Genomic DNA, 41,203 nt, shown 5'->3' with positions numbered 1-41,203 from the left:
CCTGCGCCACCGCCGGCGGCGAGAGCGAGAAGTGCCGGTCCACCCAGCGGAGCCCCGCGGATGGTCCGCACGAACACCCACACCGTGAGGGTCACAAGAATGACGATCAGTCCGACCGCCAGTGCAGGTCCCAGCTCGGAGCCCATCCCGAAGGCGACGCCGGGGTTGAAGATCAACTCGAACCGCGCTCCGAGAGCGAGCTCGATCGTGCGTCCGTCTTCCAGCGCTGTCAGGGCCCAGCTCTTCGTGAGCTGATCAAGACCGAACGCGGCCGCAATCAGCGCAGCGATGAAAGCCACTCGGAGGACGAGCCTGCGCGTGGCGGGCATCAGAACAGCTCGAGGAGTCGAGGCAGAACACCCGACTCGATCAGGATGAACAGACCCAGGCCGATGAATACGGCAGGCACGAGCCAGTGCTCGACCCTCTCCAACAGCTCGGTCACCGTCTTGTTCGTGCCGACGACGCGAGCGATCAGGCACCACACCGCGACGAGGAGGAAGAACACGATGATCGTGACCACCGTGTCCGCGATCGGGCTCGTGCGGAATACGGGCGTGTAGAGGGAGATGTTGTCCGCGCCGTTCGCGATCGTGATCCCCGCAACGCCCAGCAGCCCGACCGCACTGATCGAACTCTCGTCATCGTCGTCGTCATCATCGCCCCTGCTGCGCAGGGTGCGGATGAGCCCGTACAGACCGATCGCCAGCGGGATCAGGCCCAAAAGCCCCACCCACTCATCCGGGATGATCGTCAACCCGGCGGCGGCAACGACGCTGATCGCGACGAGAGTCGCGAAGCCGAGGTACTGCCCCGCCACAACCTTCCAGCCCGGCAGCGAGCCACGGGCGGACGCGAGGAACAGCACCGTCAGAACCACGATGTCATCGATGTTCGTCGCAGCGAACAGTCCGATTGCCGCCGCGATAGTGCCGATCACGGCGCCACTTCCACGCCCCGACGGACCTCCGATGCGGCAGCGTCCACGTCACGTGCGCTCCGTGCTTCCGCCCCGAACGTGCCGCACAGATCCGCTTGGAACCCCGTCGCCTCCAAAAGTGCCTCAGCGGACTCGAGAAGATCGATCAGCTCCGGACGGGCCAACGAGTAGAACACCTGCCGTCCCTCTGCACGCCCCACGACCAGGCCGCACTCGCGCAGGCAGCTCATGTGCTCAGAAGCCGTCGACTGCGCCACGCCCAGCTCCGCCACTAGATCACTGACCCGAGCCTCACCATGCTGAAGTCGCCGCACGATCTGGAGACGCTTCGGGTCGGCCAAAGAGTGAAAGAGGGAGACGGCGGCAGAGGTGCCCCGCACGTGATCAATCGGCATGCACCGATGTTATCGACAGAAATCGATTTGAGCGACCACTGCCGAGGTGTTCGCGAACGATCGTTTACGAGACGGTCGAGCAGCGCGGCGGTCCAATCGGCGCGCCGTGTTCCACGGCCCGTGTCCGAGAGCTATGACCCGCAACCTACGTTCGCAGTACAGTCAGGCCTATGGCTTCGATCGGATACGCGCGCGTCTCGACCAGAGACCAGAACCCCGACGCTCAGACCGATGCGCTCACGGCAGCCGGCTGCGAGAAGGTGTTCGTCGAGCACGCCTCCGGAGTACTCGCGAAGCGTCCCGCGCTCGAGGACGCTCTCGACTACCTCCGCGAGGGTGACTCCCTCGTCGTGACGAAGCTCGATCGCCTCGGCCGGTCCGTGCGGAACTTGAAAGAGGTAGCCGACGGCCTCCAGCAGCGCGGCGTCGGACTGAAGGCGCTGTCTCAGGGCATCGACACCACCACTCCGGGCGGCCGGCTGTTCTTCCACATGCTCGCCGCGATCGCGGAGTTCGAGCACGACCTCATCGTGGAGCGAACCCACGACGGCCTTGCCGCCGCTCGAGCTCGCGGACGTAAGGGCGGCGGGCGCTTCAAGATGACGCCGACGAAGGCGAAACAGGCGCGTGCGATGTACGACGAGAAGACCTACACGGTCCAGCAGATCGCCGACACCTTCGGCGTGTCTCGCGGCACCATCTACCGCCACCTCACCGAAGACCACTGAGAGCCGCCGCGACGAGCGTCGCGGTTCACAGACCCGAGCGAACACCGGCCTCTGGCCGGCGGCGGTGTTGAGCGCTGTGCGCATTTTTGCCTGGAAGCCTTCGGCAGCGTACGGGCCTCCAGTGTCCGCGCAAGCCGCTGCGCGGCCGGCTCCTCCGAGGTTCTCGGCACGCGGTCGCTGCGCTCCCTCACATCGCGCCGACAACCTCTCCTCCTCCGCCCTCCGGGTTGCGCTCCCGCCCCCGACCCTGCTCGGCACTACGTGCCTTCCAGGCAAAAAAACGCTGGGAGAGAAGGAAGAACAGGCGAGCCAAACCATCCCCGCTGGCTTGACAAATCTGATTGAGAATCACGGTCGGGTTAGCGCTCGACAGCGAGTCCCACGCCTCGCCGGCGAGGTACGCCTCGACCAGGTCGTCCTGCGTCTCGGAGGGAACGCCGTACTCCGAGAGGAACTCGCGGGCGATGACGACCTCCGAGTGCTCGGCTTCCGTGCTCGCGCTCGCAGGCGCGGCTCCGGTGAGAGCGAGTGCGAGGACGGCGATCCCCGCCATCAGCTTGGATCTGAATCCAGACATGAGTGTCTCCGTTTCTTGTTCCGGGTGGAACATTGCGTGACAAGGTACTGATGGCGTGCACAGGTGGCCAAGGCTTCGGAGTACGGTGGCGCGTTCGCTGCGCCACAGACGCGATTCTCGCCGCGCCGTGTGCCGGTGCGCGGGGGCCCTGCGCCAGTTCGTGCCGCGGTCCCGTCCGTCTCCGTAGGCTCCGACGCATGTCAGATCAGGTCCAGGCCGGAGTTCAGCACGGAAATGTGCGGGGGATTCTCGCCCGTCGGTGGTTCGCGGTCGCGGCCTCCCTGGTCTTCGCCTTCGGCTGGCTGCTGATCCCCGGAATCGGCTGGCCGATCGGCGCCGTTCTGGTCCTGTGGAGCTCGTCGTGGACCGCCGCCGAGAAGAGCTCGGCGCTCACGATCCCACTGGTCGCGGCCGCGCTGGTCGGCAGCGGAGCGGGGCTCGTCTTCGGGCTGCACGCCGTGCCGAGTTCGAGCATGACGATCTGGACCGCGGTGTGTGCCGGGCTGCTGGCGGGAGGCGTGACGAGCGTCGTTCTGGGGGTCCGGCTGTGCGCCGGGGCACTCCGCAGGCCTGCAGCGTCGGGCGACCGCTCGCTGTCCGGGGCGGCCCCTGCGCCTCGCGCGCACGACGTCAGCTGACGGGAGGGGGCGTCGGCTCCTGAGGGAGGCCGCCCTGTCTCAGCCGGGGTCGTGCGCACCCCGGCGGAGGCGAGCGCCTCGACGGCTCGAAGGGCGCAGGTCCGCCGGCGTCCTCGCGCGTCGGCAGGTCCCGCTCAGCGCCCGCCGGCCCCGCTCGCGTCGTAGCGGAGCCGCACCAGCTCCGAGCCCGGCAGAACCGTCGCGTCGAGGAGGCGCAGCCCGTGCTGCGGCACCCCGGAGTAGAGCGGCGTGCCGCCGCCCGCGAGTCCGGCGCCGACGAGGACGATCAGCTCGTCCACCAGACCCTGCTCGAGGAGCGGATTCCAGGTGGTGCCGCTGCCGAACATCAGCAGGTCGCCCCCGTCGCCCTGCTTGAGCCGTCCGATCTCGGCCGGACCCTGCTCCCGCGGCACGATCCGCGTGGTGGCGGCCCACGGCGCCGCCGGATCGGGAGCCAGGGAGTCGCTGATCACCAGCGCGTCGAGCGACGTGACCAGCCGCGCGGTCTCGTGCTCCCGCTCGCCCGCCGTTCCGTCCGCGGCGACGGCGCTCCAGCTGTCCCAGTTGTCGCGGAACCAGCCGCCGCCGTAGACGAGCGTGCCCGCGCGGCGCAGCAGCTCGAGGTTGTGGTCGTTGAACGCGTCCTCGAACGGCAGCGCCGAGAGGTCGTGCCCGGGCCCCTCGAAGCGGCCGTCGAGCGAGGTGAGGACGGAGACGACGAGCCTGCTCATGCGGGGGATGCTACTCAGGCGGGGGTGCCGGGTGAAGGGGCGCGGAGGGCCGCGAGCCGGAGGAACAGCGGCGGGGGCAACTCGCCCGGCAGGGGTGTCCGAGAAGCGTTGGCAGCGGTGTTCCCGATCACCTTTCGATACGCGGCTGGATAGTGTCGAGCCGGGAAAAGGCGTCTACGGGGAACAGGTACGGGTGATGGTCGAGCGACCGGAGTTGGACAGGGCGAAGGAGAGAGTCGCACGAGCTGCCGGCGATCTGAGCAAGCGGGCGCGGAGCGCTACGACGCAGGTGATGGAGCAGGCCGGCGATCTCCGCGAAGCAGCCGCCGAGAAGTTCGGCCCGAGGAGCCTCCAGTCGTACGAGGAGGTCACGGCCGAGTACAACCGCGCCTTCACGGCGATGAGCGACGACGGGCTCTCCCTCCTCCGGCAACGCGAGCGCTCCACCGACCTGATCGCTCTCGTCGAGCTCGTGGTGAACAGCATCGCCAACACGCCCAAGTCCTTCAGCGGGGACTTCGAGCAGATCGAGCTCGACAGAGCCCGGTTCCTGGACGCCGAGGAGATCGCCCGCGCTGATCTGGTCGCTGCACGGAAGTCCGCGGCGGGAGCGGGCGCCGGTGTCACCGCCGGAGCGGCGATCGCGAGCGTCGCGCCGACCGCCGCCATGTGGGTCGCCACCACGTTCGGCACCGCGTCGACCGGGACCGCGATCTCGACCCTGTCCGGTGCCGCTGCGAGCCAGGCCGCCCTGGCATGGCTCGGCGGCGGGGCCGTCGCTGCCGGTGGCGGAGGGACCGTCGCGGGAGGAGCGCTGCTCGCGCTGGCAGGCCCGGTCGGCTGGAGCCTCGCAGGCGCCGCCGTCCTCACCTCGGTCGTCCTGTTCACGAAGAAGAAGTTCGAGAACCGCGAGACGAAGCACGAGATGCTCACCGCCGTCATGCGGAACATCGCGCAGGTGCAGGCGATGGACGCGCAGATCGACGACCTCCTCCAGCGCACCGCCTCTACTCGAGAGCTGCTTCTGAAGGTCTACGGCGAGGCGCTGCCGCTCTTCGGGGCGGACTTCGCGACCCTGGCTCCCGCCCAGCAATCGCAGCTCGCCGCGCTGGTGAACGTCGCGAAAGCGAGTGCGGCACTGCTGAGCGCCCGTGTGGAGCAGGCCGCCGACGATGCCTGATCTCGCCGACGTCGCCAGAAGCACTCACGAGCAGGCCGTCGCCGCCTGGGTGGGCTACCTGAACCAGGTGCGCGTCGATCGACTCATGGGCGCCCTGAGCAGGCAGGACCGGAACCTCTCGACGGCTCTCGACCATCTGGATACAGCCCTCCTGCACATAGGCGACGTGGTCTCGTCGAACCGCGGTGGGGTGAAGGGCGCGCATGGATTCATCGCCGAGGTCGCCGAGGTCGGCATCGGCAACGCCCGTGCCGCTGTGCTCGGGACGACCGGCGGCAACTCCTGGGTGAACGACAACGGCCCCGTCGATCTAATGCGGAACGGCCTGCTGATCCAGCAGAAGTTCTCCGCCGCCGGCGGGCGGTTCGGCCTCGGCGCGATCACGGAGCACCTCGAGAGGTACCCGGACTTCGTGAGGAACGGCGGCAGGTACCAGATCCCGAGCGACCACTTCGAGGTCATCCAGAAGCTGCACGCGATGTCCGCCGAGGATGCGGCGAAGGTCCTCTCCCGGAGCGGGGACGGTCCGTCCCTCCGCGACTGGAACCGGGTGAAGACGTTTTTCTCGAGCGAGACGATCGACATCGCGGCACTCGAGCCCTCCCGGCTGGAGTACCGCGACGTGCAGCTCGGTGCGTACACCGACACGTTCGCGGCGGAGGAGGGAAGGATCACGGCGACCGACGAGGCCGCCCGCACGGCTGCCGTTCGGGAGAACCGGGCGACGGTGCGCCAGGGCGCTCAGGTCACCGTCGCCGCCGCCGGGATCGAGGGTGGGACCGCGTTCGTCTCCGCGGTCCTCGCCAAGCGCCGCGAAGGCACGAAGCTCAAGGAGTTCTCGGCCGACGACTGGAAGGACATCGCGAACGCCTCCGGTCTCGGCGCGGTGAAGGGCGGTATCCGCGGTCTCACGATCTACTCACTCACCAATCTCACTGCGACGTCGGCCGCCACGGCGAACACGGTCACGACCGCCGCGCTGGGGATCGCGGGCCAGGCGAGCAGGCTGCGAGCGGGCGACATCTCCGAGATCGAGTTCATCGAGAACTCCGAGATCCTCTGCCTCCAGGCCGGCATCAGCGCGCTGTCCTCGGTCGTCGGGCAGGTGCTCATCCCGGTCCCCGTCCTCGGCGCCGTCATCGGCAACACCGTCGGCTCCGTCATGTTCAGCGTCGCGTCGTCCTCGCTCTCCGCCCGGGAAGAAGCGCTCATCGCCGGATATCTCGAGGACCAGCGCTCACTCGATCAACAGCTGGCCGCCGACTACGCCGATCTCCTGGCGAAGCTCGAGACGAGAATGCTGCACTTCATCGACATCCTCGACCGGGCGTTCTCTCCCGACATCGAGGTCGCGCTTCTCGGGGCGATCGACCTCGCGGCCCGAGTCGGGGTGCCCTCGGAGGAGATCCTGGACACCGACGAGAAGGTGAACGCGTACTTCCTCGACTAGGTGCCCGCGGGGCGGGGCCGGACGTCGTTCGTTGCTGGGGCGTTGTGCCGGCCTGGCCCCACGTGTTCCGGATGGTGCTGCCGGCACCCCCGCCGCGCACCCCTCCTCACATCGCCGCCGCCAGCGCGTCCCGCAGCGTCGCCCGCGCCCGCGCGTGGCGGCTCCGCACGGTCGCGGCGCGGAGGGACAGGATCTCGGCCGCCTCGGCGAGGGAGAAGCCGTCCCAGTAGACGAGGGTGATGATCTCCTGGTCGACGGGCTTCAGCTGCGCGATCGCGGCGCGGACGTCCTCCGCCGCGTCGTCGGCGGGTGCGGGCGGAGTGATGCGGAGCTCCTCCGCCAGCCGCTCGACGAGCGCGCTCCTCCGGGTAGCGGTGCGGCGCTGGCCCGAGAGCACCCGCCGTGCGACGCCGAACGCCCACATCCGCGCGCGCGTCTCGTCCTCGGGGATCGACCGCTCCTTCCGCCAGAGGATCAGGAGGGTGTCGCTGAGGAGATCCGCGGCGTCCTCGGGGCTCGCCGTCCGCCGCGCGAAGTAGCGGAGCAGGTCCGCCGCCTCCCGCTCGACCAGGGCCGTTATCTCTGCCCCGCGGTCGCGCGCGGGGGAGCGGACGACGCTGCGGGCCATCGACGGCGCCGCCTCGCCGGCGCTCATCACAGCGCTCCCGTGCAGTCGGTGCTGCCGCCCAGGCCGCCGTCGCCCTCGACGATCACGCCCTCGGGGATCGTGTCGAGGATGTGGTCGTCCGCGGCGGTGATCCAGGCCCGCCAGCGGATCGTCTCCTCCGAGAGGCCGGGGCCGTCGCTGTTCATGTCCGAGGCCAGCCAGGCGGGGTCGGTCGTGTAGGCGAGCGCGTCGTCGTGGATCCGCTGGCCGATGCCGTTCCAGTCCTGCGCGCGGAGGTAGTCGGTCGCGGAGGTGGTGACCTCGCGGTAGTCGATCTCGCCGTTGAAGTAGTCGATCGAGCACGACACCGCTGAGCCGGAGTCGGTGGTGTAGGTGATCGGGATCGTGAAGTCGGGGACCGAGCGGACGTCGGTGCCGGCGCTGGTCGCCAGCACGAGACCCGGGACGAGGAGGACGGGAGCCGCCAGCCACCACGCCCTCGACCGCGCGGGACGGCGGGGCGCGCGCTCGCGGGTCTCGGCGATCACGGCGTGCAGGGCGGTGCGGACGCCGGGCGCCCGGTCGTCGGTCGCGGGGTCGCTGCGGGAGAGCAGGTCGTCGAGTGTGCGTCGCGTCATCGGGTCCATCCTTCGTCGGTCGGGCGTCTACCGAGTACGTGGCCGGGTGGGGCCCGAGCGTTGCACGGGACCTGACGGGAGGAGTGAGCCGAGCCGGTCGCGCGCGCTCACTTCTTAGAACTCCTTCGCGAGGACCCGTCAAAAGGCGCCATATTCGGCTTCACCCCGGTCCTTTTCTCATCGGTTATGGCCCCGACAAGGGGGGCCCACTTCTCTATGGCGAGAGGGAGGCCGACCTATACGTTCATCTTCGGAAGCCCGCGCGGAATGCGTGCTCCCCTTCGGAGTCTGGGGCCTCCGCACTCGCTGCGACATCCGTGTCGTTCGTCGTGTCGACGTTTCGCTCATCTCCACGACCGACTACAGGACTGAGAAGCAGAACCATGGCTTTCACGACCCGGCGGCGCCGCCCCTCACGGCACCGTGCGCCGTCGCGCCTCGGAATGCGGGCCGTCGTCTTCGCGACGATCGGCGCTCTCCTCGTCGGATCGTGGGGGCTCGGCGACGTCTCCGCCTCCTCTTCCGCTCAGGCCGCGAACCAGGCGGATCCGGTCGCCGGCGACGCCCCCGCCCCTCTCCCGACGCCGGTCGCACCGACACCGCCGGCAGCCCCCGAGGCCGATCCGGCACCCGCCCCCTCCGCGTCTGCCACCTCGGCACCAGCCCCCTCCGCGTCCGCCCCGTCGACCTCCGCTTCTCCCGCACCCGCCGAGGCCGCGGAGTCGCCGAGTGCGACGGCGGAGGAGCCCGCTCAGGATGAGCCCGATCCCGCAGCACCCCGCGGCGCCGCAGGGACGGAGCAGCCCGTCGAGTCGGCGCCCGCCGAGTCGGCGCCCGCTCCTCCGGCGGCCTCGGACGACGACCAGGAGTCGGACCGCGGCCCGCCCGCGACGGCGCGAGCAGCGGGAGGCTTCTCCACGCTCGCGGCCGGCGTCGCCGAGGCCCCGCGACAGGTGTGGACGGAGACCTTCGAGCAGGGCCTGACCGCCACCCCGAGCGCGCTCACCGCCTACGCGAACGGCCGCTACACGGCCGCCACCGGCTGGTCGACCGCCACGAACTGCACCGGCGTCCTGGTCAACTACACGGCGCCGTACCCCAACGCCGCCTTCTGCCCGACCCGGCCCCTCCTCACCGTCGGCACGGGATCGTCGGCCGCACGCGAGACCCGCCGCATGGCGGACGTCCTCGGTCAGGTGGCGGCCGGAGTGCCGGGGTCCACCTCCAGCACCGCACCGGCCAACGGCTCGAACACCGGCACGCAGGCAAACCACGCCCTGGTCGAGTACCCGTACGCCGCCGTCACCGGCGGCACGACCGTCGCCCAGAGCGCCGCGGGGATCGGCGTCTCCGCTCCCGCCGCCCGCTACTACGCCGTCGGCATGAACGCCGCCGGCGGGCAGTGCGGGACGAACAACGCGTCCCTCTCCCTCAACCTGGTGTCGGGCGGGTCGACCGTCCTCACCGGATTCGCCGCACCGGTCGTGCCCTGCGCCGCGACCGGCAGCGTGTTCTACACGTCCCCGACCCTCCCGCTGGTCGGCGGCCTCGGTGCGCTCGTGGATCCCGCGCTCCCCGCCTCCGCCCGCGCCGTTGCCTACACCGGCACGAGCACCGCGCTCCTCACTCCGGCGCAGATCGCGGCGGCCCAGGTGCAGCTCGTGAACACGGTCACCGGCACGGGAAGCGCCTTCGCCGTCGACGACCTCCGCGTGCTCGACGTCACCCCCGCTCTCGACGCGGCCTTCACGCAGGCCGTGCCGACCGCGACGGTGCCGACCACGCTGACCTACACGGTCACCAACACCAGCGACCTCCTCGCGAAGGCGGACTGGCGCTTCTCGACCGCTCTCCCGGCCGGCCTCGTCGTGGCCCCGACGCCTGCTGTCGGCGGGTCCTGCACCGACGTCACCGGAACGGCGTTCGCCGTGACCGCGGCCGCCGGATCCTCCAGCGTCTCGACGCTCGGCGGCGATCTCGCCGCGGGTGCGACCTCGTGCACGATCTCCGTGGACGTGGTGGCCGCCGCCGCCGGGACGTACAGCACCGGGACCACGACTCCCACCGGCCTCATCGCCTCCGCCCCCACGTCGGTGACGATCCAGGCCGCGACGACCCTCACCGTCCGGAAGAACCTGCCGGTGCGCAGCGCCACGGGCGACCAGTTCACGCTCTCGGTGCGCAGCGGCACGACGGTCCTCGCGTCGGCGACCACCACGGGCACCGCCACCGGGATCCAGGCCGCGCAGATCAGCCGCCTCACCGTGCAGTCCGGAGCGACGTACACGATCGCCGAGGCGCAGACCGCGGGCGCGGGCCTGGGGTACTCCAACAGCTACGAGTGCTCGCGCGGCGGCACGGTCATCGCCTCCGGAGCATCCGCCGCCGGGTCGATCACGATCCCCAGCGAGGCGGGAACGGAGGTGCTCTGCACCTTCACGAACACCGTGCAGACGCCGCGCCTGTTCTGCGACACCGGCCGCTTCTACTCCCTCACGGCGGCCGGCGCCCTGCAGCAGGCCGACATCGTCACGGGATCCCTGACCTCGATCGGCAGCTGGTCGGGGACCGCCGAGGCCAACGCGCTCGGCGTCGGTGCGAACGGCGCCTTCGCCTACGCGCTGGACCGCTCGTCCGACGCGACGGACGTCGACGCCGTCCTCAAGTGGACGCCGGAGGCCGGCTTCCAGAGGATCGCGAACAGCGCGTACACGACCGTGGCCGGCGGAGCGCAGGTAGCCGGCAGCATCGTCGCCGGCGCGGTCGACCTCCGGACGGGCCGGTACCTGTTCGGCAGCTTCGCGAGCGGCCAGTTCTACATCTGGAGCTTCACGGAGGCCAACCCCGTCGCCACCCGGTTCGCCCTCGTCGGCTCCTTCCCCACCTCCGGAACCCCCAACGGCAACGGCGACATGGCGTTCGACGCTCGCGGCAACCTCTACGTCGTCGGCGCGGGCTCGGTCAACAACGCCAGCAGCGCCGCGATCTTCACAGTGCCGGCCGACGCCCTGGCCGCGGCGACCGGCGGCACCCTCCCGGTGAACACGTCGATCGCGAAGGCCGTGACGGGGACCGACGCCGCCTTCGCCAACATCAACGGCATCGCCTTCTCGCCGCGCGGAACCGTCTACCTCGCCAACGGCGACGTCGCCGCCGCGAACGGCGTTCCCGCCATCCCCGGCAGCGCCTACGAGTTCGACGCCACCACCTGGACCCGCGTCAGCGGCACGCCGCGCGTGAGCGTCAATGCCGTCGACCTCTCCGGCTGCTCCTCGCCGGCCACGATCACCGTGCAGAAGAGCGTGGTCGGGCGCCTGGCCGCGGCGGACCAGTTCCAGCTCACGGCCGCCGCCGGCTCCCCGGCGTCGCCGTTCGCCACGGCCACCACCACCGGCGCCACCACCGGCCGCCAGACCGCGCAGATCGGCCCCTTCCCCACTCCGATCAACAGCACGGTGACGGTCTCGGAGGCGATGGCCGCGGGCTCCGCCTCCCCGATCACCGCCTACACGAGCATCTACGAGTGCTACGCGGACGGCGTGCGGGTGAGCACGGGCTCGAACCCGACCGGCACGGTCACCCTCCCGAACCGGCTCGGCGTCAACGTCACCTGCACCTTCTTCAACTCCCCGCGCCCCGCCTCCACGGTGCGCATCACCAAGACGATCCGGGACGCCTCCGGCACGACCCGCCCCGGCGTGGACTGGACGGTGGGCACGACGGCGACGGCCACCGCGGGCACCGTCGCCCTGCTGCCGGAGCAGTCGCCCCGCCAGCAGACGGACGCGGCGGGTCAGGCCGCCTGGACCGTCCTGTTCGGCACGGAGGCGTCGCGGGCGACGCTCACCGTCTCGGAGGTGCAGCAGACGGGCTTCGCGTTCGTCAGCGGCGCCTGCACGGTCAACGGCGCCGCGCGGGCGACCACGTTCTCGCAGTCGGGGACCGTCATCAGCGCGAGCCTCACCGGCATCGCCTCCGCGGCGGTCGTCGAGTGCTCGATCGTGAACCGGCCCACGGCCTCCCTCACGCTCGTGAAGACGGTGAGCTCCGGCAGCGCGCTGCCCAGCGACTTCACGCTCAGCGCCACCGGCCCGACCGGCGCCCTGCCCGGCCCGACCGGCCGCGCGGGCTCCGCGGGCGTGTCGGCGATCCCCGTCACCCCGGGTGTGGCCTACCGGCTCGCCGAGACCGGGGGCCCCGCCACCTCTGTGCAGACCGGGCCCTGGCAGTGCCGCACCGACACCGGCGCCGTCCTCACCGTGAGCGCGGCCGGAGACGTGACCCCGACGAACGGCGCCGCCGTCACCTGCACCGTGGACAACGCCAGCGCGACGATCACCCTGGTCAAGCAGGTCCTGCGCCCCCAGACCGGCTTCCAGGCGGCCGACTGGCGCGTCACCGCGACGCCCGCCGCACTGGCCGGAGCGACGCTCCCGACGGAGACCCGGGCCGGCGCGGAGTACGCCGCCGCGGGCAACCCGGCGAGCACCTTCGAGGTGCGACCGGGCCACGGCTACACGCTGTCCGAGGCGGCGACGGATCCGACCCGCCGCCTCGCGTACCAGGAACTGCGTCTCGAGCGCCTGACCGGGACGACGTGGTCCCCGGTCGCCTCGCGGACGATCACGGCCCCCACGGCCGGTCAGACGGCGGTCTACCGCTTCGTCAACGCCCCCGTGGACCCCACACGCCTGCCGCTGACCGGTGGCGCCAGCACCGACGCGTTCCTCCTGGGCGGGGGGTCGGTGCTCACTCTCGCACTCGGCCTCCTCCTCTGGGAGCGGCGCCGGAGGCTGCGAGGCCCCTCCCGGTGACGCCCCGACCGAGAGCCCCGGCGCTCTCCCGCAGACCCCTTCCCGCACACCTTCGACTCCACGGCACCAGCACTCACGACCTCAGTAGGAGAGATCACATGTCCCGCTCACTCACCAGGCGGCTCGCCGCCGCAGCCGGCGTCCTCGCGCTGAGCGCTGCGGCGGTCTTCACCGCCGTCGCGCCGGCGTCAGCGGTCACGCTGCCCGGCAACATCGACCCGACCATCAGCCGCACCCTCACTGTGCACAAGCTCGCGCTGGGATCCAACAACGGCCAGGCGATCGGCACCGGCCAGGAGATCACGGTCCCCGGGGACGCGCTGCCCGGAGCCGTGTTCACCGCCGCGCGCGTCCAGGGCGTCGACCTCACCACGCCCGACGGCTGGAACCAGGTCGCGAACCTGACCCCGGGCACCGCGGCGACCCGCGTCACCGCCGCCGACACCTTCACCGCCACCAGCGGCACGGACGGCGAGGCCGTGTTCAACAACGGCGCGAGCATGCCGATCGGCCTCTACCTCGTGACCGAGACCCAGCTCCCCGCCGGAGCGACCAACGGTGCGGCGCCGTTCCTCGTCACCCTGCCGTTCCCGACGGGTCCGACCGGTGCGCCGGCGAACCAGTGGATCTACGACGTCCACGTCTACCCCAAGAACGCGGTCACGGAGCTCACCAAGACGCGCGTCCCCGCGGCGGCGAACTCGGTCGAGGCGCGCAACCCCGACCTCATCCGCTGGGCCATCGCCTCGGACGTCCCGGTGCTCGCCGCCGGTGACGCGCTGGAGGCGTTCACCCTCACCGACACGCTCCCCGCCGAGCTGACCTACCTGCCGACCGGCCCGGCCGGCGTCGCGCCCACCGGCATCACGGTGACCAGCGCCGCGGGCACCGCGCCCGCACCGGCGTTCATCGCGAACACCGACTACACGCTCGGCTACGACGCCGCGACCCGGAACGTGACGCTGAACTTCTTGCAGTCCGGCCTCACCAAGCTCCAGGGCCTGCAGGGCGGCGTCGTCACCCTCACGGTGCTCACCCGCGCCACCGCCATCCCGGCCAACGGCATCATCACCAACTCGGCGACGAGCGTCGTGAACGGGGCCACGGAGACGGTCACCGGCAGCACCCCGATCGGTCAGCTGACCGTGTACGCCTACCAGAACAACGGCGCCAACCGCGTGCCGCTCGCGGGTGCCGTCTACCAGGTGTTCCTCACCGAGAACGACGCCAACCTCGGCCAGAACCCGGTGTTCATCAACGGCAACCAGAACTGGACCACCGGAGCGAACGGCTTCGTCGAGATCCCGATCATCACGCCGGGCAACTACTACGTCCGCGAGCTGACCCCGCCCGCCGGATTCCGTCTGCCCACCCCGGCCCAGGTGCTGACGCAGGTCGTCGCCGGACCGAGCTCGGCCACCGCGCCGATCCAGAACTACGTCGAGTTCCTCCACACCCAGGTGCCCGCGTTCGCCCTGCCCCTCACCGGTGGCGGCGCGCAGTGGTTCACCCTCGGTGGAGGCGCGCTCCTCGCCCTCGCGATCGGTTCGGGCCTGATCGCCTCGCGCCGCCGCACCGCGCTGGCTGCTCAGACCGCGGAGTAACGTCGCACCATGACGAAGTCGAATGCGGGGCACCCGTCGGGTGCCCCGCATTCCTCTGTCTCCAGCCCTTTTCCTCCGCGGAGGCGGATCCACCGCCGGCCGCGCTGGCGGCTGCCGATCGCCCCGCTGGTCATCGCGCTCATCAGCCTCTCGGGAGTGGCGCTGCTGCTGTACCCCGTCGCCGCCAGCTGGCTCAGCGCCGTCGAGCAGGCGCGCGAGATCGACTCCCTCACCCAGGACATCACCGACCTCGGCGCCGAGACCCTCCGGCAGAACCTCGTCGAGGCCCGCGCCTACAACCAGAGCCTGAGCGGTGGCGGCGCGGCCGTCGCCGCGAACGAGCGCCTCCCCCTCGCCGACGACGAGCAGGTCGCCGACCGCGAGCGCTACTCCTCCCTCCTGCGCGGCGACGCCGAGGGGCTGATGGCCCGGATCCGGATCCCCGCCATCGACGTGGACCTGCCGATCTTCCACGGCACGAGCGACGCCGTCCTCGAGCGCGGCGTCGGCCACCTCGAGGGCACCGCCCTGCCGGTCGGCGGCCCCTCCACCCACTCGGTGCTCACCGGCCACCGCGGCCTCGCCTCGGCCGAGCTCTTCACCCACCTCGACCGCGTCGACGTCGGCGACACCTTCACCATCGAGGTCTACGGCGAGGTGGTCACCTACCGCGTGCGCGAGACGCTGGTCGTCGAGCCGGAGGACACGCAGAGCCTCCTCGTGCAGCCCGGCCAGGACCTCCTGACCCTCGTCACCTGCACCCCGCTCGGGATCAACACCCATCGCATCCTCGTCACCGGCGAAAGGGTGATCCCGACGCCGCAGTCGGACGTGGACGCGGCGGGGGAGTCGCCCGACGTCGCCGGGTTCCCGTGGTGGGCGATCGCGGCCGGAGGCGCTGTGGTCGCCGCCGGGGTGTACGTGTGGTGGGCGGGGCGGCCGGCGCGCGGTGCGTGGGTGCCGGTGGTGGTCGCCGACGAGCGGGACAAGGTTCCTGCGGATCTGTGACGCGAGGGGGCGCGGATCTCCATAGTCCTGCTCCGGTCGCCTCGGCCCCGTCCCGTCCCCGGGATCGCGGCTGTGCCGGCCCGGTCAGGCGGGACGCCACTCCTCGAGGAACTCGGCGACCGTCTTCGTCTCGAGGTCGAGCTCGACCTGACCGAGCAGGTAGTGGGGATCGGTGAGGTCGGCCTTCACGCGGATGATCTCCGCGCCGGTGTCGAGGCGGAGGACGACGAGGTCGTAGGGAGCGAGGATCCCGCTGCCCAGCGCCATGTCGATGGTGAGGCGGAGCCGACCGAAGCGCCGCAGCTGCAGCTCGGCGCGGAGGTGCTCGGCGGCGACCTCGGGGGCGTCGGGAGTGGGGTCGGGCATGGGGGAGACGGTACCGGAGCGGTGGTGGCAGATCACTGGCCGCGCCCGCGGTTGGCGGAGACATGACCGGAGTCGCTGTGACGCGGTCAGTCCCGCAGGCCGACCGTCACCGCCCGGCTCTCCGGCGCCTCGATCAGGTTCTTCGCCACCGCAGCGGAGAGGTAGGACGTCGCGTCGTGTCGGCGCAGAGTGACGACCGACGCGACGGCTCGCACCGCCAGGACGATCGGAGCGAAGCCCGGCCCTGAGGGCAACCAGTCTCCGACCGCGACGCCGACCTCGGTCATCGGGATCAGCAGAGTCGTCGGATCGAGTCGTCCGTCGGCCTCGTCTTTCAGGGGTCTGGATGCTCGGTGCAGGTCCGTGACGCGCGCCTTGTAGATAAGGAGCGCGTCCTCGAGCTCCCTGCTGTCGTCCGCCTCGGCGACGGCGAGCCGCACGTCCCGGAGACCGTCGATGTACCGGGTGAGGAGCTTCTGCTTGCTCTGACGGAAGGCCACGATGTCGTCGAAGGTCGCATCCGGATGCGGCTCGGGGATGTCATAGAGCGTGAGGGCGAGAGCCCGTTAGCCGGTGGCGTCGTCGATCGCGAGCAGCGCCTGCCGGGCCGTTCCCGCCAATGGTTCCAAAGACATGAGTACCGTCCCGATTTCAGTCTGACTGTGTGTCCTCGTGGTGGGTGAGGACGCCACTACGATGCTTCGGCGCGCGGCTCAACCGCTATGAGGGGTGTCGGAAGAACGTCGCGCCTCTGTGCCAGTGTCTAGCTGGCACTCGTCGACCCACCGAGCGAGGAGGCTGAGTGTCGCAAGCTGTTCGAGGGCCATCTGCGGATCAATCTGAGCTGTTTCATGGCTTGCAGGATTACGAATAGTCATGAATATCCCCTGAGCTAGACCAGCCAAACCGTTCCGCATCGACATGGTCGTCTCAGACGATCCCGATCCGGACCAGCGCAATCGAGGAGTCTTCTCGGAAGCGGCACCATCAGAGAACACTTGGCCCATCAAACTCTTGTCCGAAATATCGGTTCGCGTCGACTTGTCCTGAATGTGAGCATTCAAGAACGTCGCAGCTCGTGCCACGGCCTCGCGGTGATGACCAATCTTCCAAAGATCCTTTGCTGCCCCCCAAACAACTGGGTGCAGTGAGTCGGACGGGGTTGTAGGAGGTTCGGCGTCGAGATATTTCCTAATGTTACTCCAGTCATTCAAAACGCCAATTGCTTTGGCTACGGGCGTTTTCACGTCCCAGTACCAGTTGGGTTGATTCATATCGATGTAAAAGGGCTCATTCGGCAAGATTTCAGCAAGAATGCGTCGGCTTACTTCTAATCCTTGAGCCTTCTCTGTCAAATGCTCGTAACCGTCCAGCTCAAGGATCTCCAAGTAGGAAAGGAGGGTGTTTCGCATCCACTGTACTTTTTCATCATCACTCATGGCAGCTCGAGATCACTTAAGCCTTAGCGAGCTGGCTTGTTACCCAGGCCTCGATAACGGAGTCGAGCTTTTCCGAAAGTCGCTGGGCGAAATCTCTGTATTGTTGAATCTGAGGGAGAGAAAGATTATCTGCTTGGCCGCGATGGGCAATCTCACTCCGGAGTCGGACTAGGGCGTTGATTTTGTCAAGTACGTTTTGATTAGTAAAGTTCTGCCAGTTACACTGCGAAAGAAGCGTTTGGCCCAAGACTTCTATGTGCAAAGCGTTAATACGTCTAACGTCGGCAGTGTTCAATCCCCAATCGGTAGGATTCAGCGCATCTCCTCTTACTTTGTTCGTGATAATGGAAAGTGTTTGCGTGCGCCAACCATCTTCACTCAGAATCCATGGGTTTTTTGATACCGAAAGCGCTATAAGGTTCTTTGTAGCTTGCGGAAGCTTTTCGATGCCGTGCGGGGGAGCCACTAGTCGTTCGGCGACCCATACGAGAGACTCCTCGATGTATACCTCCCAGGCTGCATATGTCAGAACAACACACGAGCGCAACAGGGGCTGTTCATTAGTTCCCGGCCGGCCTCTGCCCTGGTGGCGGTCAATCAGATTATCGACGTCGGTGAGTTGCTGGGTGAGGCCCTGTAGGGCAGTCGTTGTCATGTCGGGAGTATACGGCTACTGGTTGCGGAGCGCACCATGACGTCGCCAGAAGTTACGGGGTGGAAATGCGAAGCGATGGAGGTCGGCTTCGACCAGCCATGACATGAGGGAAAGAATCACAGTGCTGCCGTCCCCGCCGGTGTGATGCACGAGATCAGGGACTGCGAGGGCCGTGTACGGATGGTCGCAGCATGGAGCGCACACGACCGCGTCGATAGTCAACGTGTTGGCCTCGAAAGAAATAAATTCCACGTGGTCATCAGCCCTGTCCACTGCCGCGCACTCTCAGCTCTCGCTGGGGTGATGGAAGGCAGGAAGTATGGCGATCGCTCATTTTGCAGTGAAGGATTTTCAAGCGCGAAGAGGTTTCTTGGTTACATATTTCAGAAGCACCTGGCGGCGATAGTAGGGGTTGGTGCAGGTTCGACGAGGCGCTGTAATCGTCACATGAGTATGTGTCATATTAGACCCCAAAGGTGTGAAGATGGTAGGTATGACAAGGTCAGCCAAACGCAGTACACCGGTAGTACCACTTCAGAATCGCGCTCATCGGACTCGAGCAGAGATCGTCGCTTCAGTGCGGCAGACCATCGTCGAGGTCGGCCGAGAAAGGGCGACGACCGCCCAAGTGGCTGCTCGCGCTGGCGTCGGTATCGGCACGCTTTACCGCTATTTCGAGGATTTCGCCGACCTTCTCGAAGCCGTTTTTTCTGTGAATGATATTCACGCGAAACACCAGGCAGCTTTGCATGCCGCACACAAGGCCGCAAGTTCTGATGACTACAGTAGTGCGGAAGTTTTCGCAGTGGGTGCGCTTCGAGCGCTCATCGACGCACTCAAAGAGGAGCGGTTGCTCGAAAGCGACCTGCGTCTCTTCGCCTAGTCGCGGAATCATTCCTGCCGCCTATGTGGAGGCGGTTCGGCTGGATACGGTCAACGCTCGTGGCTTCGAAAGTAGCGCCCGCCAGCGCCGTTTGCTAGCGACCCGCGAGGCTGGACCCTCCACCATCCCTGTCCAGATCGCGGAGAGCGACGAGACGACTGCGGTCCGGATCGTCCAGCGGACTAGCGAGAACGATCAATGCCCCGATCTAGCGTCCGCGGACCACAACGCTCCGCGCAGCGCGCCCGCGACGAGTGAGCTTGCGCACAGGTCAAGGCCGCTGCGGAGGCCGAGCTGACCGCCCGCGGCTTCGCGATCCTCGACAGCGAGGTCTACTACGGCGACACCAGCCACACCAGCATCCGCGACCTCCGCAAGGAGGACAGCTGCCGGGTGGACGCCGCCGACATCGAGAACGTCGAGGGACGCGCCGCCTACGTCCGGGTCGTGTTCACCGGCTCGAGCGCCGATGTCAGCTACTACCTCTCCGACCCCCGCGCCGCTGGCTTCCGCAAGGAGGGCGGGAACACCGCAGGCCCCATGACCGACGAGCAGAAGGCCGAGCGTCGCACCCTCGTCGCCAACAACAAGGCGTGGCACGCGGCCGAGACGGTGCGCCGCGAGTGGATCGCCTCGTTCCTCTCCCGCAAGACCCTCCCGCAAGACCCTCCCGCAAGACCCTCCCGAAGGACGCGGACCGGGTGATCGCTCTGGGCTTCACCGTGCACCGCTTCTCGGTGTCCTCCGGAATGAGCAACGGCAACGCCCTCGCGCACACCCTCCTCGGGATCGCGCAGCCCTCCGGCTACCACGCCGACGCTCTCGGCGCGCTGGTCGAGGCCAACCCCGCGAAGGCCCGCCTCGTCGCGCTGGCCGTGGTTCTCGGAGGCGAGGAGGCGAACACGAGCAAGGAGTCGTGGCGCCGGGGAGATGAGCGCGCCGCCGCTCACTTCCGCCAGCTCGCGGCATGGGGCTACGCGCTCTCCCCGGTCGAGCAGGTCGTCACCGGCGACACCACCGCAGCCGACGCCGCCAGCCTCAGCTAGCCCGCCCCCTCCCGCCTCGACTTTGCAGAAAGGCTCACCATGACCACCACCACGACTCCCACCGTCGACGTCGACGTGTGGGGACACACCCCGGCGCTGCGCGACGCGCAAGCCGCCGTCGACGCCGCCACCGCCACCGGCGACCAGGCCGCGACTGCCGCGGCCGCGCGAGCGCTGATCGACGCCGCGGCCGCGCACGGCTGGCCCACCGCGACCGCTCTCGTGTTCAAGTACGAGTCGACCGGGCCCGTCGCCGGAGTGTGGGGCCTCTGGCGAGTCCTCGACGCCGACCGGACCGTGCTCCGAGCATGGGACGACGACCCCGACCCGATGGCCGACGAGTCCGAGGAGGAGTTGGTCGCCCTCGACCTCATCACCAACCACCGAGCGACCCACGACTACACCGACTTCGGCACCCCCATCGGCTCCACCCTCCTGATGCTCCGCACGCTCGCGCTCTGAACGCGCGGCGAGCCGACTCGAAATGGGCCGGCCCGCACGAGGGGGAGAGCCCCCTCGACCCCCCGGTCACCACGCGCCGAGCTCTGGTCGGAGTGCTTCGTCTACGTGACGGTCCGGTGCGAGGAGGCTGGTCGAGGTGCCCGCCACACCAGCGCAGCGATCGATGCCGCGCCGAAGGCGCCGGCGGAGGCGGCGAACATCGTCAGCAGCCAGCCCGGACCTTCGACGATCTCCTCCCCGGACTGCCGGATGAACGTGCACTCGAGCCCCAGCGGGAACGGGGTGATCCGTGCCCGCACGCTCCACTCGTAGTCGACGCCGTTCGACGGCGGCGCCTGCCGGTCAACCAGGCAGGAGTACTCCGGATCCCGCGCCTGATAGAGCGCACCAGCCACGGGCACGGCGAACAGTCCGGTCAGCAGAAGAAGCCAGACCACTAGAGCGGCATGAGCCGTACGAGTCATCGGCGCCGCGGTCGCGGCCGGTACTTCTTCCCCGCGCGAATGTTCCGATTCTCGATCACACCCACGACCGCCAGCCCCACGGCCACGGCCAGGATCAGCGCCCAGCCGAGGACGTTGAACCACTCACCGGTGAACGCCGCGTAGGTCTGCTCGCCGGCGATCGCGAAGAACATCACCGACGCCCCGAACCAGACCATGCCGTTCGCGAACAACGCGGTTCGCGCCAGAGGAGAGCGGGGAGTCGTCATACCGTCAGCGTCCCACGACCGGCAGAGGGCTGTCTTCTCTCCCTCTAAACTCCGGGCATGGTCTCGCCACTCGTCCGCAAGATCGTCAACAAGCACGAGCGTGACATCCGCCTGATGCAACGCACCCTCTTTACTGACGCCGGCGAGCGGATCACCTCACAGCCCGGGCTCACCGACGCTCAGCTGCACGAGCTCGCTCACGCTCGCGCACGGCAACTCCCACGCCTCAAGGGACGATCTCTGACCAACCGTCGTTCCGAGGTGTCCGTCCTCATGGACCGCGGACCTGCCGCGGAACTCGAACCCAATTCCGGCGCCGACCCGACGCTCTCGCTGGTGAGCGTGTCCGTGAAGGGCGTCAACCTCCTCGTCGGCAACTCAGAGATCCTCGAACCCGACGAGTACACCGCCTGGGCGCAAGCCGTCATGGGGGAGCAGTGGACGACACGGCTTTACGCAGCCGGCGCCCTGTCGGGCAGCAACGACAAGCGGCTCTCCACGTTCTACTTCTACGTCTTCACTGACCACGACGGCCGCGCGGTCGAGAAGCCAGCCGGCTGGTCGCTCCTCCTCGAACCAGTTGTCAACTGAACTAGAGAACCGGTCGCGCTGCCACGCTAATTGCATCTGCGCTGAGCAGGATCAATTCGCTTGGCGCAACGATGGCTCATCCACGTACTCAACGCGATCTATGTCTGCAACTGTTGTCCCCGTTCCACGGTCGAGCGTGATACGCACCAGCGATTGGGCTGGGTGGCTAGGTGCTAGTGCGAGGGAAAGATAATCGAACAGCTCCGGTTGATGGATTGCGATGATCACCTGACGATCGTGAACGAAAGCGAGTTGCCGCACGATTGCGGCGAAATTTGCAACGTGGATATCATCCATGGATTGAACAGGATCGTCGAAGACGAGCCATCGAAGCTCACTGGGAGCGGATAGATGTAAGGCCATGAACAGCGCTAAAGCGGCGGAGTTTGTGTTGCCGTAGCTGAGCATGGCACCAGGGCTTCCTGATGCTTTCCCGCCGGGCAGCTCGGTCTCAAGGCTGACGTCCACCGACCGGCTCGCCTGGGTTTGTTTCACAAAGCGGGGAGTGAATCGTTCAGACGGAGCAAAGCGACTGAATAGCTGTGCCCATAGCGAATTCAACGATTGATCGAAAACCTCATTGATGAGTTTGGATCTCGTGCGCTCGGCTGTTTGTAGAACTTGGCGGGAACCGACCATCCGCGACTCGGCAGTGAGCAGTTGAGCTTTTAAGGCTGCCATCTCCTGCTCAGCTTTAGTCAACTCATGCTCCCACCTCCTCACTTCCCGTTGAGCATCCTCGATAGCTTCGCGCGCCTTTCTTTCGCGGAGTTGCCGAATATTGCTGTTGCGAATCGCCTGTACGCGCTTCGCAATCTCCTGCCCAAGCTTTACATCTGGTTCTTGAGCGGAAAGACTCTTGAATGCAATATCAAGTTCTTTAGCCACCGCAGTCGCGCGATCGGCGATGATCGCGCGTTCGGCTGCATGAGCATTCGCCTCAGCAATGCTTGCTTGCGTCGACTGGAGGTCTCGGCGCAACTCACTGCCCTCGGCGACAACATCAGCCATTCCATTCAGGTCACGAATTAGTTGATCCATCGAGCTACCCGACGAAAGCGTGGGCAGGCTCTTCTCGAGAACAGCTTGCCCAGAACTCGCCAGCCGTTCTTTTTGAAGTTTTGTCAGTTCTCGTTGGATAGTGACGATTCGACTTGCGTCGACACTCAACCGATCGAGTTTCTCTGCAAAGTGGTCCACGAGCGACCCCGACCCAGTGAAGTGCTCATCACAAATTGGGCAGCGGTCGGTGCGTGTTATTGGGACCGCAAGTTCGAGAATCTGAATCAGAATGCGAACGTCCTGTGAAACTTCAATCCCGCGAGCGTCTTCTTCTAAAGTGTTGATTGCTTCATCAAGCTCGCGAATTCGTTGGTCCAGGCCGGCTACCCTTACGGCGCGTTCCCGATTTGCCACAAGTGCATTAGTGTGCTGCTGGTCAAGTCGTGCGGCGCGTTCAACAGCTTCGGCAAATGCATCTGCGATGTGCCTAATGGTGACAGCAGGTAGACCCAATGAGATCTCGCGCATGCGATTGAGTTCGGCAAGCGCTATCGCTCCGATGCCTGACTCCCAGGCCTCGAACGCATATTGAGCTTTTTCTGCCCGAAGTGCTTCGAACTGATCGGTTCTGCTTGAGTGGACAGCAATTGAACGCAGTCTCATGTTTGCAATAGCGTCCACCGTGGCTTGTAATTCTGCCAAGCGGGCGAGTCCAGCGCGATCAGTCTCAGATGCCCGACTTTGTTCGGTCGATGCTCGCAAAAGCTCGCTAACATCTGTTGAGGCCGGATCGCCGACGAGATCGCGAAGCGTTGCCACTGCGGCGTCAAAATCTGCCCTAGCGACGCTCAATCGACTCACAATTTCTTTTCGCCGATCTTTTAGCGCTTGCAGGTCGTCTGCGCTACGATTCCAAGCGTAAATCAACCTTTTACTTCTTCTAACGTCTCCGGCGGCATGTAGTCCGTCGATAAGTGCGTCGAGATCGTCAAGGCCAACAAGTGACTTCACGAAACGGACTAGCGCGGTGTCCACTTGCTTTCCGCTCTCCGTATACGACTCTAAGAGTCGCCCTAGCGCGGTTTGCGGCAGGAAGCTGCGCTCTAGAAAGTATGTCTGCTCCGCCGGCGTCAGTGCGGCTTCCCCCGTGACATGGTCTCGGTCGAGCTCGAACGAACCCACCCGGCTTACGTTTTGTTGGTCAATTAAGGACAACCGGACGCTTCCGAGCGAGAAATCTTGATTGAGAAGAAGCGACCGCGTATCTCCCTTCTGTTCTTCCAGGAACCCAACTCGGCCAGTTGCGGCGAGTTCAATTGCACTCAGCAAGCTAGTTTTTCCTGCACCGTTCGCGCCGTGAACGAGCGTGATTGAACCGTCGAGAGGAACGACGCATCGCCCAGAGATACTGCGAAAATTCTCAACAACGAGTTCCCTTAGGCGCAGGTCAGGCATCAGAGCCCTCCATTCTTGCAAACGACTCATCGAGCCAAACGCGGTATCGGTCGCTGACTACGCTGGCACCGGCACTAGCGGCATAGATAAGCCTTAATAAGTCGTCAGCATCTGGTTTTTCTTTTATCGCTGCCGTGACTTCTGCAATTCCGTCGAGTTGAGAAGTAGCGGTAGCTGGTAATTGCAACCGCAGCAACGGACCGATCATGCGCTCAGTCGCGAGCATGCCGTTTACGGGCAACACTCTGGCAAGTTCGAACAGTTCACTGAGATTTATATTCGAGGATGGTTCACCGATCAATATCACGGTCACGGTGCGGCGCGAACTGGCTGAGTCAAGTGCCCGAGCCAAACGCTGCACTAACCAGTAGAGTCGCGATGTCGATTCGCGAGTTTCAGGTCGATCAACGATCAACGTCAGATCCATGTTTTCTCGTGGACTTTCCCACAGATCTGGGACATCAAGCTCTACGTCACCAATTTTCACCTGGGAGGGCACTTCGACATATCCATTGTCGACGAGAAGAGTTATGACCTCCGATCGGAGCCCTTGTTGAATCGATGTGCTCATCACAGGCTGGCTCCAGTTTCAAATCGAGTCATTAGATCATCTACGTCTACTGCAGAATCAGAAATAGCGCTCCATGCGAGCTCGCGACGCGCGCGGATCTTTCGTCCTCGTCCGATTCGTCCCCCGGGTGAACGAGCTGACGCAGCAGAGCCAACTTCCATTTGCAGGAGAACCATGTTTTCGCTGCCTCTAACCCAATCGTCGCTCGCCATGGCGGCGATGGCTTCTCTTGCCCCGCGAACAACAACGAGGGTAGTTTCGATCGTTGAACCAACCCGTGAGAGTCTGACGCGGCTTCCGGTTGTTCCACTCTTCAGCGAGATGCGCCAGCGACCGGTTTTTTCGCCGAGCCCGATCATTCCGACTGCAACTCCGAGAAGATCGACGCCGGCGGCAATTGTGTTGAAGTTTGTTCGAAGCTCGCTCTTGGTGCCTCGAGCGAAGGGAATATATTTGGCGGCGCCAATGGTTGCGGGGCCAAAGTATGTCCGTAGAAAGTCAGAATACTCGCTTAGCAAGAAGTCGGTGAGTAGGATCTCATCTCGCCCGAACGCGAGGACAATACGTAACACGATACGGCGAATACCTTCTATCAGGAACGGCGTCGTGTTGATCGGTAGATTCCGGTGCTGCCGAAGAGCCTCCGCGAGCTTTGATGCGAGTACTTCGATCAGGAGGGCAGCTGTGACTGGTCCGGCATACGCGCCGAGCGCTGAGCGTTCAAGAATATTTGGGCGGTCGCGGCCAAATTCTGGACCATACGCGACCTCAAGAACGTTTCTCTGAGAGGGCAGGACGGTAGGTTCGGCAAACAAGTACGCTGGATGAGAGGCTTCCCAGCGCCAGGGGCTCCGGCTCGCCGCGGCCTGAAAAATCTCGAGAAGGTCGCTGTCTTGTACCGAAAGACCGAGAACGAGCGATCGGGTTCGGGTAGTGATATTGCGCAGGTGGTCCCGCATGTGTTCGTATGAAACGTCGCCGTGCAATCTGCTTATTTGTGCAGCTGTCGCAATAATCTTGTCGCGGTACCGGGCAGAATCGTTTAGTGTGCGAACAGCGCATCCATGAAACTTCGCGATCTCAGCGTGCCCCTGGGCGCTTCTCGGATCGTCAACGTTCACGTAGACGTCTAGGAGGGCGTTTGTAGCAGAAATCTCTTTGAGAGCTTTCTCAACTAAACCGTCCCAGTTTCCGGACGCGAGGGTCGTGATGACACCCTCGGAGATGAGCATTGCGATCAGCTTGTGGGTTGGGCCAGGGTTGAGAGTCGGGTCTCCGTACAGGTCCGGTAGGCCTGCGCCTTCGATAAGCAGGTAATCATTGGGTTTTCCGGCCACTCCCGTACCCAGTACGCGGCTGTATTGATCGCGAAGCGCCTCCAAACTGAGTGGCTCCCAATTGGTTGGGTCACTCTCATAACGTGGACGTTCGTGGGCAAGATAATCATCCAGAATTTCGAGTAAAGCGTCACTGTGAGTTCCGGCGTCCGACTCTCCGGACGCCGCCCGGTCACGTAAGAACCGCAGAACTCGAGCGATCAGCTCAACTAGGTCAGGTACCTGATCGCGAGAGATGCCAGAGCCGAGCCATAGCACCCGTTTGCCGTCGGCGACATCGTCAACCAGCTCTGGGTGGTTTGTTCTGAGCAATCTCCAAGCGTCCCGCACGCACCCCTCCGAACCCGTTGCGCCTGCAACACGAGCTCATTCTCGTGGGAGCGCTGGCCATATCTTTACATGCCCGGAAGGGTTTTGATCGCGCACTCTGCTACGACTGCGGTCGTCTCCCGTGTCCAAAAAATGCCGCTGGTTCGCCACGACGGTCGAGACGGGTCGAGTGGCAGTTGCCCGGGGAGACACATGGACGGAAGCTGTCCGTGCGCCTTGGTCTGATGCCACGACGTCGAGGAGGCGGATCGAGTCGGCGTCTTGTGCCGCTCGGTTCCGGTGTCAGATGTTCCCGCGGGGCCGTCCGAGCCGGAACGATGCCGGTGTGCCGTTCGCGTGGCACTCAGTTGGAAGATCAGCACCGTAACTTCTCCCCCGTGCTGGCGGCTCGAAAACATTAGCTTCCTGGGACTCGCGGTCGCCTCACGGGCGAAGCCCAAGCGCTCGTCGGATCTCGGGCGCACGTTTGTCTCGGCAAGGCGTCTCGTGGCGGGACGTCTCGCTTTGGGTTCGCGAGGGGGTTTCTGAGGCGGAGCCGCACCACAGTTGCTTGGCCTCGGGCGCACGTCCGATAGACCGTTGCGCTCGGCTGCACCTCGACGCGCCCGTCGCTGCTGGGATCCAGCAGCTGCAAGCTCTGCGTCGTGGCGCCGGGGGAGCAAGGCCGTAGTCGAGCGCTCTGGGGTGAGGATGCGCCTCGAGTGAGCCGAGGGGCAAGTCGGTGCCTTCGCGTGTTGCATCAGCCGATTCAGCCGGATCGTGATTGCTCTACTCACACCGCCACCCTGCTGACGGAGCGCGGGTCATCCGATTGTCGTTCGAGGTGCGTCGGGAGCGTCGGTGTACCCTTGCGAGGGAGGCAGCCCGTCGCGGCGCGCGCCGTCACCCTTCTACTTCCGCCGGTTCAGCACTTTCGTCCCGACCCCCGCAATCGCCGCACCCACGATCGGCGCCACCAGGAACACCCACACCTGCCCCAGCGCATCCGGCCCCGCGAACACCGCGGCAGCGATCGACCGCGCCGGGTTCACCGACGTGTTGCTCACCGGGATGCTGATCAGGTGCACGAGCGTCAGCGTGAAGCCGATGGCCAGCGGCGCGACGGCCTTGTATTCGCTCTTGGCGGTGACGGAGAGGATGACGGCGACGAAGACGGCGGTCAGGACGATCTCGGTCAGCATCACGGCGCCGAGGCCGAAGCCGCCGGGGGAGGCGGTGCCGTACCCGTTCGAGGCGAAGCCGGACTCACGGGCGGCCGCGAGGTAGCCGGCGGGGCCGTCGGCGGCGACGAGGAAGACGACTCCGGCTCCGATGAGCCCGCCGAGGATCTGGCTGACGATGTAGCCGGGGATGTGCTTCCACTCGGTCCGGCCGGCGATGGCGAGGCCGATGCTGACGGCGGGGTTGAAGTGGCCGCCGGAGATGTGGCCGACGGCGTAGATGCCGGCCATCACGGTGAGGCCGAAGGCGAGGGCGACGCCGAGGAAGCCGACTCCGAGCGCGTTGCCGGAGTCGGGGAAGGCGGAGGCGAAGACCGCGGTGCCGACGCCGCCGGCGACCAGGAGGAAGGTGCCGAACGCCTCCGACGCGTAGCGCGCTCCGGCCGAGTACTGCTCGGCGTGCTCGGTGCGCTGCTCGCTCGTGGTGCGGCTGGCGGAGTGGGGGCGGGCCATGATCGTTCTCTCTCTCGGGTCGGGGGAGCGCCTGCGGGGTCACCGGGCACCGGGACACTCCAGCACCAGCCAGCCGAGCCGGAGCCGGGACGCGGAGGGCTCTCAGATTCCGCCGTACGACCGTTCCGTGAGCGGCCGGGAGCCACTCGCTCGGCGGCCATCCCGGGCGCCCACACACAGGTGTCCGTCACGGTAGCGACCGGCCGACACGTGCACGTCGCAGCACCGGGGACAGGCGGGAATCACGCCCCAGGTGGCACGCGCACGCCCTCACCCACCTCCCTCTTCTCCTCCGCCCGCCTCCCTGCTACGGTGCTCTGAACCGGTTTACAAAACCGGTTCAGATGCGGCGACGAGCGAAGGAGCTCCCATGGCGGGCAGACCGACGATCCTCGACGTCGCGCGCGAGGCCGGCGTCAGCAAGGCGCTCGTCTCGTTCGCGCTCAACGACCGGCCGGGCGTCTCGCCCGACTCCCGCGAGCGGATCCTCCGCGTCGCCGCCGAGCTCGGCTACCGGCCCAGCCTCACGGCCCGCTCCCTCTCCACCAGCGTCTCGTTCGCGGTGGGCCTCGTGGTGGCGCGCGACCCGGCGGTCATCGCGGCCGACCCGTTCTTCCCCTCCTTCATCTCGGGGGTCGAGCGGGTGCTCGCCGAGCGCGGCCGGGTGCTGGTGCTCAGCGTGGTCGACCCGGGCGCCTCCGAGGAGGCCGTCTACCGCACGCTCGCGGCCGACCGCCGCGTCGACGGCGTGTTCCTCACCGACCTCCGGCAGGACGACTCCCGGCCGGCGCTGCTCGCCGAGCTGCAGATCCCGGCCGTCACGCTCGGGCGGCTGGAGGGCTCCTCCTCACCCGCCGTCGTGATGGACGACTCCGCGGGCATCGCCGACGCCGTCCGGCACCTGGCGGAGCTCGGCCACCGCCGCATCGCCCACGTCGCGGGGCCGGACCACCTGCTCCACTCCTCCCGCCGCCGCGAGGCCTTCACAGAAGCCTGCACAGTGGTGGGACTCGAACCCACCACCCCCATCGCTACCGACTTCAGCCCGCAGCAGGGCGCCGAGGCCACGGAGCACCTCCTCGACAGCCCGGCCCCGCCCACCGCGATCGTCTTCGGCAACGACCCGATGGCCATCGCCGGCCTCGGAGTCGCTCACGCCCGCGGGCTCCGGCTCCCCGACGACCTCTCGATCACGGGCTTCGACGACTCCGAGATCGCCGCCCACGTCTACCCGTCGCTGACCTCGGCTCGCACGCGCCCCGCGCGCTGGGGCGAGGAGGCCGCCCGCACGCTGCTCGACCTCATCGAGTCCGGCAGCGCCCCCGACGTCGACCTCGAGCCCGCCGGGCTTGTGGTGCGCCACTCGACCGCTCCTCCGCGGCTGTCGACCCACTGAAGACGCGTGCGCACCGTCGCGCACGCCGGACAAGGAGAACACCATGGCCCCCTCGACGACGAGACGCTGGCTGACCGGGATCGCCACCGCCTCCCTCGCGACCCTCGCCCTCACCGCCTGCAGCGGCGGCGGCGGAGCGTCGACCGACCTCACCGCCACCGGACCGATCACCATCTGGTACTCGAACAACGAGCAGGAGGTGCAGTGGGGCAAGGCGATGGTCGACGCCTGGAACGCGGACCACCCGGACGAGGAGATCACCGGGCAGGAGATACCCGCGGGCAAGAGCAGCGAGGAGGTCATCGGAGCCGCGATCACGGCCGGCAACGCGCCGTGCCTCGTCTTCAACACGGCCCCCAGCGCGGTCGGCCAGTTCGAGCGCCAGGGCGGACTCGTCGACCTCTCGAGCTTCGACGGCGGCGCCGACTACATCGAGACCCGCAGCGGCGACCTCGCCGAGCAGTACCAGAACGCCGACGGCGAGTACTTCCAGATGCCGTGGAAGAGCAACCCGGTCGTCATCTTCTACAACAAGGACCTCTTCGCGAAGGCGGGACTCGACCCCGAGAACCCGTCGCTGTCGACCTACGATGACTTCCTCGCCACGTCGAAGACGCTGGTCGAATCGGGAGCCGCGCCCGCCGCGATCCAGCCGGCGCCCACCAGCGAGTTCTTCCAGACCCAGTTCGACTTCATGCCGCTCTACGCCGCGGCCACCGGAGGGACGAGCCTCGTCGAGGACGGCAAGGCCACCTTCGCCGACGACGAGGGCTACGAGGTCGCCGACTTCTGGAAGAGCCTCTACGACCAGGGCCTCGCCGGCCGCGAGCAGTACCAGGGCGACGCCTTCGCCGACGGCCAGGCCGCGATGTCGATCGTCGGCCCGTGGGCGGTCTCGGTCTACGACGACCTGAACTGGGGCTCCGTCTCGGTGCCCACCCCCGACGGCACGCCCGCCGAGGACACCTGGACCTTCAGCGACGCGAAGAACGTCGGCCTCTACTCCGCCTGCGCCAACAAGGGCACCGCCTGGGAGGTGCTGAAGTTCGCGACCAGCGAGGAGCAGGACCGCTCGCTGCTGGAGACCACCGGCCAGATGCCGCTCCGCACCGACCTGCAGACCACCTACGCCGACTACTTCGAGGCGAACCCGGCCTACCAGCGCTTCGGCGACCAGGCGAGCCGCACCATCGAGGTGCCGTCGGGACCGAACACCGTGCAGATGCTGCAGGCGATCCGCGACGCGTGGGGCAAGACGGTCATCTTCGGCGAGGGCGACGTGAAGACGGCGCTCGACGGAGCGGCCGAGACCGTCACCGGGCTCGCCGGCCAGCAGTGACCCGGCCGTGACCACCCTCACCCGCCGGCCCGCGCCGGCCGGGGCGCCGGGGAAGCGGAGCCTCCTGCACCGCGTCCTCGGGCCCCAGCCCCTCGGGCCCCAGCCCCTCGGGCTGCTGTTCGGCAGCCCCTACCTCCTCTTCGTGCTCGCGGTCTTCGCGTTCCCGGTCGTCTACTCGGTCTGGATCGCGTTCCACGACTTCTTCTTCGCAGCTCCCGGCGTGCAGGTGGAGCGGCCGTTCGTCGGCCTCGACAACTTCGTCACGGCGTTCTCGAGCCCGCAGGTCATCCGCTCCTTCGGCAACATCGGGATCTTCCTGGTGATCAACGTGCCGCTGACGGTGGTGCTCTCGCTCCTGCTCGCCGCGGCGCTCGACAAGGTCGTGCACCTGAGGACGTTCCTCCGCGTCAGCTTCTACGTGCCCTACGTCACGGCGAGCGTCGCGGTCGTCGGCGTGTGGCTGTTCCTCTTCAACGGGAACGGACTGGTCAACAGCCTCCTCGGGCCGCTCGCGCCGAACCCGTCGTGGCTGATCAACGAGCAGCTCGCGATGCCGATCATCGCTCTTTACGTCACCTGGAAGCAGCTCGGGTTCTACATCCTGCTGTACCTGGCGGCGCTGCAGAACGTGCCGAAGGAGCTCTACGAGTCGGCCTCGACCGACGGCGCCGGACGCATCCGCCAGTTCTGGTCGGTGACCGTGCCGAGCGTGCGGCCCGCGACCCTCCTGGTGCTGCTGGTGTCGACCGTCACCGGGGCGAACCTCTTCACCGAGCCCTACCTCCTCACCGGCGGAGGCGGCCCCAACGGCGCGTCCGCCTCGCCCGTGCTGCTGATGTACCAGCTCGGGATCCAGCAGGGGCAGCCCGACGTGGCCTCGGCCATCGGCGTGGTCCTGGTGCTGCTGGTGCTGGTCATCGCCTATCTGCAGAACCGCTTCGCGGGGGAGAGGAACTCATGAGCACCCTGTCCAGTGCCGGAGGCGCCGCCTCGGCCGTGCCCGCCGCCGCCCCGGAGAAAGCCCCGCGGAGGCGCCCCGTCGGCTCCAGCCGCGGAGCCGTGATCCTGCGCGGGGTCGTGCTCGCGATCGGCGCGATCGTCTTCCTCTTCCCCTTCTACTACATGATCGTCGGATCCCTGCAGACGGATCCCGACCCCACGTTGGCGGGAGCGATCCCGGAGCCGGGCAACCTCACGCTCGACAACTACGTCAACGTGAACGAGCGGATCAGCCTGCTCACCGGACTGGTCAACTCCGGGATCTTCACCGGCGGCGTGCTGCTGTGCACGGTGTTCTTCGGCGTCCTCGCCGGATACGCGCTCGCGATGCTGCAGTGGCGGGGGCGCAACGCGGTGTTCGCGCTCGCCCTGCTGGTGCAGGTCATCCCGTTCCAGCTGCTGCAGATCCCGCTCTACGTGCTGATCGCGCGCGACTACGGCCTCGCGGACAGCCACCTCGGGATGATCCTGCCGTTCGCCATCAACTCGACGGCGGTGATCATCTTCCGGCAGTACTTCCTGCAGCTCCCCAAGGAGCTGTTCGAGGCGGCCCGGATCGACGGCGCCGGCGAGCTGAAGCTGCTGTGGACCATCGCGCTCCCGCTGGTGCGGCCCGCGCTGGTGACCGCCGTGCTGCTGACCTTCATCGGCCCCTGGAACGAGTTCCTCTGGCCGTTCCTCATCACCAAGGACGCGTCGCTGCAGCCGCTCGCCGTGTCCCTGGCCAACTACATCTCGAACGTGGCGTCGTCGACCGACAACCCGTTCGGGGCGATCCTCGCGGGAGCCGTCGTGCTCGCCGCGCCCGTCGTGGTGCTGTTCATCGTGTTCCAGCGCTACTTCGTCTCGACCGATCTCGGATCCGGAGTGAAAGGCTGACCATGTCTCCCACCCTCACCACTGTCCCCTACCGTCTCGAGCGCGTCGGCGTCGTAATGGAGCCCGCCCCGGGCGACGCCCTCGAAGCCGAGGGGGTGCTCAACCCCGGCAGCGGCCGCGGACCCGACGGCGAGCTGTACCTCCTGCCCCGGATGGTCGCCGCCGGCAACGTCTCCCGCGTGGGCCTGGCCCGCGTGGTCGTCGAGGGCGGCGTGCCCGTCGGAGTCGAGCGCGAGGGCGTCGTGCTCGCGCCCGACCGCGGCTTCGAGCGCGGCGCGCACAACGCCGGCGTCGAGGATCCGCGGATCACCTTCATCGAGGCGCTCGGCCTGCACGTGATGACGTACGTCGCCTACGGGCCGCTCGGGCCCCGGACGGCGCTCGCCGTGTCCGAGGACCTCCGCGACTGGCGGCGCCTGGGCCCGGTGACCTTCGCCTACGACGACGCGCTCGACATCGACCTGGGCCTGTTCCACAACAAGGACTGCGTGTTCTTCCCCGAGATCGTCGCCGCCCCGGACGGCACCCGCTCGTTCGCGGTGCTGCACCGGCCGATGTGGGACCTCGGCGAGACGCGGCCGGGCGAGGGCGTGCGCCTCCCGGCCGGGATCGAGGACCCGCGGCAGAGCATCTGGATCAGCTACGTGCCGGTGGACGAGGTCGACCGCGACCTGGCGAGCCTCACGCGCTGGACCCGGCACCGGTTCCTCGCGGGCCCGGAGTTCCCGTTCGAGGAGCTGAAGGTCGGCGGCGGACCCGCGCCGCTGCGCGTGCCCGAGGGGTGGCTGCTCATCCACCACGGGGTGACCGGAGTGATCGACAGCGCCTTCGCGCAGCAGCAGCACGTGAACTACTCGGCCGGAGCGATCCTCCTCGACGGCGACGACCCGTCGCGGGTGATCGCGCGCACCGCCGAGCCGCTGCTCGAGGCCGAGACGGAGGAGGAGCGCAGCGGGATCGTCCCGAACGTCGTCTTCCCGACGGCGATCGAGGAGATCGACGGGCAGCACTACGTCTTCTACGGCATGGCCGACTCGAAGATCGGCGCGGCCCGCCTCGTCCGCACGGACGGCTGACGCCGCTGATCGAGTCCGCCGGCGCCTCCCGCTGATCGAGCAGCCCGTATCGCGGGCCTATCGAGATGCGCCCCCCACATCCCCCACCCAAGGAGAGTTCGATGACGAACACGCTCACCAGATCGGCGGCCGTCCTGGCCGCCGCCGCCCTCACCGTCGGGGGCCTCGCCCTCGGCGCGACCCCCGCGCAGGCGGCCGAGCCGCTGACGAACACGGCGCACCTCGACTTCCTCCTCGACACCGCCACTCCGGTGCCCGAGCCCGGCCACACCACCTACCGGCTCGACGAGGAGCCGACCCTGGTGATGCCGTGGACCTACGCCGACGCCCGCGACGGCGGCGCCTTCGAGCGCGTGGGCGGCGGCCGCCTCGATCCGGCGACCGGCGACTACGAGCAGGGCGCGTTCAACACCGACGACATCTCGCGCGCCGCGGTCGTCTACCTCCGCCACTGGCAGCAGACCGGATCGACCGAGAGCCGCGAGAAGGCCTTCGAGACGCTCCGCGCCCTCGCCTACTTCCAGACCACCGAGGGCGACGACGCCGGGAACGTGGTGCTCTGGATGCAGACCGACGGGGAGCTCAATGCGAGCGCCGAGCCGGTCGAGCTGCCGGATCCGAGCGACTCCGAGGACAGCTACTGGCTCGCCCGCACGCTCTGGGCGCTCGGCGAGGGCTACGCGGCGTTCCGCGACACGGATCCGGAGTTCGCCGCCTTCCTGCAGGAGCGGCTGCGCCTCGGCGTCGCGGCGGTCGACCGCGAGGTGCTCACGCGCTACGGGGAGTACGCGCAGGCCGACGGCGTGCAGGTCCCCGCCTGGCTGATCGTCGACGGGGCCGACGCCACCTCGGAGGCGCTGCTCGGCCTCTCCGCCTACCTCGAGGCCGCCCCCGACGACTCCGCGGTCCGCACGAGCACGGCCGAGCTCGCCGAGGGCGTCGCCGCCTACGCCCGCACCACGACGACGGAAGCGGACACCACCGCCTGGCCGTACGGCGCGATCCTCCCGTGGATGAAGTCGCGCACGCTCTGGCACTCCTGGTCGTCGCAGATGGCCGGCGGACTCGCCGCGTCGTCCGCGGCGCTCGATGACTCCTCCCTCCTCGAGCCCGCGATCGTCGACGGCGCCCGCTTCGCTCCGGAGCTGCTCACCGCCGGCGGCCCCGACAACGGCTGGAACCCCACTCCGACCGACCGCGTGCAGATCGCCTACGGAGCCGACTCCCGCCTGCAGAACTCGCTCGCCCTGGCCGACGCCACCGGCTCCAGCGCCTTCACCGACCTCGCGGCCGTGCAGGGCGCCTGGTTCTTCGGCCTGAACCGCAGCCTCGCCCCGGTCTACGACCCGGCCACCGGAGTCGTCTTCGACGGCGTCCAGGCCGACGGCTCCGTCAACCGCAACAGCGGCGCCGAGAGCACCATCCACGGCCTGCTGGCGATGCTGGCGCTCGACGCGCACCCGGACGTCGCCGACCGCGCGCGATCCGTCGCGACGGAGTCTTCGCGCGACGGGCTGACGCTGGTCGAAGCCGAGGGCGCGCGCGGCGGCACCGTCGTCACGCCGGAGTCGTCCTGGACCGGGGAGGCCGGCTGGAGCGGCTCGTACCTCTCGCTGACCGACCCGCGCCGCGCGGTGTCGATCCCGATCGGCCCGTCCACGCAGGACCGCGTGGTGGAGGCGGTCATCGACCAGCCGCAGCGCGGCACGGAGCGCACGCCGCTGAGCGTCTGGACGTCGGGCACGCGCCCGCTCGACCTGCTCCGCTCGACCGTCGGGTCGCAGGGGGTGACGGAGGCGTCGGGCGCGCTGCTCCCGGAGAAGCTCCGCCGCACTGTGCCGGCCGGCTCGTCGAGCGTCGAGGTCCGCCCGCTGAGCGGTCAGACGCGCCTCGATGCGCTGCTGGTGCGCCCGCTGGTGACGCGCCTCGTGGTCGGAGGAGAGGGCGGCCGCACCGAGCTGATCCGCAACTCCACCGACGGCGTGCGCACCACGGCGATCGGCGTCTCGGGCGGCTCCGGCACGCTGCGCGTCTACTCGCAGGACGGCGCGCTCGTGAGCGAGACGTCGCCGTCCGGAGCCGTCTCCGTGCAGCTGCCCGCGCAGGGCTTCGCGGTGCTGGTGGGCTGAGGGCGGCCCTGCTGGTCGAGTAGCCGCTACTCGATCGGCAGAGGGCGGTGAGTCCACGGAAGTCGCGGTACTCGCGTTCGAGTACCGCGACTTCTGCGTTCTCGCGGGGCGAGGGCGGCGGGGAGGCGCGCGGCTGGGCGGGGACCAACAAGTGGGTGAGAGCGCTCTCTCGAAAACGCTTGACCTCTCCGCGGGGGCGTGCGTAAGCTCGCCGCACACCTCGTGAGAGCGCTCTCACATACGCGGAACAGCACGCGTGAGAGCGCTCGCAGGGGTGCCCCACCACCATCACGAAGGAGTGACCGTGCCCTATTCACGACGCACCAGGATCGCCGCGGCGATCGCCGGCGCCTCGGCCCTCGCCCTGATCGTCACCGGATGCTCGTCGGGATCCGACGCCTCCGAGGGCGGCGAGATCGAGCTGACCGTCACCACGTTCAACGCCATGGGCTTCGACGAGCTCTACGGCGAGTACGAGGACGCCAACCCGGGGATCACCATCGTCCCGAACAACATCGACACCGGCGGCAACGCGCGGACCGACGCGTTCACCAAGCTCGCCGCCGGGTCCGGACTCGCCGACGTCGTCGCCATCGAGGAGGGCTGGCTCGGCTCCGTCATGGAGGTCTCGGACCAGTTCGTCGACCTGCGCGACCACGGCATCGAGGACCGCAAGGCCGACTGGGTCGACTGGAAGTACGAGCAGGCGACCGACCCCGAGGGACGCGTCATCGGCTACGGCACCGACATCGGACCCGAGGGCCTCTGCTACAACACCGCCGCCTTCGAGGCAGCGGGCATGCCCACCGACCGCGCCGCCGTCGCCGAGATGCTCGGCGGGCCGGACGCGACTTGGGACGACTACTTCGCCGCCGGCCAGAAGTACCACGACGCCACCGGCAAGGCGTGGTTCGACCACTCCGGATTCGTCTGGAACGCCATGGTCAACCAGCTGCCCGAGGGGTACTACACCTCCGAGGGCGAGCTGAACGTCGAGGGCAACCCGGAGCTCGAGGAGCGCTGGGGTCAGCTGACCGACGCCACTGCCTCCGGCCTCTCGGCCGCGCAGAAGGCGTGGGACTGGAACAAGGGCAAGTCGTTCACCGACCAGACCTTCGCCACCTTCGTCTGCCCGGGCTGGATGTTCGGCACGCTGAAGAGCAACGTCGAGGCCGGCGGCGGGAACGCCGATGCCACCGGCTGGGACTTCGCCGACGTCTTCCCCGGCGGCCCCGCCAACTGGGGCGGCTCGTTCCTCTCGGTTCCGACCCAGTCGAAGCACCCCGCCGAGGCCGCCGCGCTGGCGTCGTGGCTCAGTGAGCCGGAGCAGCAGCTGAAGGCGTTCGAGGCGGCCGGACCGTTCCCGAGCACCCTCGACGCGCAGAGGGAGCTCGCCTCCGCGGCCGCTCCCGACCCCGGCATGAACGACTCCCCGACCGGCGCGATCCTCGCGCAGCGCGCCGAGGGCGTCGTCGCCCAGTACAAGGGCCCGGACGACTCGCTGATCCAGGAGAACGTCTTCGGACCGGTCCTGCAGAAGGTCGACCGCGGCGAGATCGACGGCAAGGAGGGCTGGAACGAGGCGCTCCAGCTCCTCGGCGAGCTCGTCGACTGATCCGGTCGGGCCGACGCCCGGGGGCTGACCCCTCCGGGACGACGCCCACCCGATCCGGGAGGTCCGGCCGCCACCGGACCTCCCGGTCCCCGTGCGGCCGGGCCGCCCGCATCCCGGGCCACCTCGCCGCACGGGAGAAACGCTGCCGCCCGCCGGCCGAGGCCTCTCCGGCCCCGCCGCCCGCGACTCCTCCCGGCCGGCCCCACCGCACGAGAGACTCCGGCCCCGCCGCATCCCCTCCGACTCCGACTCGACCTCGAAGAGAGCGCCATGACGAGCACACTCACCCCGCCGGCCACGGCGACGCCCCCCGCGGGGAAGCGGCGCCCGGCGCCCCGACTCCCGCTGACCTTCCGCCAGCGCGCGAGCCGCTTCGACGTGAAGGCCTCGCCCTACCTCTACATCTCGCCGTTCTTCCTGCTCTTCGCGCTCACCGGAGCGTTCCCGCTGGTCTACACGCTCGTCGTGTCGCTCTACGACTGGCAGCTGCTCCAGGGCCAGGGCGACTTCGTCGGGTTCGCGAACTTCGCGGCCGTGCTCGGCGACCGCTTCTTCTGGAACTCGATCGTCAACACGCTGAGCATCTTCCTGCTCTCCACGATCCCGCAGCTCGCCGTCGCGCTGCTGCTCGCGGCCGCCCTCGACCAGGCGCTGCGGGCCAGCACCTTCTGGCGGATGAGCATCCTGCTGCCGTACATCGTCTCGCCGGTCGCGGTCGCGCTGATCTTCTCGAGCGTCTTCAGCGACCAGGAGGGCCTGATCAACAATCTGATCGGCCTGGTGGGCATCAGCCCGATCGAGTGGAGGAACGACCGCCTCGCCAGCCACGTCGCGATCGCGACGATGGTCAACTGGCGCTGGACCGGCTACAACGCCCTCATCCTCCTCGCCGCCATGCAGGCCGTGCCGCGCGAGCTGCACGAGTCGGCCGCGATCGACGGGGCGAACGCGTTCCGCCGCTTCCGCTCGATCACGATCCCCAGCATCCGGCCGACCCTGATCTTCGTGATCATCACCGCCACCATCGGCGGCCTGCAGATCTTCGCGGAGCCGCGCCTGTTCGACGTGTCGAACGCGGGCGGCATCGGCGGCTCGGACCGGCAGTTCCAGACCACCGTCCTCTACCTCTGGGAGATGGCGTTCTTCCGCCAGAACTTCGGCGAGGCGGCCGCGATCGCGTGGCTGCTGTTCCTTCTGATCGTGCTGATCGGCCTGCTGAACTTCGCGATCTCGCGGCGGATCGCCTCCGTCGAGAACCGGATCTCGCAGCGTTCGAAGCGGCGCTCCGCCCGCCCCGCGACCGCGGACGAGATCGCCGCCGCGGACCCCCTGCTCACCACCACCGGCCTCGGCCAGAACGAGAGCGAGCGATGACCGCCCCCGCCACCTCCGCCGCCTTCCCGGTGCGCCGCGTCCGCGCCGGCCGCGTCGACCGGCCCGGCTTCCTCACCTACGGACTGCTGAGCGCCTTCATCCTCGGCTCGACCTACCCGCTGTGGTGGTCGTTCGTCGTGGCGAGCGGCTCGAACGCGACCCGCAGCGAGACCCTGCCGCTCGTCCCGGGCGGCAACTTCCTCGCCAACGCCTCGCAGGTGCTGACCGCGATCCCGTTCTGGACGGCGCTGCTGAACAGCGTCATCGTCTCGGGGATCATCACGCTCTCGGTCGTGTCGTTCTCGACGCTCGCCGGCTACGCCTTCGCGAAGCTGCGGTTCCGCGGGCGCGACGGCCTGATGATCGGAGTGGTCGCGACCATGGCGATCCCGACGCAGCTGGGCATCATCCCGCTGTTCATCCTGATGCGGCAGCTCGGCTGGACGGGCTCGCTCGGCGCCGTGATCGTGCCGACGCTGGTCACCGCGTTCGGCGTGTTCTTCATGCGGCAGTACCTGGTCGACGTGATCCCGGACGAGCTGATCGAGGCGGCGCGCGTGGACGGAGCGAACCAGTTCCGGACGTTCCTCACCGTCGCCGTCCCGGCGGCGCGACCGGCGATGGCGATCCTCGGGCTCTTCACGTTCATGATGGCCTGGACCGACTTCCTCTGGCCGCTGATCGTCCTCAGCCCCACGAATCCGACGCTGCAGACGGCGCTCGCGCAGCTGCAGTCGGGCTATTACGTCGACTACTCGATCGTGCTGGCCGGCGCCGTGCTCTCGGTGATCCCGCTGCTGGTGCTGTTCCTGCTCGCCGGACGCCAGCTCATCGCGGGCATCATGAGCGGAGCGGTGAAGGGCTGACGCCCGGAGACTCCCGCGGGACCGGGTCGGGGGACATCGGACCGCGGGACGGGGGCCTCGGGCCCGGGGCCTGGTGCTCCGGGTCCGGGGGTCGGGGGGTGCGGTGAGGAATCGGGCAGTGCACTGAGCGGCCGGCGGGTTCGTGGCTCGGCCGGTCGTCGTGCTCGGCTCATCCCGACCGCTGCCGCGCAGGATCCCGCCGATCACGCTCCGCCCGAGACCTCCTGGCCCGACCTCCCGCCGCCTAGGCTGGCGCGGAGGAGGCGACATGGAGCCGAAGGACCCGCGCGACGAGGACCCCTCGAGCGGGCCGGCGCAGCCGCGTCCGGGGGACGGGCAGCCGCGTCCGGGGGACGGGCAGCCGCGTCCGGGGGACGGGCCGACGCCGTCGGAGCAGGCGCTGCGCGCCATCCGCGATGTCGCGAACGGGGCGGATCCGACGAGCGAGGCGTTCCGGCTGTCGAACGACTTCACCGACCGGCAGGCCGAGCGGCTCCGGAGTCTCCTCGCGCGCTTCCGCCGCGGGCGCTGACGGTCACGAGGGCGGCCTGCCGCCGGCGGCGGGCGATCGATCGCTGCGCGCCGGTCGTGTCGGCCATCGCCGAGGGCGCGCTCCCGATGCCGCCGTCAGCCACGCCACCCCGCACGCTCGCGATCCGCGCCCTCTCAGGCCGCGGACTCGCTCCGCCGGCCCGGTCCGCCGCCCCGCATCACCCCCGAATGGCCGCGATCCGCGCCCCTTCGCGCCGAGGACGCCCTCCACGGGCCCGCTCCTCCGGCGCTCGGCTAGCCTCGGAGGCACCCGCGAGGAAGGCCCGCATGACCCACGACACCGCCTCGGCCGCCCCGACCCTCGAAGCCGTCGCCGCGCTGGCCGGAGTCTCCCGCGCGACGGTCAGCCGGGTCGTCAACGACTCCCCGCGCGTGAAGGACGGCGCCCGGACGGCCGTGCTCGCCGCGATCGAGCAGCTCGGCTACGTGCCCAACCGCGCCGCGCGCTCCCTCGCCAGCCGCCGCACGCAGACCGTCGCGCTCGTGGTGCCGGAGTCGGCGGCGAAGGTGTTCGCGGATCCGTTCCTCGCCTCGGTCGTGCAGGGCGCCGCGATGGCCTTCGCCGGCACCGAGTACACGCTCACCATCGTGATCGCGTCCGAGGCGGCGCCCGAGAAGACGCGGCGCTACCTGCTCGGCGGCAACGTCGACGGCGCGCTCGTCGTCTCGCACCACAGCGGCGACCACTCCTACGCGCAGCTCGGCGTCTCGCTCCCCGTGGTCTTCGGCGGGCGGCCGCTGACGGAGGAGGGCGGCAGCTACTTCGTCGACGTCGACAACACCGGAGCGGCGCGCACGGTCACCGAGCACCTCCTGGGCCTCGGCCGCACGGCCCCCGCGATGATCGCGAGCCGCCAGGACATGCCCGCCGCGATCGACCGCCTGTCGGGCTGGCGCTCGGCCGTCACCGCCGCGGGGCTCGACGACTCGCTCGTCGAGTACGGCGACTACTCGCCCGAGGACGGCGCGACCGCGATGCGCCGCCTGCTCCACTCCGGGCGGCCTATCGACGCGGTCTTCGCCTCCAACGACCAGATGGCGGCGGGCGCCCTGACGGCGCTGCGCGAGCGCGGCCTCACGGTGCCGGGCGACATCGCGCTCGCGGGATTCGACGGCGACTACTTCGCCGAGGCGAGCGAGCCGCGC

General features: G+C 68.2%; 40 protein-coding genes. 23 read left to right on the top strand and 17 right to left on the bottom strand.

The annotated features are described in order from the left end of the window. The 3 genes from C5D04_RS11375 to C5D04_RS11365 form a co-directional block, all read right to left on the bottom strand. The coding region (locus C5D04_RS11375) for a signal peptidase II (protein ID WP_219813674.1) at positions 1–299 on the bottom strand (299 nt) is incomplete at its 3' end. A gap of 29 nt (positions 300–328) precedes the next feature. Continuing rightward, entirely contained in the window at positions 329–940 is a 612-nt protein-coding gene (locus tag C5D04_RS11370; RefSeq protein ID WP_055794455.1) for a cadmium resistance transporter, read from the bottom strand. After that, complete coding sequence (locus C5D04_RS11365) at positions 937–1,335, bottom strand: helix-turn-helix transcriptional regulator (protein ID WP_055794452.1); 399 nt, start codon at positions 1,333–1,335, stop codon at positions 937–939. The genes C5D04_RS11370 and C5D04_RS11365 overlap by 4 nt, the downstream gene beginning before the upstream one ends. A 170-nt stretch (positions 1,336–1,505) precedes the next feature. On the opposite strand from C5D04_RS11365, the gene C5D04_RS11360 reads away from it, so the two are divergent. Next, positions 1,506–2,063, top strand: coding sequence for a recombinase family protein (locus tag C5D04_RS11360; protein ID WP_104256092.1), 558 nt, complete (start codon positions 1,506–1,508; stop codon positions 2,061–2,063). Between the two features lie 187 nt (positions 2,064–2,250). Here the strand turns inward: C5D04_RS11360 and C5D04_RS11355 are convergent, their stop codons facing one another. Then, complete coding sequence (locus C5D04_RS11355) at positions 2,251–2,640, bottom strand: hypothetical protein (protein ID WP_104257770.1); 390 nt, start codon at positions 2,638–2,640, stop codon at positions 2,251–2,253. A gap of 197 nt (positions 2,641–2,837) precedes the next feature. On the opposite strand from C5D04_RS11355, the gene C5D04_RS11350 reads away from it, so the two are divergent. Then, positions 2,838–3,278, top strand: coding sequence for a hypothetical protein (locus C5D04_RS11350; RefSeq protein ID WP_146078440.1), 441 nt, complete (start codon positions 2,838–2,840; stop codon positions 3,276–3,278). Between the two features lie 134 nt (positions 3,279–3,412). Here C5D04_RS11350 and C5D04_RS11345 read toward each other — a convergent pair whose 3' ends face one another. Then, the gene (locus tag C5D04_RS11345; RefSeq protein ID WP_104291927.1) at positions 3,413–4,009 is read right to left on the bottom strand and encodes a dihydrofolate reductase family protein; all 597 of its coding nucleotides are present in this window, start codon (positions 4,007–4,009) and stop codon (positions 3,413–3,415) included. 289 nt (positions 4,010–4,298) lie between these two features. Here C5D04_RS11345 and C5D04_RS11340 point away from each other — a divergent pair, with 289 nt between their 5' ends. Continuing rightward, on the top strand, positions 4,299–5,189 hold the full coding sequence (locus tag C5D04_RS11340; protein ID WP_219814021.1) for a hypothetical protein: 891 nt from the start codon (positions 4,299–4,301) through the stop codon (positions 5,187–5,189). Beyond that, entirely contained in the window at positions 5,182–6,639 is a 1,458-nt protein-coding gene (locus tag C5D04_RS11335) for a hypothetical protein (protein WP_104291926.1), read from the top strand. Before C5D04_RS11340 ends, C5D04_RS11335 begins: the two co-directional genes overlap by 8 nt. A gap of 106 nt (positions 6,640–6,745) precedes the next feature. Here the strand turns inward: C5D04_RS11335 and C5D04_RS11330 are convergent, their stop codons facing one another. After that, the gene (locus C5D04_RS11330; RefSeq protein WP_219814020.1) at positions 6,746–7,294 is read right to left on the bottom strand and encodes an RNA polymerase sigma factor; all 549 of its coding nucleotides are present in this window, start codon (positions 7,292–7,294) and stop codon (positions 6,746–6,748) included. Then, positions 7,294–7,884, bottom strand: coding sequence for a hypothetical protein (locus tag C5D04_RS11325; protein WP_104291925.1), 591 nt, complete (start codon positions 7,882–7,884; stop codon positions 7,294–7,296). Before C5D04_RS11325 ends, C5D04_RS11330 begins: the two co-directional genes overlap by 1 nt. A gap of 383 nt (positions 7,885–8,267) precedes the next feature. Here C5D04_RS11325 and C5D04_RS17980 point away from each other — a divergent pair, with 383 nt between their 5' ends. The 3 genes from C5D04_RS17980 to C5D04_RS11310 all read left to right on the top strand — a co-directional run bounded on the left by C5D04_RS17980 (position 8,268) and on the right by C5D04_RS11310 (position 15,310). After that, positions 8,268–12,698, top strand: coding sequence for an LPXTG cell wall anchor domain-containing protein (locus tag C5D04_RS17980; RefSeq protein WP_146087868.1), 4,431 nt, complete (start codon positions 8,268–8,270; stop codon positions 12,696–12,698). Between the two features lie 98 nt (positions 12,699–12,796). Further along, positions 12,797–14,302: a SpaH/EbpB family LPXTG-anchored major pilin gene (locus C5D04_RS11315; RefSeq protein WP_104347723.1), complete on the top strand. Its 1,506-nt coding sequence runs from the start codon at positions 12,797–12,799 to the stop codon at positions 14,300–14,302. A gap of 9 nt (positions 14,303–14,311) precedes the next feature. Continuing rightward, entirely contained in the window at positions 14,312–15,310 is a 999-nt protein-coding gene (locus tag C5D04_RS11310; RefSeq protein WP_219815025.1) for a class C sortase, read from the top strand. Between the two features lie 84 nt (positions 15,311–15,394). Here the strand turns inward: C5D04_RS11310 and C5D04_RS11305 are convergent, their stop codons facing one another. The 4 genes from C5D04_RS11305 to C5D04_RS17975 form a co-directional block, all read right to left on the bottom strand. Next, the gene (locus C5D04_RS11305; protein ID WP_104347722.1) at positions 15,395–15,676 is read right to left on the bottom strand and encodes a hypothetical protein; all 282 of its coding nucleotides are present in this window, start codon (positions 15,674–15,676) and stop codon (positions 15,395–15,397) included. Between the two features lie 86 nt (positions 15,677–15,762). Next, positions 15,763–16,176, bottom strand: a complete 414-nt coding sequence (locus C5D04_RS11300) for a hypothetical protein (RefSeq protein ID WP_104347721.1) — start codon at positions 16,174–16,176, stop codon at positions 15,763–15,765. A gap of 213 nt (positions 16,177–16,389) precedes the next feature. Then, entirely contained in the window at positions 16,390–17,115 is a 726-nt protein-coding gene (locus C5D04_RS11295) for a TIGR02391 family protein (protein WP_104347720.1), read from the bottom strand. Between the two features lie 16 nt (positions 17,116–17,131). Beyond that, entirely contained in the window at positions 17,132–17,770 is a 639-nt protein-coding gene (locus C5D04_RS17975; protein ID WP_146087867.1) for a HEPN domain-containing protein, read from the bottom strand. 577 nt (positions 17,771–18,347) lie between these two features. Between C5D04_RS17975 and C5D04_RS11290 the strand changes: the two genes are divergently transcribed. The 4 genes from C5D04_RS11290 (at position 18,348) to C5D04_RS11275 (ending at position 20,161) form a co-directional block, all read left to right on the top strand. Further along, entirely contained in the window at positions 18,348–18,653 is a 306-nt protein-coding gene (locus C5D04_RS11290) for a helix-turn-helix domain-containing protein (RefSeq protein ID WP_181137702.1), read from the top strand. Positions 18,654–19,046: 393 nt separating this feature from the next. Then, a complete protein-coding gene (locus C5D04_RS11285) occupies positions 19,047–19,358 on the top strand; it encodes a hypothetical protein (RefSeq protein ID WP_104347718.1) in 312 nt (103 codons plus the stop codon). Beyond that, the gene (locus tag C5D04_RS11280) at positions 19,355–19,699 is read left to right on the top strand and encodes a hypothetical protein (protein ID WP_104347717.1); all 345 of its coding nucleotides are present in this window, start codon (positions 19,355–19,357) and stop codon (positions 19,697–19,699) included. The genes C5D04_RS11285 and C5D04_RS11280 overlap by 4 nt, the downstream gene beginning before the upstream one ends. Before the next feature lie 39 nt (positions 19,700–19,738). Continuing rightward, the gene (locus C5D04_RS11275; protein WP_104347716.1) at positions 19,739–20,161 is read left to right on the top strand and encodes a hypothetical protein; all 423 of its coding nucleotides are present in this window, start codon (positions 19,739–19,741) and stop codon (positions 20,159–20,161) included. Between the two features lie 101 nt (positions 20,162–20,262). On the opposite strand, the gene C5D04_RS11270 is transcribed toward C5D04_RS11275, so the two are convergent. After that, positions 20,263–20,625: a hypothetical protein gene (locus tag C5D04_RS11270; protein ID WP_146087865.1), complete on the bottom strand. Its 363-nt coding sequence runs from the start codon at positions 20,623–20,625 to the stop codon at positions 20,263–20,265. Next, entirely contained in the window at positions 20,622–20,873 is a 252-nt protein-coding gene (locus C5D04_RS11265; RefSeq protein ID WP_146087864.1) for a hypothetical protein, read from the bottom strand. Before C5D04_RS11265 ends, C5D04_RS11270 begins: the two co-directional genes overlap by 4 nt. A 57-nt stretch (positions 20,874–20,930) precedes the next feature. Between C5D04_RS11265 and C5D04_RS11260 the strand changes: the two genes are divergently transcribed. Next, positions 20,931–21,464 (top strand): hypothetical protein, encoded by a 534-nt coding sequence (locus tag C5D04_RS11260; protein WP_104347713.1) that lies wholly within the window; start codon positions 20,931–20,933, stop codon positions 21,462–21,464. Positions 21,465–21,515: 51 nt separating this feature from the next. On the opposite strand, the gene C5D04_RS11255 is transcribed toward C5D04_RS11260, so the two are convergent. From C5D04_RS11255 to aqpZ, 4 genes are all read right to left on the bottom strand, one after another. Beyond that, complete coding sequence (locus C5D04_RS11255) at positions 21,516–23,921, bottom strand: AAA family ATPase (protein ID WP_181137701.1); 2,406 nt, start codon at positions 23,919–23,921, stop codon at positions 21,516–21,518. After that, positions 23,914–24,492 carry a hypothetical protein gene (locus C5D04_RS17970; protein ID WP_146087863.1) on the bottom strand — a complete coding sequence of 193 codons (579 nt, stop codon included), beginning with the start codon at positions 24,490–24,492 and terminating at the stop codon, positions 23,914–23,916. The genes C5D04_RS11255 and C5D04_RS17970 overlap by 8 nt, the downstream gene beginning before the upstream one ends. Beyond that, positions 24,492–26,141, bottom strand: a complete 1,650-nt coding sequence (locus C5D04_RS11250) for an SIR2 family protein (protein WP_146087862.1) — start codon at positions 26,139–26,141, stop codon at positions 24,492–24,494. Before C5D04_RS11250 ends, C5D04_RS17970 begins: the two co-directional genes overlap by 1 nt. 908 nt (positions 26,142–27,049) lie before the next feature. After that, a complete protein-coding gene (gene aqpZ, locus C5D04_RS11245) occupies positions 27,050–27,832 on the bottom strand; it encodes an aquaporin Z (protein ID WP_104347710.1) in 783 nt (260 codons plus the stop codon). Positions 27,833–28,202: 370 nt separating this feature from the next. Between aqpZ and C5D04_RS11240 the strand changes: the two genes are divergently transcribed. The 11 genes from C5D04_RS11240 to C5D04_RS11190 form a co-directional block, all read left to right on the top strand. Next, positions 28,203–29,228 carry a LacI family DNA-binding transcriptional regulator gene (locus C5D04_RS11240; RefSeq protein WP_104347709.1) on the top strand — a complete coding sequence of 342 codons (1,026 nt, stop codon included), beginning with the start codon at positions 28,203–28,205 and terminating at the stop codon, positions 29,226–29,228. A 43-nt stretch (positions 29,229–29,271) separates the two neighbouring features. Continuing rightward, complete coding sequence (locus C5D04_RS11235; protein WP_104223955.1) at positions 29,272–30,567, top strand: extracellular solute-binding protein; 1,296 nt, start codon at positions 29,272–29,274, stop codon at positions 30,565–30,567. 7 nt (positions 30,568–30,574) lie between these two features. Beyond that, positions 30,575–31,528 (top strand): carbohydrate ABC transporter permease, encoded by a 954-nt coding sequence (locus C5D04_RS11230; protein WP_104347708.1) that lies wholly within the window; start codon positions 30,575–30,577, stop codon positions 31,526–31,528. Next, the gene (locus C5D04_RS11225; RefSeq protein WP_104250209.1) at positions 31,525–32,445 is read left to right on the top strand and encodes a carbohydrate ABC transporter permease; all 921 of its coding nucleotides are present in this window, start codon (positions 31,525–31,527) and stop codon (positions 32,443–32,445) included. Before C5D04_RS11230 ends, C5D04_RS11225 begins: the two co-directional genes overlap by 4 nt. A 2-nt stretch (positions 32,446–32,447) precedes the next feature. After that, positions 32,448–33,521, top strand: coding sequence for a glycosidase (locus C5D04_RS11220; protein ID WP_104247217.1), 1,074 nt, complete (start codon positions 32,448–32,450; stop codon positions 33,519–33,521). 101 nt (positions 33,522–33,622) lie between these two features. Then, entirely contained in the window at positions 33,623–35,650 is a 2,028-nt protein-coding gene (locus C5D04_RS11215) for a hypothetical protein (RefSeq protein ID WP_104347707.1), read from the top strand. A gap of 304 nt (positions 35,651–35,954) precedes the next feature. Continuing rightward, positions 35,955–37,265: an ABC transporter substrate-binding protein gene (locus tag C5D04_RS11210; RefSeq protein WP_104347706.1), complete on the top strand. Its 1,311-nt coding sequence runs from the start codon at positions 35,955–35,957 to the stop codon at positions 37,263–37,265. Positions 37,266–37,535: 270 nt separating this feature from the next. Continuing rightward, positions 37,536–38,639, top strand: coding sequence for a carbohydrate ABC transporter permease (locus tag C5D04_RS11205; protein ID WP_104347705.1), 1,104 nt, complete (start codon positions 37,536–37,538; stop codon positions 38,637–38,639). Next, positions 38,636–39,505 carry a carbohydrate ABC transporter permease gene (locus tag C5D04_RS11200; RefSeq protein WP_104347704.1) on the top strand — a complete coding sequence of 290 codons (870 nt, stop codon included), beginning with the start codon at positions 38,636–38,638 and terminating at the stop codon, positions 39,503–39,505. Before C5D04_RS11205 ends, C5D04_RS11200 begins: the two co-directional genes overlap by 4 nt. Before the next feature lie 268 nt (positions 39,506–39,773). Further along, positions 39,774–40,037, top strand: coding sequence for a hypothetical protein (locus C5D04_RS11195; RefSeq protein WP_104347703.1), 264 nt, complete (start codon positions 39,774–39,776; stop codon positions 40,035–40,037). Positions 40,038–40,324: 287 nt separating this feature from the next. Then, positions 40,325–41,203: LacI family DNA-binding transcriptional regulator (locus C5D04_RS11190; RefSeq protein ID WP_104347702.1), on the top strand; the 879-nt coding region annotated here is incomplete at its 3' end.

The organism is Rathayibacter sp. AY1D2 (assembly GCF_002932695.1).
Classification (GTDB): Bacteria; Actinomycetota; Actinomycetes; order Actinomycetales; family Microbacteriaceae; genus Rathayibacter.
The sequence above is the reverse complement of the archived record's forward strand: the minus strand, read 5'-3'. Positions and strand labels throughout refer to the sequence as shown.

Excerpts from the sequence above, each read along its gene's own strand:
- C5D04_RS11365 (WP_055794452.1), bottom strand. The coding sequence starts at position 1,335 with ATGCCGATTGATCACGTGCGGGGCACCTCTGCCGCCGTCTCCCTCTTT.
- C5D04_RS11360 (WP_104256092.1), top strand. The coding sequence starts at position 1,506 with ATGGCTTCGATCGGATACGCGCGCGTCTCGACCAGAGACCAGAACCCC.
- C5D04_RS11355 (WP_104257770.1), bottom strand. The coding sequence starts at position 2,640 with ATGTCTGGATTCAGATCCAAGCTGATGGCGGGGATCGCCGTCCTCGCA.
- C5D04_RS11350 (WP_146078440.1), top strand. The coding sequence starts at position 2,838 with ATGTCAGATCAGGTCCAGGCCGGAGTTCAGCACGGAAATGTGCGGGGG.
- C5D04_RS11345 (WP_104291927.1), bottom strand. The coding sequence starts at position 4,009 with ATGAGCAGGCTCGTCGTCTCCGTCCTCACCTCGCTCGACGGCCGCTTC.
- C5D04_RS11335 (WP_104291926.1), top strand. The coding sequence starts at position 5,182 with ATGCCTGATCTCGCCGACGTCGCCAGAAGCACTCACGAGCAGGCCGTC.
- C5D04_RS11330 (WP_219814020.1), bottom strand. The coding sequence starts at position 7,294 with ATGAGCGCCGGCGAGGCGGCGCCGTCGATGGCCCGCAGCGTCGTCCGC.
- C5D04_RS11325 (WP_104291925.1), bottom strand. The coding sequence starts at position 7,884 with ATGACGCGACGCACACTCGACGACCTGCTCTCCCGCAGCGACCCCGCG.
- C5D04_RS17980 (WP_146087868.1), top strand. The coding sequence starts at position 8,268 with ATGGCTTTCACGACCCGGCGGCGCCGCCCCTCACGGCACCGTGCGCCG.
- C5D04_RS11315 (WP_104347723.1), top strand. The coding sequence starts at position 12,797 with ATGTCCCGCTCACTCACCAGGCGGCTCGCCGCCGCAGCCGGCGTCCTC.
- C5D04_RS11310 (WP_219815025.1), top strand. The coding sequence starts at position 14,312 with ATGACGAAGTCGAATGCGGGGCACCCGTCGGGTGCCCCGCATTCCTCT.
- C5D04_RS11305 (WP_104347722.1), bottom strand. The coding sequence starts at position 15,676 with ATGCCCGACCCCACTCCCGACGCCCCCGAGGTCGCCGCCGAGCACCTC.
- C5D04_RS11295 (WP_104347720.1), bottom strand. The coding sequence starts at position 17,115 with ATGAGTGATGATGAAAAAGTACAGTGGATGCGAAACACCCTCCTTTCC.
- C5D04_RS17975 (WP_146087867.1), bottom strand. The coding sequence starts at position 17,770 with ATGACAACGACTGCCCTACAGGGCCTCACCCAGCAACTCACCGACGTC.
- C5D04_RS11275 (WP_104347716.1), top strand. The coding sequence starts at position 19,739 with ATGACCACCACCACGACTCCCACCGTCGACGTCGACGTGTGGGGACAC.
- C5D04_RS11270 (WP_146087865.1), bottom strand. The coding sequence starts at position 20,625 with ATGACTCGTACGGCTCATGCCGCTCTAGTGGTCTGGCTTCTTCTGCTG.
- C5D04_RS11265 (WP_146087864.1), bottom strand. The coding sequence starts at position 20,873 with ATGACGACTCCCCGCTCTCCTCTGGCGCGAACCGCGTTGTTCGCGAAC.
- C5D04_RS11260 (WP_104347713.1), top strand. The coding sequence starts at position 20,931 with ATGGTCTCGCCACTCGTCCGCAAGATCGTCAACAAGCACGAGCGTGAC.
- C5D04_RS11255 (WP_181137701.1), bottom strand. The coding sequence starts at position 23,921 with ATGCCTGACCTGCGCCTAAGGGAACTCGTTGTTGAGAATTTTCGCAGT.
- C5D04_RS17970 (WP_146087863.1), bottom strand. The coding sequence starts at position 24,492 with ATGAGCACATCGATTCAACAAGGGCTCCGATCGGAGGTCATAACTCTT.
- aqpZ (WP_104347710.1), bottom strand. The coding sequence starts at position 27,832 with ATGGCCCGCCCCCACTCCGCCAGCCGCACCACGAGCGAGCAGCGCACC.
- C5D04_RS11240 (WP_104347709.1), top strand. The coding sequence starts at position 28,203 with ATGGCGGGCAGACCGACGATCCTCGACGTCGCGCGCGAGGCCGGCGTC.
- C5D04_RS11235 (WP_104223955.1), top strand. The coding sequence starts at position 29,272 with ATGGCCCCCTCGACGACGAGACGCTGGCTGACCGGGATCGCCACCGCC.
- C5D04_RS11225 (WP_104250209.1), top strand. The coding sequence starts at position 31,525 with ATGAGCACCCTGTCCAGTGCCGGAGGCGCCGCCTCGGCCGTGCCCGCC.
- C5D04_RS11220 (WP_104247217.1), top strand. The coding sequence starts at position 32,448 with ATGTCTCCCACCCTCACCACTGTCCCCTACCGTCTCGAGCGCGTCGGC.
- C5D04_RS11215 (WP_104347707.1), top strand. The coding sequence starts at position 33,623 with ATGACGAACACGCTCACCAGATCGGCGGCCGTCCTGGCCGCCGCCGCC.
- C5D04_RS11205 (WP_104347705.1), top strand. The coding sequence starts at position 37,536 with ATGACGAGCACACTCACCCCGCCGGCCACGGCGACGCCCCCCGCGGGG.
- C5D04_RS11200 (WP_104347704.1), top strand. The coding sequence starts at position 38,636 with ATGACCGCCCCCGCCACCTCCGCCGCCTTCCCGGTGCGCCGCGTCCGC.
- C5D04_RS11195 (WP_104347703.1), top strand. The coding sequence starts at position 39,774 with ATGGAGCCGAAGGACCCGCGCGACGAGGACCCCTCGAGCGGGCCGGCG.